The 55,589-nt window shown below is 71.6% G+C and carries 51 protein-coding genes, 2 tRNA genes, 1 pseudogene and 1 riboswitch (1 of these 55 cut by a window edge); of the genes and pseudogenes, 26 read left to right on the plus strand and 28 right to left on the minus strand.

Features of this window, described 5'->3' with window-relative positions:
- Window positions 1-105 precede the first annotated feature (105 nt).
- The 3 genes from ACH4K4_RS07750 to ACH4K4_RS07760 are packed head-to-tail and all read right to left on the minus strand — an operon-like array spanning window position 106 to window position 3,109.
- The gene (locus ACH4K4_RS07750) at window positions 106-603 is read right to left on the minus strand and encodes a copper chaperone PCu(A)C (protein WP_398165544.1); all 498 of its coding nucleotides are present in this window, start codon (window positions 601-603) and stop codon (window positions 106-108) included.
- A complete protein-coding gene (locus ACH4K4_RS07755) occupies window positions 600-2,903 on the minus strand; it encodes a heavy metal translocating P-type ATPase (protein WP_398165545.1) in 2,304 nt (767 codons plus the stop codon). Before ACH4K4_RS07755 ends, ACH4K4_RS07750 begins: the two co-directional genes overlap by 4 nt.
- Window positions 2,903-3,109, minus strand: coding sequence for a hypothetical protein (locus tag ACH4K4_RS07760; protein ID WP_398165546.1), 207 nt, complete (start codon window positions 3,107-3,109; stop codon window positions 2,903-2,905). Before ACH4K4_RS07760 ends, ACH4K4_RS07755 begins: the two co-directional genes overlap by 1 nt.
- Window positions 3,110-3,521: 412 nt before the next feature.
- Between ACH4K4_RS07760 and asnB the strand changes: the two genes are divergently transcribed.
- From asnB to ACH4K4_RS07775, 3 genes are read left to right on the plus strand one after another with little or no spacing between them, the layout of a single operon-like run.
- Window positions 3,522-5,360, plus strand: coding sequence for an asparagine synthase (glutamine-hydrolyzing) (gene asnB / locus ACH4K4_RS07765; RefSeq protein WP_398165548.1), 1,839 nt, complete (start codon window positions 3,522-3,524; stop codon window positions 5,358-5,360).
- 42 nt (window positions 5,361-5,402) lie between these two features.
- Window positions 5,403-6,653, plus strand: coding sequence for a cytochrome P450 (locus tag ACH4K4_RS07770; RefSeq protein WP_398165549.1), 1,251 nt, complete (start codon window positions 5,403-5,405; stop codon window positions 6,651-6,653).
- The gene (locus ACH4K4_RS07775; RefSeq protein WP_398165550.1) at window positions 6,650-7,600 is read left to right on the plus strand and encodes an L-tyrosine/L-tryptophan isonitrile synthase family protein; all 951 of its coding nucleotides are present in this window, start codon (window positions 6,650-6,652) and stop codon (window positions 7,598-7,600) included. The genes ACH4K4_RS07770 and ACH4K4_RS07775 overlap by 4 nt, the downstream gene beginning before the upstream one ends.
- 13 nt (window positions 7,601-7,613) lie before the next feature.
- Here ACH4K4_RS07775 and ACH4K4_RS07780 read toward each other — a convergent pair whose 3' ends face one another.
- The 3 genes from ACH4K4_RS07780 to ACH4K4_RS07790 are packed head-to-tail and all read right to left on the minus strand — an operon-like array spanning window position 7,614 to window position 10,635.
- Window positions 7,614-8,405, minus strand: a complete 792-nt coding sequence (locus ACH4K4_RS07780; protein WP_398166288.1) for an ABC transporter ATP-binding protein — start codon at window positions 8,403-8,405, stop codon at window positions 7,614-7,616.
- Window positions 8,406-8,443: 38 nt separating this feature from the next.
- Complete coding sequence (locus ACH4K4_RS07785; protein ID WP_398165551.1) at window positions 8,444-9,562, minus strand: FecCD family ABC transporter permease; 1,119 nt, start codon at window positions 9,560-9,562, stop codon at window positions 8,444-8,446.
- Window positions 9,562-10,635 carry an ABC transporter substrate-binding protein gene (locus tag ACH4K4_RS07790; RefSeq protein ID WP_398166289.1) on the minus strand — a complete coding sequence of 358 codons (1,074 nt, stop codon included), beginning with the start codon at window positions 10,633-10,635 and terminating at the stop codon, window positions 9,562-9,564. Before ACH4K4_RS07790 ends, ACH4K4_RS07785 begins: the two co-directional genes overlap by 1 nt.
- Before the next feature lie 198 nt (window positions 10,636-10,833).
- Window positions 10,834-11,046: riboswitch (cobalamin riboswitch) on the plus strand.
- A gap of 9 nt (window positions 11,047-11,055) precedes the next feature.
- Here ACH4K4_RS07790 and ACH4K4_RS07795 point away from each other — a divergent pair.
- Window positions 11,056-12,282, plus strand: coding sequence for a HoxN/HupN/NixA family nickel/cobalt transporter (locus ACH4K4_RS07795; protein ID WP_398165553.1), 1,227 nt, complete (start codon window positions 11,056-11,058; stop codon window positions 12,280-12,282).
- A 106-nt stretch (window positions 12,283-12,388) separates the two neighbouring features.
- On the opposite strand, the gene ACH4K4_RS07800 is transcribed toward ACH4K4_RS07795, so the two are convergent.
- From ACH4K4_RS07800 to ACH4K4_RS07810, 3 genes are all read right to left on the minus strand, one after another.
- Entirely contained in the window at window positions 12,389-12,889 is a 501-nt protein-coding gene (locus ACH4K4_RS07800) for a VOC family protein (protein ID WP_398165555.1), read from the minus strand.
- Window positions 12,890-12,948: 59 nt separating this feature from the next.
- Entirely contained in the window at window positions 12,949-13,500 is a 552-nt protein-coding gene (locus tag ACH4K4_RS07805) for a DoxX family protein (RefSeq protein WP_360138002.1), read from the minus strand.
- 201 nt (window positions 13,501-13,701) lie between these two features.
- Window positions 13,702-13,926 (minus strand): hypothetical protein, encoded by a 225-nt coding sequence (locus ACH4K4_RS07810; protein ID WP_398165556.1) that lies wholly within the window; start codon window positions 13,924-13,926, stop codon window positions 13,702-13,704.
- 145 nt (window positions 13,927-14,071) lie between these two features.
- On the opposite strand from ACH4K4_RS07810, the gene ACH4K4_RS07815 reads away from it, so the two are divergent.
- The gene (locus tag ACH4K4_RS07815; protein ID WP_398165558.1) at window positions 14,072-14,680 is read left to right on the plus strand and encodes a hypothetical protein; all 609 of its coding nucleotides are present in this window, start codon (window positions 14,072-14,074) and stop codon (window positions 14,678-14,680) included.
- A gap of 61 nt (window positions 14,681-14,741) precedes the next feature.
- Here ACH4K4_RS07815 and ACH4K4_RS07820 read toward each other — a convergent pair whose 3' ends face one another.
- The 3 genes from ACH4K4_RS07820 to ACH4K4_RS07830 all read right to left on the minus strand — a co-directional run bounded on the left by ACH4K4_RS07820 (window position 14,742) and on the right by ACH4K4_RS07830 (window position 16,088).
- Window positions 14,742-15,017: a hypothetical protein gene (locus tag ACH4K4_RS07820; RefSeq protein WP_398165559.1), complete on the minus strand. Its 276-nt coding sequence runs from the start codon at window positions 15,015-15,017 to the stop codon at window positions 14,742-14,744.
- Window positions 15,018-15,298: 281 nt separating this feature from the next.
- Window positions 15,299-15,367, minus strand: a tRNA-OTHER gene (locus ACH4K4_RS07825).
- 217 nt (window positions 15,368-15,584) lie between these two features.
- On the minus strand, window positions 15,585-16,088 hold the full coding sequence (locus ACH4K4_RS07830) for a hypothetical protein (RefSeq protein WP_398165561.1): 504 nt from the start codon (window positions 16,086-16,088) through the stop codon (window positions 15,585-15,587).
- Between the two features lie 1,424 nt (window positions 16,089-17,512).
- Here ACH4K4_RS07830 and ACH4K4_RS07835 point away from each other — a divergent pair.
- The 3 genes from ACH4K4_RS07835 to ACH4K4_RS07845 all read left to right on the plus strand — a co-directional run bounded on the left by ACH4K4_RS07835 (window position 17,513) and on the right by ACH4K4_RS07845 (window position 19,834).
- A complete protein-coding gene (locus ACH4K4_RS07835; protein WP_398166290.1) occupies window positions 17,513-18,250 on the plus strand; it encodes a DUF6879 family protein in 738 nt (245 codons plus the stop codon).
- Complete coding sequence (locus ACH4K4_RS07840) at window positions 18,247-19,089, plus strand: helix-turn-helix domain-containing protein (RefSeq protein WP_398165563.1); 843 nt, start codon at window positions 18,247-18,249, stop codon at window positions 19,087-19,089. The genes ACH4K4_RS07835 and ACH4K4_RS07840 overlap by 4 nt, the downstream gene beginning before the upstream one ends.
- A gap of 358 nt (window positions 19,090-19,447) precedes the next feature.
- Entirely contained in the window at window positions 19,448-19,834 is a 387-nt protein-coding gene (locus ACH4K4_RS07845) for a recombinase family protein (protein ID WP_398165564.1), read from the plus strand.
- Between the two features lie 389 nt (window positions 19,835-20,223).
- Here ACH4K4_RS07845 and ACH4K4_RS07850 read toward each other — a convergent pair.
- A tRNA-Val gene (locus ACH4K4_RS07850) sits at window positions 20,224-20,295 on the minus strand.
- Between the two features lie 164 nt (window positions 20,296-20,459).
- On the opposite strand from ACH4K4_RS07850, the gene ACH4K4_RS07855 reads away from it, so the two are divergent.
- From ACH4K4_RS07855 to ACH4K4_RS07870, 4 genes are all read left to right on the plus strand, one after another.
- Window positions 20,460-21,851, plus strand: coding sequence for a hypothetical protein (locus tag ACH4K4_RS07855; protein WP_398165565.1), 1,392 nt, complete (start codon window positions 20,460-20,462; stop codon window positions 21,849-21,851).
- A 137-nt stretch (window positions 21,852-21,988) separates the two neighbouring features.
- The gene (locus tag ACH4K4_RS07860; RefSeq protein WP_398165566.1) at window positions 21,989-22,630 is read left to right on the plus strand and encodes a DUF4383 domain-containing protein; all 642 of its coding nucleotides are present in this window, start codon (window positions 21,989-21,991) and stop codon (window positions 22,628-22,630) included.
- On the plus strand, window positions 22,620-23,789 hold the full coding sequence (dgoD, locus tag ACH4K4_RS07865) for a galactonate dehydratase (protein ID WP_398165568.1): 1,170 nt from the start codon (window positions 22,620-22,622) through the stop codon (window positions 23,787-23,789). Before ACH4K4_RS07860 ends, dgoD begins: the two co-directional genes overlap by 11 nt.
- A gap of 30 nt (window positions 23,790-23,819) precedes the next feature.
- Window positions 23,820-24,032 (plus strand): zinc ribbon domain-containing protein, encoded by a 213-nt coding sequence (locus tag ACH4K4_RS07870; protein ID WP_030183475.1) that lies wholly within the window; start codon window positions 23,820-23,822, stop codon window positions 24,030-24,032.
- Window positions 24,033-24,042: 10 nt separating this feature from the next.
- Here the strand turns inward: ACH4K4_RS07870 and ACH4K4_RS07875 are convergent, their stop codons facing one another.
- The 3 genes and pseudogenes from ACH4K4_RS07875 to ACH4K4_RS07885 form a co-directional block, all read right to left on the minus strand.
- Complete coding sequence (locus ACH4K4_RS07875) at window positions 24,043-24,870, minus strand: HAD family hydrolase (protein ID WP_398165572.1); 828 nt, start codon at window positions 24,868-24,870, stop codon at window positions 24,043-24,045.
- Window positions 24,867-27,374, minus strand: a pseudogene (locus ACH4K4_RS07880) (phosphoribosyltransferase). The gene ACH4K4_RS07875 and the pseudogene ACH4K4_RS07880 overlap by 4 nt, the downstream one beginning before the upstream one ends.
- The gene (locus tag ACH4K4_RS07885) at window positions 27,371-28,540 is read right to left on the minus strand and encodes an HpcH/HpaI aldolase/citrate lyase family protein (RefSeq protein ID WP_398165574.1); all 1,170 of its coding nucleotides are present in this window, start codon (window positions 28,538-28,540) and stop codon (window positions 27,371-27,373) included. The pseudogene ACH4K4_RS07880 and the gene ACH4K4_RS07885 overlap by 4 nt, the downstream one beginning before the upstream one ends.
- A gap of 219 nt (window positions 28,541-28,759) precedes the next feature.
- Between ACH4K4_RS07885 and ACH4K4_RS07890 the strand changes: the two genes are divergently transcribed.
- Window positions 28,760-29,854, plus strand: a complete 1,095-nt coding sequence (locus ACH4K4_RS07890) for a TerD family protein (RefSeq protein ID WP_398165576.1) — start codon at window positions 28,760-28,762, stop codon at window positions 29,852-29,854.
- Between the two features lie 9 nt (window positions 29,855-29,863).
- On the opposite strand, the gene ACH4K4_RS07895 is transcribed toward ACH4K4_RS07890, so the two are convergent.
- The 6 genes from ACH4K4_RS07895 to ACH4K4_RS07920 form a co-directional block, all read right to left on the minus strand.
- The gene (locus ACH4K4_RS07895; protein WP_398165577.1) at window positions 29,864-30,601 is read right to left on the minus strand and encodes a Tellurium resistance; all 738 of its coding nucleotides are present in this window, start codon (window positions 30,599-30,601) and stop codon (window positions 29,864-29,866) included.
- Between the two features lie 164 nt (window positions 30,602-30,765).
- Complete coding sequence (locus tag ACH4K4_RS07900) at window positions 30,766-31,938, minus strand: DUF475 domain-containing protein (RefSeq protein ID WP_398165579.1); 1,173 nt, start codon at window positions 31,936-31,938, stop codon at window positions 30,766-30,768.
- A 54-nt stretch (window positions 31,939-31,992) separates the two neighbouring features.
- On the minus strand, window positions 31,993-32,568 hold the full coding sequence (locus tag ACH4K4_RS07905) for a TerD family protein (protein ID WP_360138087.1): 576 nt from the start codon (window positions 32,566-32,568) through the stop codon (window positions 31,993-31,995).
- 190 nt (window positions 32,569-32,758) lie between these two features.
- Window positions 32,759-33,334, minus strand: coding sequence for a TerD family protein (locus ACH4K4_RS07910; RefSeq protein WP_030023139.1), 576 nt, complete (start codon window positions 33,332-33,334; stop codon window positions 32,759-32,761).
- 157 nt (window positions 33,335-33,491) lie between these two features.
- Window positions 33,492-33,950, minus strand: a complete 459-nt coding sequence (locus tag ACH4K4_RS07915) for a peroxiredoxin (RefSeq protein WP_398165580.1) — start codon at window positions 33,948-33,950, stop codon at window positions 33,492-33,494.
- A 207-nt stretch (window positions 33,951-34,157) separates the two neighbouring features.
- Entirely contained in the window at window positions 34,158-34,598 is a 441-nt protein-coding gene (locus tag ACH4K4_RS07920) for a DUF3052 domain-containing protein (RefSeq protein ID WP_398165582.1), read from the minus strand.
- Between the two features lie 470 nt (window positions 34,599-35,068).
- On the opposite strand from ACH4K4_RS07920, the gene aceE reads away from it, so the two are divergent.
- Complete coding sequence (gene aceE, locus ACH4K4_RS07925) at window positions 35,069-37,801, plus strand: pyruvate dehydrogenase (acetyl-transferring), homodimeric type (protein WP_398165584.1); 2,733 nt, start codon at window positions 35,069-35,071, stop codon at window positions 37,799-37,801.
- A 90-nt stretch (window positions 37,802-37,891) separates the two neighbouring features.
- On the opposite strand, the gene ACH4K4_RS07930 is transcribed toward aceE, so the two are convergent.
- From ACH4K4_RS07930 to ACH4K4_RS07940, 3 genes are all read right to left on the minus strand, one after another.
- The gene (locus tag ACH4K4_RS07930) at window positions 37,892-38,221 is read right to left on the minus strand and encodes a small hydrophobic protein (RefSeq protein WP_398165585.1); all 330 of its coding nucleotides are present in this window, start codon (window positions 38,219-38,221) and stop codon (window positions 37,892-37,894) included.
- A 69-nt stretch (window positions 38,222-38,290) separates the two neighbouring features.
- Complete coding sequence (locus ACH4K4_RS07935; RefSeq protein ID WP_398165587.1) at window positions 38,291-38,695, minus strand: peptidase inhibitor family I36 protein; 405 nt, start codon at window positions 38,693-38,695, stop codon at window positions 38,291-38,293.
- Between the two features lie 360 nt (window positions 38,696-39,055).
- Window positions 39,056-40,660 (minus strand): MFS transporter, encoded by a 1,605-nt coding sequence (locus tag ACH4K4_RS07940; RefSeq protein ID WP_398165588.1) that lies wholly within the window; start codon window positions 40,658-40,660, stop codon window positions 39,056-39,058.
- A gap of 114 nt (window positions 40,661-40,774) precedes the next feature.
- On the opposite strand from ACH4K4_RS07940, the gene ACH4K4_RS07945 reads away from it, so the two are divergent.
- The 7 genes from ACH4K4_RS07945 to ACH4K4_RS07975 all read left to right on the plus strand — a co-directional run bounded on the left by ACH4K4_RS07945 (window position 40,775) and on the right by ACH4K4_RS07975 (window position 48,703).
- Window positions 40,775-41,500, plus strand: a complete 726-nt coding sequence (locus tag ACH4K4_RS07945; RefSeq protein WP_398165590.1) for a TetR family transcriptional regulator — start codon at window positions 40,775-40,777, stop codon at window positions 41,498-41,500.
- Between the two features lie 132 nt (window positions 41,501-41,632).
- Window positions 41,633-42,853 carry an alpha/beta hydrolase gene (locus ACH4K4_RS07950; RefSeq protein WP_398165592.1) on the plus strand — a complete coding sequence of 407 codons (1,221 nt, stop codon included), beginning with the start codon at window positions 41,633-41,635 and terminating at the stop codon, window positions 42,851-42,853.
- A 153-nt stretch (window positions 42,854-43,006) separates the two neighbouring features.
- Window positions 43,007-43,885 (plus strand): DUF4429 domain-containing protein, encoded by an 879-nt coding sequence (locus ACH4K4_RS07955; RefSeq protein WP_398165593.1) that lies wholly within the window; start codon window positions 43,007-43,009, stop codon window positions 43,883-43,885.
- A gap of 88 nt (window positions 43,886-43,973) precedes the next feature.
- Window positions 43,974-45,317 carry a sensor histidine kinase gene (locus ACH4K4_RS07960; RefSeq protein ID WP_398165594.1) on the plus strand — a complete coding sequence of 448 codons (1,344 nt, stop codon included), beginning with the start codon at window positions 43,974-43,976 and terminating at the stop codon, window positions 45,315-45,317.
- Window positions 45,314-45,994, plus strand: coding sequence for a response regulator (locus tag ACH4K4_RS07965; protein ID WP_398165595.1), 681 nt, complete (start codon window positions 45,314-45,316; stop codon window positions 45,992-45,994). Before ACH4K4_RS07960 ends, ACH4K4_RS07965 begins: the two co-directional genes overlap by 4 nt.
- Before the next feature lie 272 nt (window positions 45,995-46,266).
- On the plus strand, window positions 46,267-47,433 hold the full coding sequence (locus ACH4K4_RS07970) for an alpha/beta hydrolase (protein ID WP_398165597.1): 1,167 nt from the start codon (window positions 46,267-46,269) through the stop codon (window positions 47,431-47,433).
- Window positions 47,434-47,476: 43 nt separating this feature from the next.
- Window positions 47,477-48,703: an acyltransferase gene (locus ACH4K4_RS07975; protein WP_398165598.1), complete on the plus strand. Its 1,227-nt coding sequence runs from the start codon at window positions 47,477-47,479 to the stop codon at window positions 48,701-48,703.
- A 54-nt stretch (window positions 48,704-48,757) separates the two neighbouring features.
- Here ACH4K4_RS07975 and ACH4K4_RS07980 read toward each other — a convergent pair whose 3' ends face one another.
- Window positions 48,758-49,777 (minus strand): aldo/keto reductase, encoded by a 1,020-nt coding sequence (locus tag ACH4K4_RS07980; protein WP_398165599.1) that lies wholly within the window; start codon window positions 49,775-49,777, stop codon window positions 48,758-48,760.
- A gap of 7 nt (window positions 49,778-49,784) precedes the next feature.
- Entirely contained in the window at window positions 49,785-50,252 is a 468-nt protein-coding gene (locus tag ACH4K4_RS07985) for a MerR family transcriptional regulator (protein WP_398165601.1), read from the minus strand.
- Window positions 50,253-50,448: 196 nt separating this feature from the next.
- Here ACH4K4_RS07985 and ACH4K4_RS07990 point away from each other — a divergent pair, with 196 nt between their 5' ends.
- Window positions 50,449-51,273 (plus strand): serine hydrolase domain-containing protein, encoded by an 825-nt coding sequence (locus ACH4K4_RS07990; protein WP_398165602.1) that lies wholly within the window; start codon window positions 50,449-50,451, stop codon window positions 51,271-51,273.
- A gap of 56 nt (window positions 51,274-51,329) precedes the next feature.
- Here ACH4K4_RS07990 and ACH4K4_RS07995 read toward each other — a convergent pair whose 3' ends face one another.
- The gene (locus tag ACH4K4_RS07995) at window positions 51,330-52,046 is read right to left on the minus strand and encodes a pirin family protein (RefSeq protein WP_398165603.1); all 717 of its coding nucleotides are present in this window, start codon (window positions 52,044-52,046) and stop codon (window positions 51,330-51,332) included.
- 31 nt (window positions 52,047-52,077) lie between these two features.
- Here ACH4K4_RS07995 and ACH4K4_RS08000 point away from each other — a divergent pair, with 31 nt between their 5' ends.
- The 4 genes from ACH4K4_RS08000 to ACH4K4_RS08015 form a co-directional block, all read left to right on the plus strand.
- Window positions 52,078-53,268, plus strand: a complete 1,191-nt coding sequence (locus ACH4K4_RS08000) for a PucR family transcriptional regulator (protein WP_398165604.1) — start codon at window positions 52,078-52,080, stop codon at window positions 53,266-53,268.
- Window positions 53,269-53,357: 89 nt separating this feature from the next.
- Entirely contained in the window at window positions 53,358-54,299 is a 942-nt protein-coding gene (locus ACH4K4_RS08005; protein WP_398165606.1) for an ACP S-malonyltransferase, read from the plus strand.
- Window positions 54,300-54,312: 13 nt separating this feature from the next.
- Window positions 54,313-55,359: a ketoacyl-ACP synthase III gene (locus ACH4K4_RS08010; RefSeq protein WP_398165607.1), complete on the plus strand. Its 1,047-nt coding sequence runs from the start codon at window positions 54,313-54,315 to the stop codon at window positions 55,357-55,359.
- Window positions 55,360-55,481: 122 nt separating this feature from the next.
- Window positions 55,482-55,589, plus strand: partial view of an acyl carrier protein gene (locus ACH4K4_RS08015; RefSeq protein WP_398165609.1) — the beginning only. Its footprint extends 141 nt past the window's final position; the window shows 108 of its 249 coding nt (coding positions 1-108); it begins with the start codon at window positions 55,482-55,484; its stop codon lies beyond the right edge, outside the window.

Below are 55,589 nucleotides of genomic sequence, written 5' to 3' on the forward strand. Positions count from 1 at the left end.
GGGGGGTGCCGCTGGGGGCGGAGGCGGAGCCGGGGCGCGCCGCCGCCTGACCCGGCGGGGGTCCCGGGCCGGACCGTCGGCCGGTCCGGCCCGGGACACCGGGTCTCACGGCTCCAGGCGCCCCGGGCGTACGGCCACGGCCTCGGCCGTGACGGGCCCGCTGCCGCGGAAGTGCAGCGTGAAGGTGAGCCGGTCGCCCGGGGTGAGGCGCGGCGGCGGGCTGACCATCACGTCCACGCCGGTGGGCGACATGCGCAGTTCGCCGCGCGCCGGGACGGCCACGGCACCGGCCATCTCCATGCGGTGCGCGCCTTCGGCGATTTCGACGTCGCGGCCGACCATGGCCCGGTGCCCGGCGGGTCCCGTGACGCCCGTCAGCTCGTCGGCGGTGGTGCCGGTGTTGCCGATGGTGAAGAAGGCCGCGGTGGCTTCCGTATTGGAGGGGACCAGGACGCGGCCGTCGGTCACGCGCAGCCGGGCCGGGGTGCCCGCGTTCCCGCTCACGGTCCAGGCGGTGAGGCAGCCGAGCGTCAGCGCCCCCGCGAGCAGGGGGACGGCGGCGGAACGGAGAGCGGCGCGCGCGGCGGAGAGAGACTGGGTCATGCGGTGTCCCGGGAGAGTGCGGAGGAGGCGCGGGGCTCGTCGGCTGCGGCGGAGATGGCGGGCCGAAGCCCACCGGCCGCCCGTCCTCCCGGGCGCCACGCCCGCAGCCGCAGGCTGTTTCCCACCACCAGCAGCGAACTCGCGGACATCGCGGCGGCCGCGATCATCGGGTCCAGCCGGCCGACGGCGGCGAGCGGCACGGTGACGAGGTTGTAGCCGAAGGCCCAGACCAGGTTGGCGCGGATGGTGCCCAGCGTGCGCCGGGCCAGCCGTACGGCGTCCGGGATCGCCTGGAGGTCCGCGCGCATCAGGGTCACGTCGGCGGCGCCGATCGCCGCGTCCGTACCGCTGCCCATGGCGATGCCGAGGTCGGCGCGGGCCAGGGCCGCCGCGTCGTTGACCCCGTCGCCGACGACCGCGACCCGGCCGCCGTGCTCCTTCAACGTGGTGACCAGCGCGGCCTTCTCCTCCGGCAGGGCGCCGGCGTGGATCTCCGTGATGCCCAGGTGCCCGGCGACGGCGCGCGCGGTGGCCTCCCGGTCCCCGGTGGCCAGCACCGGCCGCAGGCCCAGGCGCCGCAGGTGGTCGACGGCCCGGTAGCAGTCGGGCCGCAGCGAGTCGCCGACGGCGATGACGGCTTCCGGTGCGCCGTCGACCGTCACCAGCACGGCGGTGTGCCCCGCGGACTCGGCCGTGCGGACCGCGTCCCCGAGCGCAACGGGCAGTTCCGACGGCTCGCCAGGCCGCCCCACGGCCACCTTCCGGCCGTCCGCCTCACCGGTCACGCCGTGCCCGGCGGTCGCCGCGAAGTGGCGCGCAACGGGCAGCGGGCGGCGGTCGCCGAGGGTTTCGCGGCGGGCCGCGGCGTACGCCGTGACGGCGCGCGCCAGCGGGTGTTCGGAGCCGTGCTCGACGGCGGCGGCCAGCCGTACGGCTTCGTCCGCCGGGACACCGGGGGTGGCGGCGGCCCCGGCCGCGCGTGCCGTGACGGCGACCACGCTCATCCGCCCGGTGGTGAGCGTGCCGGTCTTGTCGAGCACCAGCGTGTCGATGCGCCGCAGCCGCTCCAGGGCGCGCGGCCCGCTGACGAGGATGCCCAGCCGCGCGCCCCGGCCGGTGGCGGCCAGCAGGGCGGTGGGGGTGGCCAGTCCGAGCGCGCAGGGGCAGGCGACGACCAGGACGGCCACCGCCGCGGTCACCGCCGCCTGCGGGTCGGCGCCCGCCCCCAGCCAGAAGCCGAGGACGGTGACGGACACCGCCAGCACGGCCGGCACGAAGACCCCCGCCACCGTGTCGGCCAGGCGCTGCACCCTGGTCTTGCCGGTCTGCGCCTCCTCCACGAGCCGGGTGATACGGGCCAGCCGGGTGTCCGCGCCGACCGCGGCGGCCCGTACTTCGAGCAGCCCGCCCGAGTTCACCGCGCCGCCGACGACCGCCGCGCCCGGCCCGACCTCCACCGGGCGGCTCTCCCCCGTGACGAGGGACAGGTCGAGGGCGGAGTTCCCTTCGACCACCGTGCCGTCGGTGGCCACCCGCTCCCCCGGCCGTACGAGGAACAGGTCGCCGACCCGGAGCCGGGACACCGGAATACGGCGTTCCACGGTGTCGCCGTGTTCCGTACCGTCGGCCGGTACCCGTACGGACACGTCCTTGCCGACCAGTCCGGCCAGCGACCGCAGCGCCGAACCCGTTCCGCGGCGCGCCCCGGCCTCCAGCCGCCGCCCCGCGAGGACGAACAGCGGTACGCCGACGGCCGCCTCCAGGTAGAGGTGCGCGGTGCCGCCGCTCAGGAAGAGCGCGTACGCGGACCAGGCGAACGAGGCGGCCACGCCGAGCGAGACCAGGGTGTCCATGGTCGCGGCGCCGTGCCGCAGGCCGCGTGCCGCACGGCGGTGGAAGGGCAGCGCGCCCCACACGGCGACCGGCGCGGTCAGCGTGAAGCAGAGCCACTGCCAGTTGCGGAACTGCCAGGCGGGGACCATCGAGAGGACGAGGACGGGCAGGGACAGCAGCGCGGTGAGCAGGAGGCGGTCGCGCTCGGCGTGCGCCGGCTCCTCGCCGGCCGGGAGCGCGGACTGCCGTACGGGCTCCGGTGGTTGTGCCGTGAACCCCGCCGCCTCCACGGTCGCCACCAGGTCGCCGACGGGCAGCGTGGCCGGGTGGCGCACACGGGCCTTGCCGGTGGCCAGGTTCACCGAGGCGGTCACCCCGTCGAGCCTGCCGAGCCTCTTCTCCACCCGGCCCACGCACGCGGCGCAGGTCATCCCGCCCACCGTCAGCACGGTGACGCGCTCGCTCATCACATGCCGCCCATGTCGGCCATGCCGTCGCCACCCGAGGGCTGTTGAGGCCCGGAGGGCTGGACGCCCGGACGGATGCCCGGCGCCACGGGCCCGGCGGCCGTCCCGGCCGCGTACGCGCACACGAACAGGACGACGAGCAGCGCCACGAACCCGGACACCGGTTTCGCGGGCAGCGCGGATGACAGACGCCGGACGAAAGGCATGGCCACTCCGATACACGAACGAAAGAAGGAAAGCGGAAGAAGGACAGCGAAAAACGGGAGGCGAAAGACGGAAGGCGGAAATCGGAAGGCGGAACGAGGCACGCGCGGCACGGGGCCCGGCGGCGCGACCGGGCCGCTCGGCGCAGCCATCGTGGCACGTCCGACGGCCCGCACCCCCGCCGCGAACGCCTGCCGCCCCACGTGAGGTTTGTCCTTCCCGCCCGCCGGAACCAGCACGGGCGCCGCGCCGACTACCTGTGGATGTGCCGCCCCGCCGCACCGCAATTCCCGTGTTCCGGCGGGAACTCGCCGCACCTTCCGGCCGACCACTGGATGAAGCGTGCGCGAGGCCGGCACCGGGCGCGTACGCGGACACCGGCCTGTTCCACCCACCCGCGAAGGAGCCCCGCGCATGTGCGGCATCACCGGCTGGATCTCGTACCGCGAGGACCCCCGCGCCCAGCCCCCCGTCATCGAGCGGATGACCGCCGCGCTCGCCCGCCGCGGGCCCGACGCCTCGGGCACCTGGTGCGGCCCGCACGCCGCGATCGGCCACCGGCGCCTGGCCGTCCTCGACCTCCCGGGCGGTACGCAGCCCATGACCGCGCCCGGACCCCCGGACGTCGTCCTCACCTACAGCGGCGAGATCTACAACCACCACGCCCTGCGCACCCAACTCCGTTCACGCGGCTACCACTTCACCACCCGCAGCGACACCGAAGTCCTCCTGCGCGCCTACCAGGAGTGGGGCGACGGCCTCACCGGCCACCTGGACGGCATGTACGCCTTCGCCGTCTGGGACGCGCGCCGCGAACGGCTCCTCCTGGTGCGCGACCGGCTGGGCGTCAAACCCCTCTTCTTCGCGGAGATACCCGGCGGCCTCGTCTTCGGCTCCGAGCCCAAGGCCCTGTTCGCGCACCCCGGCTGCCGCCCGCGCGTCGACGCGCAGGGCATGCGGGAGGCGTACGGGCTGGTCTTCGGCACCGGGGAGACGCTGTGGTCCGGTGTGCGGGAAGTGCAGCCGGGCGGCGTGGCGGTGTTCGACCGGAGCGGCTTGGCCGAACGCCTCTACTGGCGCCTGGAGGCACGCCCGCACACCGACAGCGGCACCACCGCGACGGTGGACTCCGTCCGCGCCCACCTGGACCGGGCCGCCCGCGCCCAGCTGGATGCGGACGTCCCGCTGTGCACCCTGCTCTCCGGCGGCCTCGACTCCACCGTCCTGACCGCGCTGCTGGCGGACGAGCTGCGCGTACGGGAAGGGCCCGCGGCGCGCCTGCGTTCGTACGCGGTCGACTACAGCGACCAGGTCGAGCGCTTCACCGGCGACGTCCTGCGCACCGGCCACGACACCCCGTACGCGGCCGAGGCGGGCGCCTTCATCGGCACCGACCACCACCTGGTGGTGCTCGACCCGCAGGCCCTGCTGGACCCGGCACACCGCGCGGCCGTCGTGGCGGCCCGCGACTCGCCCATCGGCGTGGGCGACATGGACACCTCCCTGTACCTGCTGTTCGGCGATATGGCCCGGCACTCGGCGGTCGCGCTGTCCGGCGAGGCGGCCGACGAGGTCTTCGGCGGCTACCCCTGGTTCCGCAATCCCGCGGCGCTGGCCGCCGACACCTTCCCGTGGCTGCTGGTGACCAGCGACGAGGCCGCCATGCCGCTGCACCCGGCGCTGGCGGACACGCTGCGCGTCGGCGAGTTCCAGGCCGACACCCACCGTTCGGCGCTGGCCGCCGTACCGCACCTGGACGGCGAGACACCCGCGCAGCACCGCCGCCGCGAACTCCAGCACCTGTCGCTGACCCGCTGGCTGAGCCAGCTGCTGCACCGCAAGGACCGGCTCAGCATGGCGCAGGGACTGGAGGTCCGGGTGCCGTACTGCGACCACCGGCTCGTCGAGTACGCCTTCAACACCCCCGTCGAACTCCAGGACTTCGACGGGCGGGAGAAGAGCCTGCTGCGTGCCGCGGGCGCCCGCCTCGCCCCGCACTCCGTACTCCACCGCCCCAAGAACCACTACCCGGCCACCCACCACCCCGACTACAACCGCGGCCTCCAGAACCTGGCACGCGACGCGCTCGCGGCCGGCCAGGGCCGTATCCGCGACCTCGTCGACGAGACCGCCGTCAAGCCCTGCCTCGACACCCCGCCCGAACACCTCCAGTGGGGCCACCGCCTGCGCCTGGAACGCGTCGTCGACCTGTCGCTGTGGCTGGACCACCACCGCCCCGAACTCGCCTTCTGACCAGCCCCACCCCCGACCGCCCCGCCACTAGGAGCCCGACCCATGCGCCTCCCCGAACCGCTCCCCCTCCACGGAGCGGACTACAAGCGCGACCCCTACCCCCTCTACGCCGAGCTGCGCGCACGCGGACCCGTCCACCGCGTCCGGTTCCCGAGCGGCGTGTGCGCCTGGCTCGTCACCGGCTACGACGCCGCACACCAGACGCTGAACGACCCCCGGCTGGGCAAGCACCACTCCCGGGGCAACGCGGCCTGGCGCGCCCGCGCCTCGATCATGCCCGAGCCGCAGCACTCACAGCTCCAGGTCCACCTGCTGCACCAAGACCCGCCGCGGCACACTGACATGCGCCGGCTGATCACCGACGCGTTCACACCCCGGCGGGTGGCGGAACTCCGGCCGCGCTTCGAACGCCTGGCGGACGCGCTGCTGGACGCGCTGCCGCCCGCGGCCCCCGGGCGCCGGGCGTCCGCCGATCTGGTCGAGTCGTTCGCCGCCCGCTTCCCCTTCCTCGTACTCGCCGAGGTCATCGGCCTGCCGGCGGAGTACACCGAGCGCTTCGACCGGGACTGGGGCAAGGTCGTCCAGCCCGTCGGCCCGGACGACCCCGGCCGCCCCGCCTACGAGGCCAGACTCCGCGGCCTCCAGGGCTACATCGCCGGCCTCGTCCGCCACAAGAGACGGGAAGGCGGCACGGACCTGCTCTCCCGGCTGGTCGCCGCCCGTGACGAGGGCGCCCTGAGCGGCGCCGAACTGGACTCCATGATCTTCCAGCTGCTCGTCGCGGGCCAGGAACCGGTCACCAACCAGATCACCACGGCGCTGACCGCCCTGCTCCGCCATCCGCACCACCTCGCGGCGCTCCGCGACGACCCCGCGCTGCTCCCCCGCGCCGTCGAGGAACTGCTCCGGTACGACAGCGCCTTCGAGCTGACGACCTGGCGCTTCCTGGCCGAGGACGCCGAGCTGCACGGCACCCGGGTCCCGGCGGGCGACTCCGTGATCGTCTCGCTGTGCGCGGCCAACCGCGACCCCGCCCGCTTCCCCGCGCCCGACACCCTGGACCCCGGCCGCTCCCCCAACCCCCACCTGGCCTTCGGCCACGGCATCCACTTCTGCCCCGGCGCCGCACTGGCCCGCGCCGAACTGCACATCGCCTTGGAGACGCTGCTCCGCCGCCTGCCGGACCTGCGACTGGCCGTGCCGGACAGCGACCTGGACTGGATACCGGCGGTGCTCGCGCGGGGCGTCAGCGCGCTCCCGGTCACGTACGGCTCGCGCGGAGAGGCCCGATGAACAGCACGGTCACGGCCACCGCCATCCTCGCCAGCCTCCTCCCGCACCGCCGCACCCTGGAGACGACGGCTTCCGGAGAAGCCACCCCCGCCCACTTCCCGTATCAACTGGAGCAGTTGAAAGCCCTGGTGGCCGCCCGGCGCCCCATCCTCCTCACCCTCCCCGGCTTCCCCTGCAAGTCCCCCAACCCGGCCAAGGTCCTCGGCCGCCTCCCCGACGAGGGCGAACGCCTCGCCCTGCGCTTCCTCGACCGGCTCTGCGCCCGGATCGGGGAGCTGTACGCGCCGGGCGCACGGCTCGTCATCTGCTCCGACGGGCACCTCTTCAGCGACCTGATCGGCGTCACCGACCCGGACGTCGACGCGTACAACGACGCGCTGCGCGCGATGATCCGTACGGCCGGGCTGTCCCACCTCACCACCTTCGACCTGCGCGACGTCTACGGAGACCTGCCCAGCGCCGCCAAACGCACGCAGGTGGACGCCCGGTACGCCCCCGCCCTGGACTCGCTGCGCGCCGAGACCCGGGGCGCGGCCGCCGGCGACGGCGAGACGCTGCGCCTCTACCGCGGCATCACCCGCTTCCTGTTCGAGGACACCACCGGCTTCGAAGGCACCCGCTCAGCCCTGCAACGCGCCTGCCGCACCCGCGCCTACGGCGTCATCCGGCGCAGCCGCGCCTGGGGCGCACTCATCGCCGACCACCACCCCGACGCCATACGGCTGTCCATCCACCCGCAGCCGCGCGGCGCCGAGAAGTTCGGCATCCGGCTGTTCGACGCGCCCGACGCCTGGATGACGCCGTGGCACGCGTGCGTGGTGCGCCGGCCGGACGGCAGCGTACGGCTGATGCGCGCGGCCGACGCGGCGCAGCACGGCCGGCTCGTCCACCGGGACGGCCGCCCGAGCCACTACGCGGATGAGGCCGTGCGGCCGGTGCCCCTCTAGCGGCCGTGCTTCTCTAGTGGCCGGTGCCTCTTCGAACGGTCCGCCGTTGGTCGACGGCGATCAGCGGGTCCCCCGTCAGCGGGTGGTCGACCACCGCCGCCCGCACCCCGAACACCTCGGCCAGCAGGTCCGGCGTCAGCACCTCGCGCGGGGCGCCGGACGCCACCACCGTCCCCTCGTGCAGCACGTGCAGCCGGTCGCAGACGGCGGCCGCCGCGTTCAGGTCGTGCAGCGAGACGAGCGTCGTACAGGCCCGGTCGCGCAGCAGGCCCAGCAGCTCGACCTGGTGCCGTACGTCCAGGTGGTTCGTCGGCTCGTCCAGCACGAGCACGTCCGGGACCTGCGCGAAGGCGCGGGCGAGCAGGGCCCGCTGCCGCTCGCCGCCGGAGAGCGCGGAGAACCGCCGCCCGCCGTGCTCCGCCAGCCCCACATCGGCCAGAGCGCGGGCCACCGTCTCCCGGTCGGCGGCGTCGTCGCCCGCGAACGCCCGCTTGTACGGGGTGCGGCCCATCGCCACCACCTCGTGGACGGTGAGTTCGAAGTCGCTGCCGCGTTCCTGGGGAAGGGCGGCGATGTGCCGCGCGGCCCGCGTCGCCGGCATGGCACCGACGTCCTCGCCGGCCAGCAGCACCCGGCCCGCGTCCGGCCGCAGATGCCGGTACACGGTGCGCAGGACCGTGGACTTGCCGCTGCCGTTCGGGCCGACCACGCCCGCGATCTCGCCCGGCGCGGCCATCAGCCGCACACCGGCCACGACGCACCGCCCGGCGTAGGACACCCGCAGGTCCTCGATGTCGATCCGCAAACCGGCGTCCGTACCGGCTCGCGCCCGTGCTTCCACGCTCACGATCCCGCTCCCAGCCGGCGGTCGAGGACGTACAGCAGTACCGGCGCGCCGACCAGCGCCGTCACCACGCCCACCGGCAGTTCCTGGTCGGCCATCGCGGTACGGCACACGATGTCCACCACGACCAGCAGCAGCGCCCCGGTCAGCGCCGCCAGCGGCAGCAGCCTGCGGTGGTCGCCGCCGACGAGCAGCCGGCACAGGTGCGGCACCATCAGCCCCACGAAGGCCACCGCCCCGGACACCGCCACCAGTACGCCGGTGAGCAGGCTGGTCACCACGAACAGCGTCCGGCGCAGCCGGACCACGTCCACGCCCACGCTCGCCGCCGTCTCGTCCCCCATCGTCAGCGCGTTGAGCGCGCGGGCCCGCGCCTGGAGCACCAGCAGCCCGGCCGGCACCGCGAGGGCCGGCAGGACCAGCGTGCTCCAGGTGGCGCCGCCGAGGCTGCCCATCAGCCAGAACAGCACGCCGCGCGTCTGCTGTTCGTCCCCGGCCTGCAGCACGAGATAGCTGGTGATCCCGGCCAGGAACTGCCCGATGCCGACCCCGGCGAGCACCAGCCGCAGCGGCGCGAAGCCGCCGCCCCTGCGGGCCAGCGTCCAGACCAGCGCGAACGAGGCGAGCGCCCCCGCGAAGGCCGCCAGCGACAGCCCCAACCCCCCGGCCAGGCCGAACGCGCCGCCCGTACCGGCCACAGCGCCCGCGCCCAGGACGATCGCGGCCACCGCGCCGAGCGACGCGCCGTTGGAGATGCCCAGGAGGTACGGGTCCGCCAGCGGGTTGCGCACCAGCGCCTGAGTGGCCGTACCGACGAGCCCGAGACCCGCGCCGACCAACGCGGCGAGCAGCGCTCTGGGCACCCGCAACTGCCAGACGATCAGGTCGTTCGTGCCCGGCCTCGGCGGCTGCCCGCCCAGCCGCCGGAACACCACCGACCACACCTCCGCCGGAGCGATGTCGGTGGCGCCGAAGGAGACGGCGGCGGTCAGCGCGACGAGGAGCGCGAGCAGCAGCGCGACGGCGAGCCATGGCGTACGGGGTTTTCGCGGCGTACGGGCCACGAGTGGCGTACGGTCCTCGGGTGGCGTACGGGCCTTGAGCGTCGTACGAGGCATCAGCGGCCCGCCGCCCCGGCCCCGCCCAGCCGGTCCGGGTACAGCGTCTCCGCGATCCGCCGCACCGTGTCGGCGTTGCCGACCCCCGCGATGGTCGTCTGCTCGGAGCCGATGCGCAGGAATTTCCCTTCCTTCACGGCACGCAACCCCGCCGTCCCCGCAAATCCCTTCAAGAACTGCTCCGCCTCGTCGAACGCCTTCTCATTCGCGGCAGCACTCCCCCGGTTCCGTACGCCCAACTGAATCCAGTCCGGGTCCTTGTCCACCACGTCCTCCCACGACACCGGCTTGAAGTCCCCCGCGCAGTCCGCGAAGACATTGCGCGCCCCGGCTTCGGTCAGCACCGCGTGCGCCACCTGCCGGTTGCAGACGGCCACCGGCTGCTTCGTACCCGCGTCGAAATCGAAGAAGAAATACGACGGCCGCTTCGAAGCGGGCACGTCCGCAAGGGCCTTCCGCACTCCGGAGACCTTCTTCTCCATCTCCGTCACCAGTTGCAGGGCACGCCGCGAGGTGCCCGTGACCTGCCCGAGCCGCCGGATATCACCCTCGACGGCGGACAGATCCCGCTGCGGCGCCTTCTTGCGCGGCGCGCATGCCGTCGAAGCCAGATAGACGTGCTTGATGCCCGACGCGGCGAACTCCTCGTCGGTCGGCGCGGCAGCCGCCCCGCCCATGTTCCCCATCGACGCGAACGTATCGATATAGAGATCGGCCCCGGAACCGAGCAGTTTCTCCTTCGGAATCACCGCCTTGCCCAGCACCGGCACCCGCTGCGCCTGCGCGTCCAGATCCGGCGGCAACGTTCCCTTACCCGGCGGAAATCCCGTACCGACGACCCGGTCACCCACCCCCAGCCGGAGCAGCATCTCCAGGCTCGACGCATTGCTCGTGACGATTTTCCGCGGAGCAGCGGAAAACGTCGTCTCCCGCCCGTCGCAATCGGTGACCGTGACCGGGAAACCGGCTTTGCCGCCGTCCCGGGCGCCCGCGGCGCTCCCGCCCGTACCACCGGCGGCGCCACCGCATCCGGTGGCCAGCGCGGCCACCCCCACCGCCAGCGCCGCCGCCAGCACCGTTGTCGTCGCCGTAGCCGTTGTCGTCGCCGTCCGCTTCCCGCGAGGACGCATACGCCCGTTCTCCCCTGCCGCTCGACTCTCCGGCGGCCCGCCACTGCGAGCCGCGGACCAGGTAGTCGAGCGGACGGGGCCCGCGGTTCCCGCGGAATCGGCCCGGTGGCCGCGCACCTCCGGAGGTTGGAGTGCCGGAGGTTAGAGTGTCCGGGCCGTGGTGTTCGGGAAGACCGGTGACGACCTTCGGGTCCAGGCCGGAGCGGCCCTCGCCACTGTGATCGGGAAGTTCCCGCCCATTCCGTACGCGCCTACGCCCGTACGGAGCCACTGTCCGCAGCCCGCGGCCGGGAAGGCCGGGCCGGGCGCGCTCACCCGTAAGCCAGGAGACCGGCCACGGCATCTCACGAACTGATCCACGAGGTGCTGGAGCGTGACCACCGAATGCCCCTGTCCCCCACCCCCCTACCCTCCCCTCCCTCTCCTTCCTCCCCTTCCTCCCCTTCCTCTTCGCCCTCCCCCCTGCCCGGCTTCCGCTGGCAGCGTCAGGACACGGTGCGCACCGCGGGCCTGATGGCGGTGATAGCCGCGCTGCACGTCGTCGCCTTCGGCGTGCTCTTCCTCCTCGTCGTGCCGAACCACTACACCGTGGGTTCGCAGGTCTTCGGCGTCGGCCTCGGCATCACCGCGTACACCCTCGGCATGCGGCACGCCTTCGACGCCGACCACATCGCCGCCATCGACAACACCACCCGCAAACTGATGGCCGACGGCAAGCGCCCGGTCTCCGTGGGGTTCTGGTTCGCGCTCGGGCACTCCAGCGTGGTCGTCGCCATGGCCGCGCTGGTCGCCGGCGGCGCACAGCTGGCGGGCACCCTGCTCGACGACGAATCCCGCACCCACCAGGTTCTCGGCACCGTGGGCACCACGGTCTCCGGCACCTTCCTCTACCTGATCGCCGCGCTCAACCTCGTCGCGCTGGCGGGCATCTGGCGGGTCTTCCGCGCCATGCGACAGGGGCGCTACAACGAGGCCGAGCTGGAGGAACACCTCGACTCCCGCGGCTTCATGAACCGCGTCCTGGGCCGCTTCACCCGCTCCATCACCCGCCCCGGCCAGATGTACCCGCTCGGCTTCCTCTTCGGCCTCGGCTTCGACACCGCGACCGAGGTCACCCTGATGGTGATGGCGGGCAGCGGCGCCGCGGCCGGCCTGCCCTGGTACGCGATCCTGGTCCTGCCGCTGCTGTTCGCGGCGGGAATGAGCCTGTTCGACACGCTGGACGGTACGTTCATGAACTTCGCGTACCAGTGGGCGTTCTCGAACCCGGTGCGCAAGGTCTACTACAACCTCACGATCACCGGCCTGTCGATCGCCGTCGCGTTCTTCATCGGGACCATCGAGCTGGTCAGCGTCCTGCACGAGAAGCTGGACCTGAAGGACGACGTCACCGGCTGGATCTCGTCCATCGACCTGGACAACGTCGGCTTCATCATCGTCGGCCTGTTCGTGGTGGTCTGGGCCGCGGCCCTGGCGTACTGGCGGCTGGCCGGGGTGGAGAAACGCTGGGCGGCGCGGACGACGGGGACGGCGCGGACGGCGCCGACGACGGCGAGGGCCGGGGAGACGGAAACCCCGGAAACCGTCTGACCCGGTCCCCGGCCGGTCGCGGCACGCTCCGGCGCTCCCCCGGAGCGGGCCGCGACCGGCTTCCGCCCCTCGGGGGCTTCCGTCCCTCGGCGGCCGCCGCCCCTCCTCAGGTCGCCGAACCGGCCGCCGCGCCCGTCTTCAACCCGGGACCCCAGCGCTCCAGCGCCGCGTCGAGGTCGAGCGGGAGCAGCCGGTCGGGCTCGTCCGCCCCCGGCCAGTCCGCACGCGGCACGCGCCACATGACCTCGAACTCGTTGCCGTCCGGGTCCTTCGCGTACAGCGACTTGGACACCAGGTGATCGGTGGCGCCCACCAGCGCGCCCCGCCCGGCCAGCTCGGCCGCGATGTCCGCGAGCTCGCCGAGGGTGCCGACCTCCCAGGCCAGGTGGTACAGGCCCACCCGGCCGTGCTCGGGGCCCGGCGCGTGGTCGCCGACCGCGAACAGCCCGAGGTCGTGGTCGTTGGCCGTCCCCTCGGCACTGAGGAACGCGGCCCGCCCCGGCACCTCGGTGTCCACCCGGAACCCGAGCGCCTCGGTGTAGAAAGCCACGGCGCGCTCGACGTCACGCACATACAGCACCGCGTGGTTCAACCGCCGCACACTCACGTCAATCCCTCACTTCCCACATCTCCCACGTCCGTCGTCTTCGTCTTCCCCGCCGGGCGTCACTTCCGCAGCAGCAGAATCACGCCCGCCAGGACCACACCGAGCACCACGGCGGCCACGCCGTACGCGAGCCGGTGCGCACGCAGGACCGGCAGCAGCCGGTCGATCGCGTACCGGCCGGGACCGGTCAGCGCGAGGGCCCCCGCACCCGCCGTGAGCAGCAGCTCGTACTCCACGCCCTCGGGCGCGAAGAACCCGCCGCCCCACTTCACCGCCAGCGCGTTCACCATCGTGCCGACGATCGCCGCGCCGGCCAGCGGCGTCAGCAGCCCGACCGCCAGCCCGAGACCGCCCAGCGTCTCGCTGAGCCCGGCCACCACGGCCATCGCCTTGCCCGCCGGATACCCGCTGGCCGTGAAGAACTGCTCCGTCCCGTCCAGCCCGCCCCCGCCGAACCAGCCGAACAGCTTCTGCGCACCGTGCGCGGCCATGGTCAGCCCGACCGCGAGCCGCAGCACCAGCAGGCCGACGTCGTACGCGTGCGGAGTCGCGGCATGCCGGTCGTCGGCACCGCTGCCGTAGCTGCTGAGAGGGCTGAGGGGGGAGGTCATACGAGCGCTCTTTCCTGTCTGACGGCCGGCCGGGCTGTCTGCCCGGCCGGGCCGGTCGCGATCACGATCAAAGTACTTGAAACTTCAAGTCACACATCGACGATACACATCGCTTGAAAGTCGAACAACAGGACTCTGCCCACCCGGTAACTCTCCAGACACGCCCCCACACACCAAGCGACACTTCAAGCCACCTCGGCCCTACCCGGCGCCCACCCAGCACTCCTTGTCCCCGCCACGCCACTCCACCAGCCCCGGGGCATCGAGGTCGATGTCCTCGGCATCGGGCGCCAAACCCGCGTGCCGCAGGAACTCGGCGACATCCCCCCGCCCGTGCGCCACCCCGACGATCTGCCCATGAACGGTGACCCGGCGCCCGCCCGACGGCGAGGGCGGGTGCACGATCACCGGCGGATGCTCACCCATGCATTCAGCGTGCACCGAGACCGCCACCCCCGCACGTCGAAGACTCAATACCGCCCCCGCCCCACCCCCGCAAACCCCAACCAGCAAAAATACAAACCCCACCCCCCAAACACCCCACCCACACCCACCCACACCCCGAAAACAGATGAAACTCCCCATCACCATCCACCAGGCCCGCCTCGGCGCCGAGAATTTCAAAGTGATCCGCCCGGCCAGCCCCCTGCCCCACGCCGTACTCGCCAACCAAGGCCTACGCCTGAACCTCTCCCTGGACCAGGAATCCGCACAACACATAGGCGCCCTGTGGACACTGGCGGCAACGTCACCACGCGCACTGATCCACCTGCCACTACGAGCCACCCAGCCCGGCACCCACACCCTGGACCTGGTGCTGCTCCACCACTCCCGCCAGTTCACACCATCACGCTGGAAGGACGTACGCCGACGCCTCACCCCCGGCCGCCCGCGCACCGTAACCCTGCCCGACGCAACCCCGGCCGACGAGCCCGAGACCGACCCCGGCACCCGCCACCACCGGGAAAACCGGGACCGGTTCCACCAGCACCTCTACGCCGAAACCCTCTTCATGACCGGCAGCGCGAAACTCTTCAGAGAAACCACCAACCGCTTCTCCGGAATCGCCCGACACAACCCCACCCCGCCCACACCCCACCACTGCACCGAATTCCACTCCACCGACGGCACCCTCACCCCCACCGCCCAAGAAATCCACATAGAACTCTGCCCCCACTGACCCCGCTGCTCAGAGTTCGGACAAACCGGCCCGCCGCCCCCCGTCACGGCGGGCCGCTTTCTTACTCCCCTTCGGGAGCGGGGTGCCGGACGGCTGCCTTGAGGGCTCGTTCCCGTTCGAACCGGCTTCCTTCGCCGAATTCCAGCTGCGCCTGGACGGCTTCGGCGGCCTCACGCCAGGCGTTCCACAGACCCTGCCAAGTCGCGTGCTGCTCGTCCGTCCAGCCATCGCCGGCGGACGGTCGACCGCACTCGGCCTGGTAGGCACGGAGCTTTTCGTGCGCTCGGACGGCGTCCTGCTCCAGCTTGATCAATTCGTTCGAGAGTTCGATCACCACTGGCTGATTCTACGCGCCCGTGGCCAAAACCCCTCTCACTACCCCAACCCCTACCTCCGGTAGCCGCCGCGGACCAGCAAGTAGCACCAGTTGCCCGGCGGCCGACTCATCGGCCGGCCGCCGGGCGGACGGAGGACCGACGTGTCTGCCCAGCCCAACCTGCCCGCGCACGAACTGCCCGGCGGATACGGCCTGTTGGAGCGAAGGGGCAGACACGGCGAAGGCCCAGGCCGGGAATCCCCGCGACCTGGGCCTTTACGTCCATACCTGCTGATTACTGATGGTGGGCACAACAGGATTTGAACCTGTGACATCTGCTTTGTAAGTTCACCCGGCTGGCTCCTGTGCCCTGGGGCTGGATTGCGCCCGCACCGCTGAAAACCACCCAGATCCGCCACTGTGCGCTGGTATTGATGTCAGCAGCAGATGTCACACCCGGTCGGCCCCCTGACGTCCTCCCCCTTCAGGCCGTCGCCATCGCTCCTGCTGGGCACTACCGACGACCGCAGGCGACTCAGAGCCGGCCAAGCCTCCCTCCCCAGCGGCACTTCTGCACGATTCGATGTGCTACTTTCCGCCCCGCATCAGCTCCCGCATCATCTTCGGACCGAGCATCCGACCAGTAGCTACCCAGTTACTAAACTCCGCGAGATCATCCATGACGCTGTCGGGCGCCGGATCTCCAAGCCGCCATCCCTGAATTAGCCCACGCGGGTGGGTATGTAAGACCGTCAGAATATCCTGACCGTACGGCCAGCGTGCGACCGACCCGAACCGAGCAAGATGCAAGAGCACGCTGCTTGCATCCGTGTTACCTATCTCCAGAGGCGCCCACCCTGGGGCAATATCACCAGGTAGGGATTTGTTGGTGTTGGGATTATTGTAATCACCATGCAGGGCAACGCTCCACCTTGCGGTCCCGTCGTAATCAGCCCCTCGCTGGTCGGCGTCGACAGTTGCCGAAATCCCTTCGGCTAGGCGGTCTAAAGCGGCCTGGTTGGCTTGTCGTTCGGAATCTCTTTTCGGCTTCACACCGACGTCGATCGGAGCCACGGCCAGCAGCCCCTCCATCCACAAGCCCATAAGACATCGGAGAGCAAATAATTGCCCCATGTCCCAACCACTGAAGGGCTGCCCGAGCACCACGACGCGAGGCGCCCTCACGTCATTCCGCGTCAGCCGGTACATGCCAGCCAAGGCGCGAGCTCCCCACACCCAGCATAGGCAGCACCACTGACAACAGCGGCCGCCGCCGGCTCCCGCCCCAGGTCGCCATGAGTGGCACCCAGGAGAGCCGAGAGGCGGCAATGCCGCCTCCACGCTCCCGCGCAGACTCACCACAGCCTTCGAAGCCGCTCACGTAAGCACGCAACTTCAGCGAAGAGAGGTGATCAAAGCAGCGACCCCTGCGAGGAGGGTCCCAACTGCGCTCAGGACTGCGACCCATCGAGCTCCCGAGCAACTAATAGCACCAGGCTCCCTGGAGGCATCAGCCACGGGACCCCACTCCTCGCTTGGCGAGTCATTCATCATCCTCAGCCCCTTGCGGCATCTCCGGCACCTCAATCAACACCCAATTCCCGTTTGAGCACTCCTCAACCACACAAGAAGGCCCATTCTTCAACCGATGGCGCCGCATATATTCAGCGAACACGACCGGATTGGCGCGCCGATATTCACGATTCACCGCCTTGCAGCAGTCGCGACAATACGTTTGCAGACCATCTGGCCTGCACCGATTCTGATTGAAATCAGCCAAGGGGCGCAAATCCCCACACCTGGAGCACTTCTTCATAAGCTCTCCGATAGTCACCGGCCTCGACGTATAAAGCTTGGCACGAGAATTGCAGTGACTCTCTAACGGAAGTTGGTATCTATCATCACAGATAGGTAACGAATGACGGGGCGATGCGTGCCGAGGTCGGCGGAGCGGCTTTGGGCGGGAGCTGTTTTGGAGCGAGTGATCATGGCCCCGTAAGCTGATGGCGCGTCGGGCAGTCTGTGGACCTGCCCGGTAAAGCACGACGTGGGGGCCATGATCTTAGAGGCTCGCCCCAAAGTGGCTGCCTAAAGCCGTGGAGCCGACCGCCCCAGCCACGACGTACCCCTTTCTTTGAGGTCTGGTGGCTGATCGCCCTGAGCGCGGGTCGGGCACCGGCCGGGCTGAGCGGGGCGGAGACATGAGCGCGGCGAGCGTGAGCGAGCCGCCCTTGAACCAGTGGAGAAAGTTGTAACTCAGCCTGTCGGGTGGGCTTGAAGTCCTCTGTGCAGGTGGAGAGTACGGCTCCCTGTCCGTGGGCAAGGGGCAGGTAGATCACTGGGCGGATCGTCCAGGTGATGCGAGTGATGCCCCGCCCCTGCCGCAGGGGCGGGGCATCGTGCATGCGCGCAATCCGAATGCCGGTTACGGGCTCGCGCAATCTCCCGCAATCGCCAAGCAGGACGGTGGCATTCCGCGCATCCTGAAGGGCGCACCCCACCACGGGAGGAAGCACATGGCGCTCCGCTTCATCGGCACCACCAGCGACAACGGCGACTGCCCCACCCTGTACGAAGTCGAGGGAACAGACGACATCCTCGTCCAGGGCGACCGCGTCACCGACCCCAGCCACCTCGCCGAACTTCGAGACGTGAAGCCGACGGAAACGTTCGTCACCGTCCCCCGCGATCTCCTCGTCCGCTTCGCCCCGCGGTCCGCACCGCGCGACATGGTCTCCTTCGCCGAGGTGACTCACCTGTTCCGCGAGTTCGGGCACACCGCATGGCGGCTGGAAACCCGCCGCGGCTACGCGGCCGACCGTGGCACGCCGAAGTGGGAGCGCTGGCAGCGCGGTGAAGACATCAGCGGGGAGGAGAACGAGTGGCGAACGAACGTGCGCGAGCAGGCGAGGCTCGGGAAGCGCTTCGAGCGCGTACGGCTGGTCGACGCCCCGCCGACCGAGGGGCAGCGCTTCCTGCTGGACAGCGGCCTCGGGAACGTCGCGGCCGGCGAGGACATCCGCAACCTTCCCCGGGCCGAGGCCGAGCGTCTGCGGTTGCCGGAGGAGGACTTCTGGCTCTTCGACTCCCGCGTCCTCGTGCGCTTCGTGTTCGACGACCAGGACACTACGCTCGGCGTCATCGTGTCCGAGGACCCCACCGAAGTACTGGCCGCCTGCCAGGCACGGGACACGGCATGGCATTACGCAGTCCCCACGACTGAGTTTCAAAAGCGGGTACGTTCCACTACGTGAGTTCCGACTACCTGACTTCCCGTGTCACCCTCGGCGCCCGGCTGCGTGAACTGCGCGCCGAGGGCGGCATGAACGGTAAGGGTTTCGCAGCACGACTCGGCTGGCAGGCGTCAAAGGTCTCGCGTCTGGAGCTGGGGAAGCAGACGCCATCACCCTCTGACCTCCGGGCATGGGCGGATGCTGCGGGTCGGCCTGATGTGGCGGCGGAACTGATCGGCCGCTTGAACGGGTTGGAGACGAGCTACCGCACGTGGCGTCGGCAATTGTCTGGTGGTCACCGGGTCCGCCAGGAAGTGGCCATCGCGGAGACCGCGAGGACGCGCACCATCCGAGGTTTCGAGGTGGCCCTCATCCCCGGCCTCTTCCAGACCGCCGAGTACGCACGACACGTGTTCACCGCGAACGCCGCGTTTCAGGGGACACCGCAGGACACCGAGGGCGCGGTCCGCAAGCGCCTGCAACGACAGGAAGCGCTGTACGAGCCTGGCCGGCGCTTCCGGTTTCTGGTGTGGGAGGGCGCCCTCCATGTTCTCGTTTGCCCGCGGGCGGTAATGGCTGCGCAGCTCGACCGACTCATCAGCATCATCGGCCTCGACACCGTCGAGTTGGGGGTGATCCCCTTTTCCGCCGAGTTGCGGCGCACCCCCGCTCACGGCTTTTGGATCTACGACACCCGCCTAGTGATCGTCGAGACGATCAACGCGGAGATGTGGCTCGACGACGCGGACAGCCTCACCCTGTACGAAAGGGCGTGGGACTGGCTCGCTGAGGCTGCGGTGTACGGACACCAGGCGCACCGTCTGATCGCCCGTGCGAGGGCGTCGCTCGATCTGTCCTGAGCAATTGCAGCAACCCGGGTACTGAATTCGCAATCGCGCGCAATCGGCAAGCGGACACGCAATCGCCCGTCCTACGGTCCCTGCATGATGACCAAGCCGACCACGGCTAAGGCCGGAACGGCCTGGATCACGCAGCGCAGCGACCGTCCTGTGGCCGTACAGACGAGGAGCACCTCGACGGCCTGCCCGCACTCACCGTTCATCCGCCTCGCTGGCCCCTGCTCTGCCCGCCGGTGGGGCACAGCGTGTACGGCCGCGGCTGGCTGGAAGCACCGGACGGCAGCGGGACCCCCACCGACCCGATCGCGCTCGGCGCCGCATTCGGCCCCGGCAGCACACTCTCCGCGGAGGCATTCGGATGACCACGTCCACACCCCTCGCCTTCATCTACGACCGCAACGCCACAGCCTCAAGCCCCTATCTCGACATGCGGTTGGACGGCTGCCACAACTACGCCGAGCAGCGACGAGGCTGGCAGGTTGCGGGTGACTGGATCGACCGTGGCGACCACGCGCTGGACAGCGAGCGACCTGAGTTTGGCGCTCTATTGGAGATCATGCGGACGCAGGCCGGTCGTCGACAGGTGATCTGTCTGGTTCACACGTGGGACCGTCTTGCCCGTGATCCTGAGCAGCGCATCTCTCTCCAGCAGCGCGTCGCGATGGTGGGCGGGTTCTGTGCCACGACGTTCAACGAGACCGACGAGCGGGCACACGCCGTGCTTGTCGGTCGTGGCGATGCGTGATCGCGCGCTCATGATGGTTTACGTCATCGTGCTGGCCAGGGCGATAGCCGCCCTCGCCAGCGGCATCGGCTTCAGACATTGACCGCACCATCTCGGAGCGCTCGCGCCGTTCGCACCACCATGACGGCGCGGGAAGGCGGGCCGACTGGGCTGGGCTCCTGTCCGCCCGCAGCACGAACGCCTGCGGTTCACGGAGCGGCGCGGCGGCGTGCGCAGTGTAGGGAGGCACGCCCACCCCTGTACGCGGATCTCCCGCCCGAGCCACCCCCTGCCGGAGAAGATGCTCATGGGGAAGTGGATTCCATGTGGACTTCCAAGATCGAAAAGGCCCCCAATCAATCATGATTGGGGGCCTCGATCTAGTCGCTCACCTGCGGACTAGCACTGTGTGGGCACAACAGGATTTGAACCTGTGACATCTGCTTTGTAAGAGCAGCGCTCTACCGCTGAGCTATGCGCCCTGGCTGAGCCGACAGACTACCTTGCCTGCGGGGCTGTGGCGCAAACCAGGGGGGTGGGGGGTCTGGCGGCGCGGGGTGGTTGCGAACCAATCGGGCGCTGTGTTCGTTCCTACTGGGTGGGAGAATGGCAGCCGGGCCTGGGGCGATGTGATCGGGAGAGGGATGTGACGGCGACACATACGCAGCCGCACGAGCAGCGAGCACGCCGTGCAGGGCGCCGTCGGCCCCGAGGGGGCGCGCTGCGGGATGCGGTGGCGCTGGTTCTGTTGCCGTTGCCGCTGCTGGCGGCGGTGGTCCCGGCCGCGTTCGCGGGTGGTGGTACGCGGCGCTGGTTCGGGCGCGGGGAGGGGCAGCGTGCGGACGCGCAGGCGGCCAAGGACGCCGCGGCGGCGGCGTTCTACGAGTTGGACACGGCGCAGCGCGACCTGCGGATCAGCATAGAGACGATCACCGCGGTCGACCGGACCCCGGCGGCACGGCGGGCCGCGGAGGAGTACGAGAGTTTCGGGCGGCGGATCGACGAGGTCAGCCAGGGTTACATCACCGCCGTGGACGCCCACGATCTCGACCGGGACGATCTCGACGCCGGCGCGGCCTCGCGGGCGCGCGCCGATCTGCACCGGGCCAAGGAGGAGCTGGAGCGGGTCAAGGCGGATCTCGACCGCTTCACGCAGGGGCTCGGTCCGCTGTTGCAGAGCGCGGAGACGCAGCTGGCGCGGCTCGCGCCGGCGGTGGAGCGGGCCCGGCAGGCCCTGCTGGCCGCGAGCAACGCGCTGGACGCGGTCCGCGCGCGGGACTTCACGGCGGACGACCTGGCGGCCCGGCTCGCCGCCCTGTCGCCGGAGCTGACCAAGCTGAACCAGGGCGCCGGGCAGCACGGCGTGCAGGAGACGATCCGGCGTGCCGACGAGGTGCTGCGCGAGGCCGAGGCCGTACGGGCCAAGGCGGAGCGGCTGCCGCAGCAGGCCGCGGAGATCGACAAGCGGCTGGTGTCGCTGCGGACCCGGGCGCAGGCCATCACGACGCGGGCCGGAAAGGTCGATCCCGTACTGAGCGAACTGCGGCGGCGGTACAGCGCGGCCTGCTGGCAGGATCTCCAGCACGTACCGGACCAGGCGGCAAACGCCGTCGCGCAGGCGGAGACGAAGGTGCGCGAGGCCCAGCGGGCCAGGGACGAGCAGCGGTGGGCCGATGCGACGAGCCTGCTGGCGACCGTGCGGGCGCTGCTGAACACGACCGACGAGGCGGTCTCGGCGGCCGGCGACCGGTTGCGGCGGCTGGACGAGGTGTCCTTCGACCGCGAGAAGGAGGTCGAGCGGACGCGCTTCGCGCTCCGGGACGCGCAGCGGCTGGCGATGGCGGGGCGCAGCACGCCCGATCCGCGGCACGCACGGCCGCTGGACGACGCGGTGGCGCGGCTGGAGCGGGCGGTCGCCGGGCTGGAGGGGCGCCACCCGGACTGGTGGCACTTCCTGACCGAGACGGAGTCGGTGCGCCGGACGGCGGCCCGGGTGGTCCAGGAGATCCGGGACGAGCGGGGTGGCGGGGCGGGCTGAGCCGGGCGGCGGATGAGCGGCGGGCCCTGGCCGGGAGCGGCCCCGTGAGCTGGCGCTCTGGCGTGCCGCCGCGTACGGGCGGATGCTGGAGGGACGGATACGGTCCAGGCGGCTCATCTGCGTGAAGGAGGCCGGACATGGACGCTGGCCAGGCTCTGCACGGGCCCTCACGGACGCTGCGCGGCAAGGTGCGGCACACGCGGCTCGACGAGCATCTGCCCGTCGACCACCGGCTCAGCATGGTCTACCGGATCGGCGCGGGGCTGATGGGGCTGGTGCTCGTCGCGTTCGGCATTCTCGGCCTGATCGACAAGATCGGGTTCTTCGACACGGGCGGCGACACCGTCGCCGGGCTGAACACCAACGGCGCGCTGAGCGTGCTGTCGATCGTCGTGGGCCTGGTGCTCTTCGGCGGCATGGTGGTCGGCGGCAACTTCGCCTCGACGCTCAACATCGTCTTCGGTGTGGCGTTCCTGCTCAGTGGATTCGTCAATCTCGCCATTCTGGAGACCGGCTTCAATTACCTGGCCTTCCGGATCCAGAATGTTCTGTTCAGCTTTGTGGTGGGGCTGATGTTGCTGGTCTTCGGCATGTACGGGCGTGTGTCCGGTGGCCTGCCCCACGACAATCCGTACTGGCGCGCCCGGCATCCGGAGGCTACGGCGCGGACGGTCCGGCGGCCCTTGCCGCCCAGTACCGGCGCGCATGCGGCACCCCGGTACGCGGCTCCCGCCGGCTCCCGGCACCGGGGCCACGGCCGCCGTCGGCATGCCACGTAGCGGCGGGGAGGGCGGTCGTATCGGCCGTGTCGAGACGTTCCTGGCCTCGCCGCGCTGGCTGTTCGTCCGGGTGGAGACCGACGACGGCGTCGTCGGCTGGGGCGAGCCGGTGGTCGAGGGCCGTGCCGAGGCGGTGCGGGCCGCCGTCGGGGTGCTGGCCGAATATCTCGTCGGGCAGGACCCGTCGCGCATCGAGGATCACTGGCAGGTGATGACCAAGGGCGGCTTCTACCGTGGTGGTCCGGTGCTCTCCTCGGCCGTCGCGGGGCTGGACCAGGCGCTGTGGGACATCAAGGGGAAGCGTCACGGCGTGCCTGTATACCAGCTCCTTGGCGGGCCGGTGCGGGAACGTGTCCGCGCGTACGCCTGGGTCGGCGGCGACGAACCGGAGGAGGTACGGGACGCGCTGACCGCGCAGGCCGAGGCGGGCTTCACCGCGGTCAAGATGAACGGCTGCGGGCCGATGACGCCGGTCGCCACCCGCGCGGAGGTGCGGGCCTGTCTGCGGCGCGCCGAGACCGCCCGCGAAGTCCTCGGGGACGAGCGTGACTTCGCCCTGGACTTCCACGGCCGCGTCTCCCCCGCCAACGCCCGGCGCCTTCTCCCGCTGCTCGCCGAGCACGCGCCGATGTTCGTCGAGGAACCCGTGCTGCCCGATTACCGGCACGCTCTTCCCGACCTGGTCAACGCCTCCAACATCCCGTTGGCGCTCGGTGAACGGCTCTTCGCGCGCCAGGAGTTCCTGGCTCCGCTCCAGGCCGGCGTCGCCGTCGTCCAGCCGGACGTCTCCCACGCGGGCGGCATCTCCGAGCTGCGCCGGATCGCCGCTCTCGCGGAGACGTACGGGGCCCAGCTCGCCCCGCACTGCCCCCTCGGGCCGGTCGCGCTCGCCGCCAGCCTGCAAGTCGCGTTCACGACTCCCAATTTCCTCATTCAGGAGCAGTCCATCGGCATTCACTACCACCGGGGCGCCGGGCTTCTCGATTACGTCATCGATCCGGAGGTTTTCCGTTTTCACGGCGGCTGCCTCCTGCGCACCGACCTCCCGGGGCTGGGGGTGACGGTCGACGAACCGGCCGTACGGGCCGCCGGCAGGAAGGGGCACGCCTGGCGCAACCCGGTCTGGCGGCACGCTGACGGCTCGTTCAGCGAATGGTGAGGGCCGGAGTGTGTTGTCTACTCTGTCGGCATGCCTCGTTACGAATATCGCTGCCGTTCCTGCGGCTCCACCTTCGAGCTGAACCGGCCGATGGCCGAGTCCTCCGCCCCGGCGACCTGCCCGGACGGCCACGAGGACACGGTCAAGCTGCTGTCCACGGTCGCCGTCGGCGGCACCGCCGCGGCCCCCGCGCCCAGCGGTGGCGGGGGCGGGGGCTGTTGCGGGGGCGGCTGCTGCGGCTGAGACGTACGGGTCAGCCGGTGCGGGTGGGGGTGGTAGTGCCGGAGGTGGAGGTGAAGGCCCGCAGGATCTCCTCGCCTGCGGCGGCGCCGCGGGCGCTCAGCGCGGTGACGTGCGGGGCGTCCCACCCCGAGTCCGCCAACTCCCCGTGCCCCGGCCGCCACCCGCGGTCAGCGGCCAGCAGCAGGTCGGCGTCGAGCAGGGAGTCACCGGCGGCGAGCACCCGCGAGGCGCCGGTCCGCCGGACGACTTCGGCCACGGCGGCGCTCTTGGTGAGCGGCTTCGGCACGGCGTAGATCTTCCGGCCCTGGAGCGAGACGGTCCAGCCGCGGGCGTCCGCCCACTCGGCGAGTTCCTTGACCCAGGTCCGCGGCAGCAGCGAGCGCTCGACGACGAGGTAGGCGAAGAGGTCCTCGGCGACGCGCTCCTTGAGCAGCCAGGCCGGGTCGGCGGTGCGCACCAGGTGCGTACGGACCTCGTCGAGCGAGGCGCACTCCGCGCTCAGCCGGGCGGCGACGGTGCGCTGCCAGTCCCGGTCGGACTCCCCGTCGACGAGGAGGTGGCCGCCGTTCGCGCAGACGGCGAACCGCGGGGCGCGTCCCGGCAGGTGGATGCGTCCGTACTGTTCGCGGGTGCGGGTGGTGGCCGGTACGAAGGTGGCGGCGCCGGCGAGGGCGGTCAGCAGCCCCGCGGCCGTCTCCGTCATGTAGGAGAGCGGCTTGCGCTGGTAGACCTCGACGCACAGCAGGCGCGGGGCCTCGGCGTCGGGCACGGCCAGGTCCAGTGCGGCCGCCGAGTAGATCAGGGTGCGGTCCAGGTCGCTGGCGACGATGGTGCTCACGGCGCGGTCACCGCCTTGCCGTCCGCGCCCGTCGCGCCCCGCGTGTAGCGGGGGTGGATCAGGCCGACGCAGGTGTAGGGGAGCCCGTCGGTCTCTTCGACGGGTACGCCCCGCTGGGCGGCCAGCAGGCGTACGTGGTCCAGGTCCGTACAGGCTCCCGGCCGGGCGAGGATCTTCCAGGGGACGCGCCGGAGCAGGACCCGCGTGGTCTCGCCGACACCGGGCTTGACGAGGTTGACGTCGTGGATGCCGTACGCCTCGCTGATCCGCTCGACCGCGGCCCAGCCCTCCCACGTGGGCGAACGGTCGGCCGCCGCCAGTTCCTTCGCGTCGGCGGCGACCTGCTCGGCGACCTCGTCGAAGCGGCCCGCGACCGTTTCGACGAGCACCCGGGACAGGTCGGACCCGGCGAGGTCGCGGTAGAACTTCGCGCCGTGGAAGTCGTCCGGGCCCACGAGGTCGTCCCGCAGCACGGTGCGCGAGATCAGGCCGGAGACGGTCGAGTTGAGGCACGCGGAGGGGATGAGGAAGTCGTCGCGGGTGCCGTAGGTGTCCACGCAGCCGCCCGGGTCGGCGAGGACGGCGATCCGCGGGTCGAAGCCGGGGAAGTCGCGCAGCGCCTCGGCCAGCTCCCGGGTGATGGCGCCCTTGCCCGTCCAGCCGTCCACGAAGACCACGTCCGCCGGGTCGTGGTGGGCGGCCAGCCAGCGCAGGGCGGTGGTGTCGATGCCGCGGCCGCGCACGATGGAGACGGCGTAGTGCGGCAGGTCGAGTTCGTGGGTGTGCAGCGCCCAGCGGCGCATCAGGACGCCCACGGGGGTGCCGGCGCGGGCCAGTGAGACCAGGACCGGACGCGGGGACCGTTCGGCGATCACGGTTTCCGTGACGGCTCCGACCGCACGCGCGATGCGGCCGGCGGAGGCCTCAAGAGCACTGTGGAACAGCGCCTGGTACTCCGCGCTCGGCTGGTATTCGACGGGCAGCGACTCGGCGTAGTGCGCGCCGCCTGCCTGGATCGCCTCTTCGCGCTCCTCGGTCGGCGCTTCGAGGCTGACCGAGGACAGGTCCTGGAGCAGCCAGCCGACCTCGTCGGGGGCGTAGGAGGAGAAGGCGGGGCCGCGCAGCGGCTCGGGGAGGGGCATCGGTCAGACCTGTCGTCGCGTGGCGTGGGGCGTGGGCTCGGAGGCGGGCGCCGGCGTGCGCGGCTGTGCGTACGCCGGGGTGTACGAGGGGACGACGGCGAGCAGCAGCCGGTCGGTGTGGGCGGCGAGCCTGCCCAGCAGGCCGTGGGCGGCGTGCAGCCGCGGGGTGTCGCCCAGGGAGTCGGTGACGGCGACGATGGCGTCGAAGCGGCGCTCCGGGGCCGCGCCGGGCGCGACGTTGTACGCGTACCGCTCCCCCGGGCCGTCGGCGGGCCGGTCGTGGGCGGGGAAGGCCAGCCGGGTCCGTATGGCGTAGCCGGGGTCGTCCACGGCGAGGACCGGCGAGCGGGTGGTGGTCGAGAAGTACACCTCGGCGGCCGTGGAGTCGTCCAGGGCTCCGGCGAGGCGCAGGGGCGCGTACATCAGCTCTTCGTTGCCGAGGACCAGCACCCGGCGCGCGCCGCCGAGCCGGTCGGCGAGCCGGGCCGCCATGCCGGGCAGCGCGGCCTCCAGGCGGGCCCGGTGCCCGGGGGTGAACCCGTGCCGCCCGCCGTCCGGGACGCCTTCGGGCCAGCCGAGGTCGACGCGTACGGCCTGGGCCGCCGCGGTGCCCTCGGGCGCCGCCGGGTCCTGGTGGGCCGCGACGAGGGCCTGGCCGCGTTCGAGTACGTCGGCAGGGAGCCGTACGCCGCCGGCGGCCAGGGATATGAGATCGACCCGCGCGCCCAAGTCGGCGGCGAACTTCTCCAGGTGGGCGCGGTCCGCTTCCGAACGCATGTCCACCAGGGCGACGACGACGTACCGGTCGCGCGGGAAGCGGGCGTGGAGCGCCTTGATGGTGTTCAGGACCGTACGGCCGGTGGAGAACTCGTCGTCGACGAGGACCAGGGGGCCGTCTCCGGCCAGCAGCGCGGGATCCTCCGGCAGCAGCAGGTGGGACGTCGCGTGGCTGTGTTCCTCCTCGAAGCCGCCCGCCTGCTCGACCCCCGCGACCGGCCGCCGCGTGGAGTGCAGGTACGGCGCGAGGGCCAGCCCGTCGGCCACGCTGTGGCCCAGTCCGGTCGCGGTCTCCGCGTACCCCAGGACGACGGCGCGCGCCGCGTCCGCGTCCCCCAGCAGGTCGCGGACCCGGCGCCCCAGCCCCAGGCCCGCGCCGTGCACCGCGTCCGGCCGCTGCGGTACGTGCTTGCCGAGCACGTTCGACACGAGCAGGTGGGCCCGCTTGGGGTTGCGCCGCAGCGCCAGCCCCAGCAGCCGGGGCAGCTCCTCCCCGCCGCTCAGCGAGACGCCGAGCCGCCGCGCGACCCACTCTCCGGTCCACACCACTGCGCCTGTCTCCTTCGTCTCTTCCGCCGTCGTCATCGTCCGAGGCTCGCCGTGAGCAGTTCCACGAAGCCGACGCCCTCGCGGGCCACGCCGAACGCCTCGGCCCGCAGCAGGGTCCGCTCGGCCCAGGCGCGGTGCGGTTTGATCTCGTTCATCTTGTTCGTGTACGCGGAGCGCAGTACGCCGCCGTCGCACCGTTCGGGCCGCAGGATGTCGGCGGCGTCGCTGAACTCCTCGTGGCTGACGACGGAGAGCGCGTGCACCGGCGCCACGTGCGAGGGGTGGATGCAGGTCTTGCCCTGGAGGCCGTTGGCGCGGTCGAGTTCGATCTCGCGCAGCAGCCCGTCCATGTCGTGTTCGATCAGGGCCGTACGCAGTTCCTCCGCCCGGCCCAGGAAGGGGCTCTGCCGCAGCTGCGGCTTGAACATCCGCTCGTGCAGGCGGAAGTACTCCCAGACCGGTCCGGTGACCGTGAAGCCGGTGCCGTCCGCCCGGCCCAGCACGTTGACCACGTCCGCGATCACGGACGCGACGATCTGGACGTCGTAGGCGGTCATGTCGGGGGCCCTGCGCAGGCCGTAGGCCGAGCAGAAGTCCGTGACGCCGAGCCGCAGGGCCAGCACCCGTTCGCGGTATTTGCCCACGGTGCGCGCTATGCCGCGCAGGGTTTCGCCACGGCTCTCCAGGTGGAGCAGTTCGGGCGATTCGAGCACCGGCATCGCGAACAGCCGCCGCCCGCAGTCCGCCTCGGCGCCGGTCAGCGCCTCCAGGAACGGAACGCCCCGCTCCTCGGTGAACTTCGGCAGTACGAATCCGGACAACAGCCGCACGGCGGGGCCGAGTCGGCGCACCAGGTCCGGAATCTGGGCGGCCGCTCTGACCCGGATGAACAACAGCGGCAGGTCCGTGCCGCGCCCGGCCTCGGCGTCGAGGGCCGCGAACTGCCGTACGAGGTTCTCCTCGCCGGCCGCCACGTCCGCGTCGCCGATGGAGTCCTCCAGGCAGAGCACCATGGAGACCACCCCGCGGCCGGTCTGCTTGACGATGTCCGCGGCGAGCCGCGGGCGGGTGGCGGGGCTGTAGAGCGTCGCCCCCAGAGCCACGGCGAGCGTGCCTGGCGAGGAGTCGGCGGTGAACTCGGCCGGCTCCTGATGGAACAAAGCGTTCCGGATATCGGGCGCAAGATGCCCAAAATGACGCATAAAACTCCCCGTGAGCAGGCGGGGCCGGGGCCACCCCGCGGCGACTCGCTGTCTGGATCCGGCCGGTAATCGTACGTGCGGCCGACGGGGGAAAGTTCCCGCCCGTATGAACAGCACGTAACCGGCATCCGGCGGCCCGGTGTCCCGAACACCGGTCCGGCCACGCCGGGCAGGCCCCCGCGTTGTCCCTCCGACCTCCGGGAAGGCAGGATTGCAGGCATGACGCACGCGATGCTGAAAGGGTCGAACGTACCCCTCGACACCACGGCGGTCCGGGCCGTGCTGCGCTGGACCCCCGGCGCCGGAGTGCCCGATGTCGATGCCTCGGCCCTGCTGCTCGGCACCGACGGACGCGTGCGTTCCGATGCGGACTTCGTCTTCTACAACCAGCCGCGCCACCCCAGCGGCCTGGTGCGGCACCTGCCCAAGACGCAGCTGGCCGACGCGCTGACCGATACGATCGAGGCGGACCTGTCCGGTCTCGACGCGTCGGTGGACCGTGTCATGCTCACCGCCTCGGCGGACGGCAAAACCTTTGCGCACGTACGGGACCTGCGGGTGCTGCTCTACGACGCCGCTTCGGGGGAGACCGAACCGGTCGCGGTCTTCGACGTGGTGCCGGAGACGGGCAAGGAGATGGCCCTGATCTGCGGCGAGTTGTACCGGCGCGCGGACCGCTGGAAGTTCCGGGCGCTGGGGCAGGGGTACGAGAAGGGGCTGACCGGCCTGGCCACCGAGTTCGGGATCTCGGTGGAGGAAGAGGACGGCGAGGCGCCGGCCGCCGGGACCGGCACGTCGTCGCCCGCGCCGTCCGGCGGCGCACCGGACGGGCCTAAGGCCGTGCCGTCCGCCACGGACCCCGAGGCGGCCACCCACCATCTTCCCGACCCGGACGCGACCCGGCCGGCGGCCCCGTCCCCCGCCGCGCCGGCGGAACCGGACTCCTTCCCGCTGGCGCCGCCCGCGGCCCCGCCGGCGGCAGCCCCGCCCGCCGCGTTCCCGCCCCAGCCGCAGCCCACCGGCGGCGGCTACGGCTTCCCGCAGAACGCCCCGAACATCCCGCCGCCGCCGGCCCAGCCGCCGGCCCAGCCCGCGTACGGCTACCCCGGTCCGATGCCGCAGCAGCCGCAGCAGCCCTCGTACGGCTATCCGCAGCCTCCTCAGCAGCCCGGGCACCAGCCGTACCCGACGGGGCCCGTAGGCGCGGCCGCACCGCCGCCCGCGGCCTACGGCTACCCGCAGCAGCCCCAGGGGCCGGCGCCCGACCCGAACTTCGTCCTGCCGCCGCAGGGGCCGCAGTTCCAGCACCGCTGACCCGCGGGCTCACACCTTCGTCTTGTACCCCCGGCCCCACTGGAGGCCCCAGCCGTACAGGCGGTCCAGTTCGGACTGGAAGCCGTAGACGTACTTCACCTCGCGGCGGACGGTCAGTTCGCCCTTGTTGTTCTCCAGCATGAAGATCGCGCAGGAGCGGGCCTGGGGCGCCCGCTCGTCGAGCCCGATCTCCACGCGCGGCCCGTTGCTCGGGTAGAGCGTCACGACGGCCTGGGTGCGGTCGAAGGCCGGTGTGCCGTCGTAGATGTAGACGAAGATCAGCAGGCGCTTGATCTCGTCGCGGTGGTCGAGATTGATGTACAGCGTCTCGCCGGAGGGCGAGCCGAAGCGGTCGTCGCCGCTGAGCTTCACGTACGGCGCGGCGTTGATGTCCCCCAGGAAGTTGCCGAGCGGCTGCACCACGCCCTTGGTGCCGTCCTTCAGCTCGTACAGGCAGGCCAGGTCCAGGTCGATCTTGACGACCGCCGGCCCCTGCGCCTGCACCACCTCCGGCTTGAACATCTTGCCCGGGTTGCGCAGCAGGCTCCCGCCGCGCTGCGAGCCGCGCATCGTGATGTCCGACGTCCGCATCTGCCAGGACAGGTTGACCCGCAGGTGCCCGGAGGCCGCGCCCTGCTTCGTCAGCGAGACCACCGGATTGCGCTTGGTCAGCTCGATCACGTACGACGCGCCACCGGCTTCGAACTTCGGCGCCCCGCCCCGACGCCAGTTGTCCAAGAACGACACCTTGCCCCACCCCATCGATCGGTCCCGGGGCCGCCCGCCCGGATGGCCCGGCGGCCCGACTGCTGCTTGCCCCGGCCACCCCTGCCCCGGTACGGCCGCGGGGCGGCCATGGAGTGAGCACTCCATGGCCGCCCCGCTGAGAGCGTTCCTCAATCAGACCGCCGTCACACTCCGGAGGCGACTTCCGGCTTTGCCTTGGAATCTTCCGCCAGCTTGCCGTCACGTCGGTTCTTGCGCACGGACGACCAGAACGACAGCCCGATCAGAACGACTCCGACCAGGCCGGTGATGACCTCGCTGATCTCGTACTTGATCGTGGCGAGCAGGATGACCGCCAGCGCGCCGATGGCGTAGTGCGCGCCGTGCTCCAGGTAGACGTAGTCGTCCAGGGTGCCCCTGCGGACCAGGAAGACCGTCAACGAACGGATGTACATCGCGCCGATGCCCAGACCCAGCGCCATCTCGAAGATGTCGTTGGTGATGGCGAAGGCCCCGATGACGCCGTCGAAGGAGAACGACGCGTCGATGACCTCCAGGTAGAGGAACAGGAAGAACGCGGCCTTGCCCGCGAGCCCGACACCCGAGACGGCACCGCGCTGCTTCGCGCCGCCCGGCCGCTCGTCCCCGGCCGCCTTCGCCGCCGTCCCGCCGTCTTCCCCGGCCTCGCCCTCGTCCTCCTCGGCCTCTTCCAGCTTGTCCTCGAAGTAGCCGGAGATGCCGCCCACGACCAGATACGTGAGCAGGCCCGCGACGCCGGACAGGAGCACCGTCGCGCTCTTGTCACCGCCGCCGTGCGCGACGTCGGTGGCCACCGTCATCGCCGTGACCATCAGGACGACCAGCGCGACGATGACGGACAGCATGTCCAGCTTGCCCATCTTCGCCAGCGGCCGCTCCAGCCAGCCCAGCCACTTGTGCTCGCGCTCCTCGAAGATGAAGTCGAGGAAGATCATGAGCAGGAACATGCCGCCGAAGGCCGCGATGGCCGGGTGGGCGGTCGTGACCAGGTGCTCGTACTGCGTCTTGTCGTTGATCGCGAGATCGACGGCCTCGATCGGCCCGATCTTCGCGGTGATCGCGACGATGACGACCGGGAAGACCAGGCGCATGCCGAAGACGGCGATGAGAATGCCGATCGTCAGGAAGATCTTCTGCCAGAAGGCGTTCATCTTGCGCAGGATTCCCGCGTTGATGACCGCATTGTCGAACGAGACCGAGATTTCCAGGATCGACAGGATGCCGACGATCGCTAGCCCCTGCCACCCCCAGAGGACTCCGGCCAAGGCCAGGCCTGCCGCCGTGACGGCGAACGACCAGCCAAAGGTTTTCAGGAGCACTGCCTAACCCAATCCCTCGCTGTATGGGGTCCCCCGCGCGCAGTGCGCGGCGCTTTACGAAACGTTGACCCCGAAGTCTAGAGCGATGCCTCGCAACCCCGACGCGTACCCCTGGCCCACCGCGCGGAACTTCCATTCACCGCTGTACCGGTAGACCTCACCGAAGATCATTGCCGTTTCGCTGGAGGCGTCCTCGCTCAGGTCGTAACGGGCCAGCTCACTGCCGTCGGCTTGGTTGACCACCCTGATGAAGGCATTGCTGACCTGGCCGAAGCTCTGGCCGCGGGCATCCGCCTCGTGGATCGAGACCGGAAAAACGATCTTGTCGACCTCTTCGGGGACCGCGCCGAGGTCGACGAGGATGGACTCGTCGTCCCCCTCGCCCTCGCCGGTGAGGTTGTCGCCGGTGTGCTCGACCGAGCCGTCCGGGCTCTTCAGATTGTTGTAAAAAACGAAGTACTCGTCCCCGAGCACCCGTCCCGACCTGCACAGCAGCGCGCTGGCGTCGAGGTCGAACGGCGCTCCCGTGGTGGAGCGCGCGTCCCAGCCGAGGCCGACCATGACCTGCGTGAGATTCGGAGCGGCCTTGGAGAGGGAGACGTTGCCTCCCTTTGCGAGCGTGACGCCCATGGTGTTCGCTTCCTCCCCGGTGACGGTGGTGCCGCGCTTGCGCACGGCTTTCCTACGGCTTTCCTACGGCTTCCTTACGGATGACCGGCCGTACCCCGTACAGACTTCGTACGGGCTTCAAGCACGCCCGGCGCCGTACGCCCCGGAACAGGGGTGTACGGCGCCGGGTGCGGAAGGGTGACGGCTCCGGTCAGACGTTGACGCCGAAGTCCTGCGCGATGCCGCGCAGGCCCGAGGCGTACCCCTGGCCGATGGCACGGAACTTCCACTCCGCGCCGTTGCGGTACAGCTCGCCGAAGACCATGGCGGTCTCGGTCGAGGCGTCCTCGCTCAGGTCGTAGCGGGCCAGCTCGTTGCCGTCGGCCTGGTTGACGACGCGGATGTAGGCGTTGCGCACCTGGCCGAAGCTCTGCTGGCGGTTCTCGGCGTCGTAGATCGACACCGGGAAGACGATCTTGGCCACGTCGGCGGGCACGCCGGCGAGGTTCACCTTGATGGCCTCGTCGTCGCCCTCGCCCTCACCGGTGGTGTTGTCACCGGTGTGCTCGACCGAGCCGTCCGGGCTCTTCAGGTTGTTGAAGAACACGAAGTTCTGGTCGTTGGCGACCTTGCCCTGGTCGTTGGTCAGCAGCGCGCTGGCGTCCAGGTCGAAGTCCGTACCGGTGGTGGTACGGGCGTCCCAGCCCAGACCGACGAGCACCGCGGTCAGATTGGGGGCTTCCTTCGTCAGCGAGACGTTGCCGCCCTTGCTGAGGCTGACTCCCACGAGTCCTCCCTAGATTCGAGGGGTACGTAATGCTTTGCGCCCCCATCGTGCATGGCATCGGATCAACGTTTTGATCCTAGTGACCGGTTCCCGCCGATTACAGGTACCGGTACGGACACCGCGCCGATGTCGTGGCGGGAGCCGGTCGCGGCCGGGGTCAGAGGTTCCCGAGCGCCTTGAGGTAGTCGTTGAGGTCACGGGCGTCGGGCAGGCCGTTGACGACCGTCCAGCGGACCACGCCCTCCTTGTCGATGATGAAGGTCCCGCGCACCGCGCAGCCCTTCTCCTCGTCGAAGACGCCGTACGCCCGCGAGGCCTCGCCGTGCGGCCAGAAGTCCGACAGCAGCGGGTACTCCAGGCCCTCCTGCTCGGCGAAGACGCGCTGCGAGAACGGCGAGTCGTTGGAGACGGCCAGCAGCTGCACGTCGTCGTTGACGAACTTCGGCAGCTCGTCGCGCAGGGCGCACAGCTCACCGGTGCACACGCCGGTGAAGGCGAAGGGGTAGAAGAGGAGGACGACGGCCTTCTCGCCGCGGAAGTCGGAGAGCCTGACCAGCTCGCCGTGCTGGTTCTTCAGCTCGAATTCCGGAGCCTTCGTGCCGACCTCGATCGCCATGGGGACCGTTCCCTTCGCAGACGCCGTGAGCGGACACCGTCGCCGCGCACGCGCCGGCACCGGCGTGCGGCGCGGGGCAGCGCCGGCAGCGGCCGCTCCGGCGGATTCCAACAGGTTGCGGCCAACCCTACGCGCCGGGGCACGCGCGCCGAGCCCCCCACCGGATCCCCGGCGGAGGGCTCGGTACGGAACGTGGGGGCGCGCAGCTCAGCGCTTGCCCGACTTGGCGGCCTTGGGGGTGACCAGGCGGCTGCCGCTCCAGTCCTTGCCCGCGTTGATGCTCCTGGTCTGGGACAGGCCCGCGGTCTGCGCGGCTTCGTTGATGTCGCTCGGCTCGACGTACCCGTCACGGCCGGTCTTGGGCGTCATCAGCCAGATCTCGCCGCCCTCGTCGATCAGACCGATGGCATCCACCAGCGCGTCCGTGAGGTCGCCGTCGTCATCGCGGAACCACAGCACGACGACGTCGGCGACGTCGTCGTATTCCTCGTCAACGATCTCCTGGCCGATCACGGCCTCAATGGCTTCGCGGAGCTCCTGCTCGACGTCGTCGTCGTAGCCGATCTCCTGGACCACCTGTCCGGGCTCGAACCCCAGCCTGATGGCCGGGTTGGTCCGCTCCTCCGCGTGGTCCGCGGTCGCGCTCACGGATTGCCTCCTGTCATGTTTCGGTAAATGACGTGCACCCCACGCACGCGCGGGGCATTGGGCGTAGTCCACACGGGCCGGGCGGATCGCGCAAGTACCCGGCCGCCGAGACCGTCGAAACGGTGACGTTTACCGCCGTCTCGCCGCAACTACGACCCCGCGCGCACGCCGGGAAGTGATTCACCCCACACCTTTCTGCGGGGTTTGTGGGGTAATGGGAGCGGACTGGGCCCTTTGGGGGGCGACACCGGACAACCGGACCTCCTTTCGTACGCCGTACGACCGTACGGCGACCACTTCGGGCGTGGGCGTATGGTTGCGATTTGGCCGACCTGAAAAACCGGCCTTCGCGCGCCCGTCTCTTAGGGGGTGGTTACCCACCGGTAGAGATGACGTATCCCGGTGAGCCGGTACACGATGGAAGACGGCGCGACACCAAGCAGAGCAATACCGAACAGCGAAGGAACAGCGTGGCTTCCGGATCCGATCGCAACCCGATCATCATTGGCGGCCTTCCCAGCCAGGTCCCGGACTTCGATCCCGAAGAGACCCAGGAATGGCTCGACTCGCTCGACGCAGCCGTCGATGAGCGAGGCCGGGAACGTGCCCGCTACCTCATGCTCCGCCTGATCGAGCGTGCCCGCGAGAAGCGCGTGGCCGTGCCCGAGATGCGCAGCACGGATTACGTCAACACCATCGCGACCAAGGACGAGCCGTTCTTCCCCGGCAACGAGGAGATCGAGCGCAAGATCCTGAACGCGACCCGGTGGAACGCCGCGGTGATGGTCTCCCGGGCGCAGCGCCCCGGCATCGGCGTCGGCGGCCACATCGCCACCTTCGCGTCCTCCGCCTCCCTCTACGACGTGGGCTTCAACCACTTCTTCCGGGGCAAGGACGACGGCAAGGGCGGCGACCAGATCTTCTTCCAGGGCCACGCCTCCCCCGGCGTGTACGCCCGCGCGTACCTCCTGGACCGGCTCACCGAGACGCAGCTGGACGCCTTCCGCCAGGAGAAGTCCAAGTTCCCCAACGGCCTGTCCAGCTACCCGCACCCGCGGCTGATGCCGGACTTCTGGGAGTTCCCGACCGTCTCGATGGGCCTCGGCCCGCTCGGCGCGATCTACCAGGCCCGGATGAACCGCTACATGGAGGCGCGCGGCATCGCCGACACCTCCGACTCGCACGTGTGGGCCTACCTGGGCGACGGCGAGATGGACGAGCCCGAGTCGCTCGGCCAGCTGTCCCTCGCGGCGCGTGAGGGCCTGGACAACCTGACCTTCGTGGTCAACTGCAACCTGCAGCGCCTGGACGGCCCGGTCCGCGGCAACGGCAAGATCATGCAGGAGCTGGAGTCGCAGTTCCGCGGTGCCGGCTGGAACGTGATCAAGCTGGTGTGGGACCGCAGCTGGGACCCGCTGCTGGCCCAGGACCGCGACGGCATCCTGGTCAACAAGCTGAACACGACCCCGGACGGCCAGTTCCAGACGTACGCGACCGAGACCGGCGCGTACATCCGCGAGCACTTCTTCGGTGACGACCACCGCCTGCGCGCGATGGTCGAGAACATGACCGACCAGCAGATCCAGCACCTGGGCCGCGGCGGTCACGACCACAAGAAGATCTACGCGGCGTACGCGGCGGCCAAGGCCCACAAGGGCCAGCCGACGGTGATCCTCGCGCAGACCGTCAAGGGCTGGACCCTCGGTCCGAACTTCGAGGGCCGCAACGCGACCCACCAGATGAAGAAGCTGACGGCCGAGGACCTCAAGCGCTTCCGCGACCGGCTGCACCTGCCGATCGCGGACAAGGACCTGGAGGACGGCAACCCGCCGTACTACCACCCGGGCCGCGACTCCGAAGAGATCCAGTACATGCACGACCGCCGCAAGGCGAACGGCGGGTACGTCCCGACCCGTGTCGTGCGCGCCAAGCCGCTGCCGCTGCCGGACGACAAGGCGTACGCGGGGGCGAAGAAGGGCTCCGGCCAGCAGAAGATCGCCACGACCATGGCGTTCGTGCGGGTCCTGAAGGACCTCATGCGGGACAAGGAGATCGGCAAGCGCTTCGTGCCGATCGCGCCGGACGAGTACCGCACCTTCGGCATGGACGCGTTCTTCCCGTCCGCGAAGATCTACAACCCGCTGGGCCAGATCTACGAGTCGGTCGACCGCGAACTGCTGCTCGCCTACAAGGAGTCGCCGACCGGCCAGATGCTGCACGACGGCATCTCCGAGGCCGGCTGCACCGCGTCGCTGATCGCGGCGGGCTCCGCCTACGCCACGCACGGCGAGCCGCTGATCCCGATCTACGTCTTCTACTCGATGTTCGGGTTCCAGCGCACCGGTGACCAGTTCTGGCAGATGGCCGACCAGCTCGCGCGCGGCTTCGTGCTGGGCGCGACCGCCGGCCGTACGACCCTGACCGGTGAGGGCCTCCAGCACGCGGACGGCCACTCCCAGCTGCTCGCCTCGACCAACCCGGCGTGTGTCGCCTACGACCCGGCGTACGGGTACGAGATCGCGCACATCGTCAAGGACGGTCTGCGCCGGATGTACGGCGAGAACAGCGAGGACGTCTTCTACTACCTCACCGTCTACAACGAGCCGATCCAGCACCCGGCCGAGCCGGCGGACGTGGACGTGGAGGGCATCCTCAAGGGCCTGTACCGCGTCCAGCCGGGCGACAAGGGCGAGCACGCGGCCCAGATCCTCGCCTCCGGCGTGGCCGTGCCGTGGGCGATCGAGGCCCAGCGAATCCTGGCCGACGAGTGGAACGTCAAGGCGGACGTCTGGTCGGCGACCTCCTGGAACGAGCTGCGCCGCGACGCGGTGGAGGCCGAGGAGCACAACCTGCTCCACCCGGAGGAGGAGCAGCGCGTCCCGTACGTGACGCAGAAGCTGGCCGACGCCCAGGGTCCGAAGGTGGCCGTCTCCGACTGGATGCGTGCGGTTCCCGACCAGATCGCGCGCTGGGTGCCGGGCACCTACCAGTCGCTGGGCGCCGACGGCTTCGGCTTCGCCGACACGCGCGGCGCGGCCCGCCGCTTCTTCCACATCGACGCGCAGTCGATCGTCCTCGGCGTGCTCACCGAGCTGGCCAAGGAGGGCAAGGTCGACCGCTCGCTGCTGAAGCAGGCGATCGACCGGTACCAGCTGCTGGACGTCGCGGCCGCCGAGGCGGGCGAGGCGGGCGGCGACGCGTAAGCGTCCCACCGGGCAGCCGATGTCGCGAGGCGCCCCCGGCCGGAGAGATCCGGCCGGGGGCGCCTCGCGTTCGCGGTGCCGGGGATCCGCTCAGAACGGAGCCCCGGTGGCCGCTGTGGTGATCCGGATGATCGCGAACACCGTGTCGATCACACCGAGGACCACGGCCACCAGTGCGGGGAGCGCTTGGTTCGCGCCGCTCCACCGGCGGCCCATCGCAAGCCAGCCGAGGAGCACGGACACCGGCCCGAGGACGATGCTCAGGATGAAGAATCCGGCGACCGCGCAGATCAGTCCGATCACGCCCAGCGTCACGCGGTCCGGCCCGGTCCGAGGCCCCATCCGGCCTTGTGAGCGGGGGTTGCTCCGCAGGTGGGTACGCCATCGGGTGCGGCTGTGCTGTCCGAGGCCCGCCATCATCCCTCCCGAGGGTCGTGTGGTTCGGGCTCGGACTCCGGGTACCCTGCGCCGCGGTGCTCACTCCCCCGTTCAGCGCTCCCAGATTTTGAACGCCCTGACCTGGTAAGGGGATTCGGGCACCCAGCTGCCGCCGCCCGGATAGGTGTCGAACTCCCCGGTCTCCTCGCACTCGGCGCTCTGGTACGTGGTGACGGGCCGGCCCGTGCGGTTGGCGAACGAGGCGGCGCGGGTTCCGGCGGGCAGCGTGACGCAGCTTTCGATGTCGGTGCCGGACAGTTCGTAGGTCTGCCGCTTTCCGGCAAAGCCGCGGCCCGGCCAGACGCAGAACTGGCCGGTGGCGCAGTCGCCCGCGGCCGGTCCCGCGTGGGCCGGCGGCCGTTGCCGCGGCGCTCCGTGCGCGGACGGGACGGCGAGGTGGGCGGCGGCCAGTGCGGCGGCTCCCGTCAGCAGCGCGACGGCGTGGATCGTACGCATGTGCATCACTCCCCCGTGGAGTACGAAGTGGCCTGCCGCGGCGGGTGGTTGCCCGCCGCGGGTCAGTGGTCCGAGCTTGGCCGCGGGCGGGCGCCGGAGCCAAGTCATCGCCGGGCGGCCCACCCGGATAGGCGACGCGCGGCCGCCGGGCCGCCAACGGGTGCGCGGGGGCGGGTCGTTGACGCCGGATGCACTGCTGAGGCCGCACGGGGGCGCGGCGGTCGTCCTATCCGTACGGGGGAACGCGCGCCTGTGGAGAAACGAAACGCGCGGTCGGCGAGGGCGGTAGGAGCCTGGCACAGGCTCTTGGCCCTGGCCGGCCGCGCGTCGGCGCGAGCCGGTTACCCCGGGGGCGGACGGTCAGATGTGGCCGACGCCCGCGCCCGCCTCCGCGTTGCTACCGCGCTTCGTGAACAGCGCGACGACGGCCGCGACGACCGCCACGGCGCAGGCGACGGTGAAGGCCAGCCCCATGCCGGACACGAACGTGTCGTGCACCGCGGTGCCGATGCGGTCGGCGATCTGCGGCGTCATGCCGGGCGCCTGGGCCACCTGCGGCGGCACGGCGCCCACCTCGGCGGCGGCCTTGAGCGCCGGGTCCGGGGCGCCCGGCAGGCCGGCCTTGGTCCAGTTGCCCGCGAAGTCCGAGTTGACCTTGGCGGTCATCACGGCACCGAGCACCGCCGTACCGAGGCTGCCGCCGACCTGCATGGCGGCCTGCTGGAGGCCGCCCGCCACGCCGGACAGCTCCAGCGGCGCGTTGCCGACGATGACCTCGGTGGCGCCGACCATGACCGGGGCGAGGCCCAGGCCCAGCAGGGCGAACCACAGGGACATGGTCAGCGTGCCCGTACCGGTGGACAGCGTCGTCATGCCGAACATGGCGACGGCGGTGCAGACCATGCCGCCGACGAGCGGGATGCGCGGGCCGAACTTGGTGATCAGCGCGCCCGCGGCCGGCGAGCCGACGATCATCATCGCGGTCAGCGGCAGCAGGTGCAGACCGCTGTCGACCGGGCTCAGGCCGTGCACGTTCTGAAGGTAGAAGGTGACGAAGAAGAGGCCGCCCATGAAGGCGAAGGCCATCAGCACCATCAGGACCGTGCCGGCCGTCAGCGGCACGGAACGGAACATCCGCAGCGGGATCAGCGGCTCGCGGACCTTGGTCTCCAGCACCGCGAAGGCGGCGAAGACGACGACCGCCGCGGCCAGGAAGCCCAGCGTCTTGGCGTCGCCCCAGCCCCACTCGCCGGCCTTGATCAGGGCCCAGATGAGGCAGAACATGGCGCCGGAGAGCAGCACGATGCCGGGGATGTCGAAGGAGCGCGGCGCGTTCTGGGCGCGGTGGTCCTTGAGGATGACCAGGCCCAGTACGAGGGCGAGGACGCCGACCGGCACGTTGATGAAGAACACCGACTGCCAGTTCACGTGCTCGACGAGCAGGCCGCCGACGATCGGGCCGCCGGCGGTGGAGGCGCCGATGACCATGCCCCAGATGCCGATGGCCATGTTGAGCTTCTCGGCCGGGAAGGACGCGCGCAGCAGGCCGAGCGCCGCGGGCATCAGGAGCGCGCCGAAGATGCCCTGCAGCACGCGGAAGGTGATGACCAGCGAGACCTCACCGGACAGGCCGATGGCTCCGGAGGCGAGCGCGAAGCCCACCACGCCTATGAGGAACGTCTGCCGGTGGCCGAAGCGGTCACCGAGCTTGCCGGCCGTGATCAGCGAGACGGCGAGGGCCAGCAGATAGCCGTTGGTGATCCACTGGACGTCGGCGAGCGACGCCTTCAGGTCCGCCTGGATGGCCGGGTTGGCGATGGCGACGATGGTGCCGTCGAGGGCCACCATCATCACGCCGATCGCGACGGAGAACAGTGTCAACCACGGATGGCCCCGCAGTCCCTTGCGAGGCTCCGGTGCGGAGAGGTCCGGCGCGGCATGGGCAACCGGGGTCTGAGAGCTCATTCCACGAGGCTAATGTCAGCCACTGACAGTTGACAAAGTAATTCATGAGTCGGTAACTGTCATTTAGCTCACAGGTATTCTGAGCAGCGGCAACAACGAGAAAGGCGGCGCAGGATGACCGGCTCCACGCCGCAGGCGACACGACTGGAAACGGCCTGGACCCACGGAGGCACAGCTTCCGCCGCCACCGGAACCGGCGCCCCCTCCCCCGGCGGTCTGCGCGAGCGCAAGAAGCAGCGCACCCGCGACGCGCTGATCCGCTCCGCACTCGAACTGTTCACGGCGCACGGCTACGAAGAGACGACCATCGACGAGATCGCGGAGGCCGTCGACGTGTCGCAGCGGACGTTCTTCCGCTACTTCGCGAGCAAGGAAGAGGTCGTCTTCGCCGTACAGGAAATGGTGGAGGCGCGCTTCATGGAGGAGCTGGAGCGGCGGCCGTCCGCCGAAGTGCCCCTGGAGGCGCTGCGCAATGCCGTGCTGACGTCGTGGGACGAGATCGGCGACGCGATCCGGACCGTGATCCCGCTGGAACTGCACATGCGGACGTACCGGATGATCGAGTCGACGCCCGCGCTCGTCGCCGCGCACCTGCGCCGCTACTCGGAGCTGGAGGAGCAGATCGCCCGGCTCGTTGCGCGCCGCGAGGGGCTGGACGTGGCGGCGGACCCGCGGCCGCGGGTGGTGGTCGCGGCGTTCAGCGGCGTGATGCGGGTCGCGGGGAAGGTGTGGGGCGAGGGCGAGGACGTCAGCGTGGAGTCGATCCGCGAGATCACCGAGCAGTACCTCGCACAGATCGTTCCGGCCGTGTCCGGCGACTGGCCGCGATTGGGCGCGTGAGACCGTTTCTGCACGTCTGAGCGTGGGGCGTCGGCACACCGTGTCCGAAGTGGCCCCATATGACCAGCCTGAAACGTGACATCCGTCACCCCTGGAGCGGGCGCCCCGCCAGGTCTCCTAGGGTGGCCCGCGGTGACTTCTTCGTTCTCGGGGCTCGGCGCTCCCTCCTTCGGTTTCCTCCAGTCCACCGCCTGGCGTGCTGTGCTCGCCCTGGTGGTGGTGTTCGTGATGCTTGCGATGACCGGCTGGACGGCCGTCAGAGGCAGCAAGGACGACGCCAATCCGCTGGCCACCGCGCGGTCCGCCTGGGAGCACGCCTCCTTCCGCGGGCACCGGCTGCCGGACACCGGCTCCGCCCCCGGCACGCTCGCCGCCTTCTTCCGCTCGCTCGGCCGCGCCGACGCGAGCGCGCTGGCCGACCGCTACCCGCTGGTGGTCGGCAACATGGGCGGCGCCCCCGTGGCCCTGCGCTATCAGGCCAACAAGAAGGCCCTGCAAGAGGCCGGCGAGGTGGCGCGTAAGCGGATGAACGACCGGCGCCTGACGCCGGTGGGCCGCCAGGAGGCCGGCCGGCTGATGCACCGCTTCGAGTCGATGCGCGCGGCCGGGCGGCAGATCCTCGCCTTCGACCCGGCCGGCGGCGGCCGGGCCGCCGAGGTCTTCGGCGATCTGCGCCGGGCCCGCCGCGTCTCGGTGGTGGTGCCCGGCGTCGACACCAACCTGGGCACCTTCGAGCGCACCGCGCGGGCGACGAGCGCGCCGGTCGGCATGGGCAAGTCGCTGTACGACGCCGAGCGGTCGGCGCGCGCCGGCTCCCGTACGGCCGTGATCGCCTGGGCCGACTACACCGCGCCCGCCGGGCTCGGTGTCGGCGCGGCCACCGGGCAGCTCGCCGAGGCCGGTGCCGTACGGCTGAACGCGCTGGTGCGGGCGCTGCCGGAATCCGTCTCCGTCTCGCTGATGTGCCACAGCTACGGGTCCGTGGTGTGCGGGGTGGCGGCGAGCCGGCTGCCGTCCAACGTCGGCGACATCGCGGTGGCGGGCAGCCCCGGCATGCGGGCCGACACCACCGCCGCGCTCGGCACCCACGCCCGCGTCTGGGCGATGCGGGACGCCGACGACTGGATCCAGGACGTGCCGTACCTGGAGGTCGGCGGGCTGGGCCACGGTGCCGACCCGGTCACCTCGGCCTTCGGCGCCCGGGTGCTGTCGGCCTCAGGTGCCAAGGGGCACGCCGGCTACTTCGCGCCCGGGACGCAGAGCCTGCGCAACTTCGCGCTGATCGGGGTGGGCGCGCTCACCTCCGTGGACTGTTCGGCGCAGGACCGGGACTGCTCGGCCGACCTCGCCTGAGCGGCGGGGCGCGGGCCCGGCGCCGGCCGGTCCGGGGGCGGTTTCCGGACGCACCGGGTCCGGGAGCGGCATGGGGCAAAAGCGGCTTGACGCGCGTAGCGCATGATGTCCGGAAGGGGGACGGGCGGGCGACCGCCGCATACGATGAGCCGCATGGGTGATGTGCTGGCCGGTTTTCACGCCGTCTGGGAGTTCGACACGGACTCCGTGCTCATCCGCTTCGAACGGGGGATACGCAGGCCGAAGCTCTTCCAGGCGCTCAGCGAGCGGCGCGTTCCGTACGAGGCGCTGAGGTCGGTCGAGCTGTCCGAGGGCAGACGCGGCACGGTGGTGCTGCGCGCGGTGCCGCGGCCGGGTGCCGATCCCCTGATGGAGGCGGCGAACGGCCAGCTCAAGGACGACCTCGACCCCTACCGCCTGGTGCTGCCTGCGGAGCGCGAGGTGCTCGCCGAGTACTACCGGGACGAACTGCGCGCCGCGCTCGGGCCCGCGGCCGCGCTCCCCGCCGACGAGCACCTGGTGACCGCGCCCGAACCGCCGATGACCTTCAAGGCGTACGACGGCAAGGCGACCTTCGACGGCAGCGCGGTGGCCTTCCGCTGGTTCTGGACGGGGGCGTCGTCGGCGAAGTGGAAGCGCGGTGACCAGAGCTTCCCGGTCGGCGGGCTGTCCGGGGTGGAGTGGCGTTCGCCGGAGTGGGGCAGCGGCCACCTGCGGCTGGTGGAGCGCGGCCCGGAGGAGGAGCGGCCCGGCGAGGCGGACCAGGACCCGGCCGCGGTGGTCTTCGGGCTGGGGTACGGGCCGGTGCACGAGTCGCTGCCGTTCGCGGCCGCGGTGCTCCAGGCCGTACGGGCCGCCGCCCCCTCGGAGGACACGGCGGTACGCCGGGCGGTGCGGCCCCGTGCCGACGCCCGCAGCGATCCGGCCGACATCGCCGACCGCATCCGCCAGCTGGGCGAGCTGCACACCGCCGGCCTCCTCACGGACGCCGAGTTCACGGCGAAGAAGGCGGAGCTGCTGGCGGAGCTGTAGCGGTCCGCCCCCGTACCCGGGTATGACCGCGAAGGCAACCCCCGGTATGACGCCGGGGCAGGCGGCCGCCGCTTACGCTGATCGGGCCATGAAGACCACAGCACCACGTACCACCGGCGACCGCCACAGCACCCGGGCCCGCGTCCTGCGGGCCGGGCGGCGGGCGCTGCGCACGCTCGCCGAGGACCTCGGGACGCCGGCCGGTCCCGACGTCCCGCTCCTCGGCACCGTGCACAACCGCTGGCTGCGCCTGCTCCCGTACGCGGTCGCCTTCGCCTTCGTGGCGTCGCTGCTGCCCACGACGGTGATCGTCCTCGCCCACGACTACGGCCTCAACGGCGGCCTGGCCGGGGCGCTGGCCGTCGCGCAGACCGTGCCGCTGCTGCCGGCCGTGACCCGGCCGCTCCAAGCGTGGTGGGTGGTCTTCGGCGCCGATGTCGTCGGCGGTGTCCTCCTGTCCGCCGCCCCCCAGGCCGATGGGCACCCCTTGCCCTGGCCGCCCACGGCCATCATCGGCTACCTCGCGCTGATGCTGGCGCTCTCCCTGCGCGAGAAGCGCCGCACCCTGGTAGCCGTCTGGGGCGCCACCGGCGCCCTCGGCATCGTCTTCGAACTGTTCAGGTCCGACCGCAGCGACGGCACGTGGCTGCTGACGTTCACCCTCACCGGCGTCGTGCTGCTGGTGGGCGGCGCGCTCCGGGAGCGCGGGGCCGCGCAGCGCAAGCTGATCGAGCAGGAGAACATCAGCGAGGCCGAACGGGCCATGCGCACGCTGCTGGAGGAGCGCACGCGGATCGCCCGCGAGCTGCACGACGTGGTCGCCCACCACATGTCCGTGATCACGGTCCAGGCCGCCAGCGCGCCGTACCGCATCAGCGGGATTCCCGAAGCCGCCCAGGAGGAGTTCGGCACGATCGCCGCCACCGCGCGCGAGTCGCTGGCCGAGATGCGGCGGCTGCTGGGCGTGCTGCGCAGCGAGGAGACGGAGCGGCACGGCGGCCCGGAGAAGGCGCCGCAGCCCGGCCTCGCGCAGCTGCCGAAGCTGGTCGAGGGAACGGTACGGGCGGGAGTGCCGGTCGAGTTGGCGCTGCCGGACGAGCCGGTGGCGCTTGCTCCGGCGGTGGACCTGTCGGCGTACCGCATCGTGCAGGAGGCGCTGGCCAACGTCGTACGCCATGCGCCGGGCGCGAGCACCCGCGTCTCGGTCACGGTGGACGCGGCGGGCGGCCGGCTGACCGTGCTCGTCGTCAACAGCGCCCCACCGCGCGCCGTGCCGCCGCTGGAGACCTCCGGTACCGGCCACGGGCTCGTCGGCATGCGTGAGCGCGTACGGCTGGTGGACGGCACCCTGGACACCGGGCCCCTGCCCGACGGCGGCTTCCGCGTCGCCGCGCAACTCCCCATAACAGCAAAGGATCACGACCCCGCATGACCACTCGGGTGATCATTGTCGACGACCAGGCCATGGTGCGCGCCGGCTTCGCCGCGCTGCTGGCCGCGCAGAGCGACATCGACGTCGTCGGCGACGCGCCGGACGGCGTACAGGGCGTCGAACTGAGCCGCCGTACGCACCCCGACGTGGTGCTGATGGACGTCCGCATGCCCGAGATGGACGGGCTGGAGGCGGCCCGGCAGTTGCTGGACCCGCCGACGGGCGTGGTGCACCGCCCGAAGGTGCTGATGCTCACCACCTTCGACGTGGACGACTACGTATACGAGGCGCTGCGGGCGGGGGCGTCCGGGTTCCTGCTCAAGGACGCGCCGCCGGCCGACCTGATCTCGGCGGTACGGGTCGTGGCGGCCGGCGAGGCGCTGCTCGCGCCGTCCGTGACGCGGCGGCTGATCGCCGACTTCGCCCGGCAGCGGCCCGCACCCCGCAAGGACCGGGCCTCGCTGCGGCTCAACGGGCTCACCCCGCGGGAGACGGAGGTCCTGGAGCTGATCGCCCGCGGCCTGTCGAACCAGGAGATCGCCGAGTCGCTGGTGCTCGCCGAGCAGACCGTGAAGACCCACATCGGCCGGGTGCTGGCCAAGCTGGAGCTGCGTGACCGCGCCCAGGCCGTGATCTTCGCGTACGAGTCGGGGCTGGTGTCGCCAGGGGCGAACTGAGCCCCGGCCCGGGACCGGCCGTTCTCCCTCCGCCACCGGCGCGACCGCCCGCCCCCGCCGCCACCCGCCACCGCGCCGCCGGTCGCGGCGGCCGGGGGTGGGGCCAGCCCCCGTACGGCCCGTGGGGCTGGCCGGTCGTGCTCAGGGACGAGCAGGTCAGCGACCCCCTACCCCGGTATCAGCGGACAGTTGGCCCCGCGGTGTGACGCCACGTCACACGTCTGGTTCTTACGTTTCCCTCCGTCACGCCAACGGAAGAGGGAGACCCCGCCATGTCCTTGCTGCGCCGGTTCGGCCAACGCGGTAGGCGCACGATCGTCGCGGTCGTGCTGGCCGCGACGATCGTCGGCGGTACCGGCGGCTGGGCCGCGGGGTCCGCCCAGGACGCCGTCACCGGCCCCGCGCCCGGCGCCGCCGCCTGGCGCGCCGACCACTCGCTGGGCCAGCGGCTGCCCGACCCGGCGACCGCCGCCCCGGCCGAGGTCGCCCGCTTCTTCCGCGCGCTGACCGAGGCGCAGCGCCAGGAGCTGGCGGCCCGTCACCCGCTGACCGTGGGCAACCTCGACGGCGCGCCCGTCGCCCTGCGGTACCGCGCCAACGCCCTCGCCCTGAAGGCGGAGCGCGACCGGCAGCTGGCCCGCGCCACCGACCCGTCCGGCACTCTCCAGGACCACCAGGAAGCGCGCCGGACGGCGGCCCGCTATGCCGAACTGCTGCGCCCCGGGCGCCGGATACTCGCCTTCGACCCGCGCGGCCGCGGCCAGGTGGCCGAGGTGTTCGGGGACCTGGTGACGGCGCAGCACACCTCCGTGTTCGTGCCCGGCTCGGACATCGACCTGTCCTCGGCCGACCGGCAGCGCGACCCGTACGGCACGCCGTCCGGCATGGCCAAGTCGCTGCGGGCCCAGATGGCCCGCGAGGCGCCCGGCGTCCGTACGGCGGCGATCGCCTGGACCGGCTACACCACGCCGGTCGGCCTGGGCCCGGACGCCGCGACGGGGCGCCTGGCGGAGGCCGGCGCACCGCGCCTGGCCCGCTTCCTGGACGGCCTGGCCGCCGTCGGCGCACCGGCCCCCGCCCTGCTGTGCCACAGCTACGGGTCGGTCGTCTGCGGCAAGGCCGTGCCGCGGCTGGCGCAGGGGCGGATCGCCGACCTGGTCGTCTTCGGCTCGCCCGGTATGCGGGCGGACAGCGCGGCGGCGCTGCGCACCACCGCCCGGGTGTGGGCCGCCCGCGACGCGTCCGACTGGATCGGCGACCTGCCGCACGTGCAGTTCCTGGGGCTCGGCCACGGCACGGACCCCACCGACCCCGAGTTCGGCGCGCGCCGGGTCCCGGCGCGGACGGCCGACGGCCACACCGGCTATCTCGCGCCCGGCACGGACTCGCTGCGCAACTTCGCCGACATCGCGCTCGGCCGCTACGGCCAGGTGCGCTGACCCGCCGCCCGCCACACTCCGACGAGCCCCGGAAGGACGCCTCGTGGCCACTCCTCTCCTCGCCCCCGCCCGCGCGGCGGTCCGCACCATCGAAGGCCGTACGCCCGCCCACCGGGACCGCGCCGTCGACGGCCTGCGCGCCCTCGCGCTGCTCGCCGTGCCGACCGGGCACTGGCTGCTCGGCGGCTTCACCCGCGACCCCGGCGGCGCGCTGCACAACGCGAGCCCGCTGTCCTCCTTCGCCGCCCTGGCGCCCGCGAGCTGGGTGCTCCAGATGCTCGGCATCTTCTTCCTGGTCGGCGGTTACGCCTCGGTGCTCTCCTTCCACCGCGCCGCGAAACGGGGCGAGTCGACGGGCCGCTGGCTGCGCGCCCGCCTCGCCCGGCTGGGCCGTCCCGTCCTCGGCGTGACCGCCGTCTGGGCCCTGCTGATCCCCGTCCTGTCCGCGCTGGGCGTGCCGGAGGCGACGCTCCGTACGGGGGCCACCCTGGTCATCCAGCCGCTGTGGTTCGTCGGCGTCTACGCGGGGATCACCGCGCTCACGCCGTACTGCGTCCGCGCGGCCCGCCGCATGGGCGCCTGGGCCGCCGCGCCCCTGCTGGGGGCCGTCGCCGTCGTCGACTTCCTGCGGTACGGGCCGTACGCCGACGCCGTGCCGTCCTGGCTGAGCCTGCTCAACCTGCTGCCGGGCTGGATGTTCGCCTACCAACTGGGCGTCTCGTGGGGCGAGAAGCGGCTCGGGCGGCGCGCCGCGTGGACGCTGCTGCTCGGCGGCACCGCGCTGTTCGCGGCGCTGCTGGTCTTCTTCCACTACCCGACGAGCATGGTGGGCGTCCCGGGCCAGGACCGCACCAACTCCCACCCGCCGTCGCTGCTGGTCCTCGCGCTGGCCGCCGCGCAGTCCGGCGCCGCGGTCCTGCTGCGCGACCGTATCGCCCGGCTGCTGCGCCGCCCCGCCCTCTGGGCACCGGTCGTCGTCGTCAACCTGAGCGCGATGACGGTCCTGTGCTGGCACCAGACGGCGATGTTCTCGGCGGCGGTTCCCGGGTCCTTCCTCGGCGCCGTGCCCGGACTCACCACCGCGCCGGACACCGGGGGCTGGGTCCTCGCCCGCCTCGCCTGGCTGCCCGTCTTCGCCGTGGCGCTGCTGCTCATCGGCCGACTGACCCGCCGGTTCGAGGCACCGTGGACGGGTGCCACGGCCGCCCGGCGGGCGCTCGCGGGCGTCCTGGCTGCGGCCTTCGGGGTGTTCGCCCTGGGGCTGGCCTGAACCGGCGGGCGGCGCCGGCCGGGGGACGGCGCCGCCCGCCGGAAACGTTTCGCCTTACTCCCGGCCCGCCGAGGTGAACGTCATGTCCGCGTACCGGTCGCCCGCGACCTTGCTCGCGACCGGCTCCAGCCGTGCCAGCTCCTCTTCGCCGAGCACGATGCGCGTGGCGGCCGCGTTCTCCTCGACACGGCTGCGCTTGCGCGTGCCCGGGATCGGCACCACGGCCAGGCCGTGCACCTGTGCCTGCTGCTGCACCCAGGCGAGCGCGACCTGCCCGAGCGACGCTCCGTGCGCGGCGGCGACCTCGCGCACCGGCTCCAGCAGGGCCGCGTTGGCCTTCGCGTTGCCGCCCGTGAAACGGGGCTGCTGACGGCGGAAGTCGTCCTCGCCCAGCTCCTTCTCGGCGCTGACGAACGAGCCGGTCAGGAACCCGCGGCCGAGCGGCGAGTACGGCACGAAGCCGACGCCCAGCTCGCGCGCGGCCGGCACCACGCCGTCCTCCACGTCGCGGCTGAACAGCGACCACTCCGACTGCACGGCCGCGATCGGGTGCACGCCGTGGGCGGCCCGCAGTTCGCCGCCGGTCACCTCGCTCAGGCCCAGGTGCTTGACCTTGCCCTCGGCCACCAGCTCGGCCATCGCGCCGACCGTGTCCTCGATCGGGACGTCCGGGTCGCGGCGGTGCATGTAGTACAGGTCGATCTCGTCCACGCCGAGGCGGCGCAGGCTGGCCTCGACGGCCTGGCGGATGTAGGGCCGGTCGTTGCGGACGGAGCGCTTCGAGGGGTCCTCCGGGTCGATGGCCAGAGCGAATTTCGTCGCGAGCACGACCTCGTCCCGGTGGGCCCGTATGAACGGCGAGATGAACTCCTCGTTGTGCCCCATCCCGTACATGTCGGCGGTGTCGAAGAGCGTCACGCCCAGTTCGAGCGCCCGCTCCAGCGTCGCCCGCGCCTCGCCCGCGTCCTCGGTCGGGCCGTACGCGAAGCTCATGCCCATGCAGCCGAGGCCCTGGACCCCGACCAGCGGCCCGGAGGTTCCCAGCCGGACGGTTCCGATGTTCCCAGTGCTCATGCCGACCTCAGGCTTTCTCCGACGCCCGGCGGGCGTCGGCGTATATGTCGATCTTGTAGTCGAGGACCCGGAGCGTGCTCTGCAGCTCGTCGATGCGCTGCCGTACGTCCTCGCGGTGCGCGGTCAGCAGCCGTTCCCGCTCGGGGAAGGTGTGCGCGCCCTCGCGCACCAGCTCGGCGTAGCGGACCATGTCCGCGACCGGCATGCCGGTCAGGCGGAGCTTGGTCACCAGGTCCAGCCAGTCCAGGTCGCGGTTGCTGAAGCGGCGCTGGCCGGTGTGCGTGCGGTCCACGTGCGGCATCAGTCCGATCCGTTCGTACCAGCGCAGGGTGTGCGCGCTCAGGCCGGTGTGCTCGGCGACCTCGCTGATCGTGTACTGGTCGCGGCCGTTGGGCCGCGGGTGCAGGACCCTTCCCTTGCAGGCGGTCGGCCGTACCGGCTCCACCACCGCCTGGTCCGTCGCCGTCACCGTCATGCCGTGCCTCCCGTAGTCGCCGGACGTCCCGGTACCGGGCCGCCTTCTCCCGGATCTCTCACGACGGCTTCAACGCTAGAGACTTGGAGTGCACTCCAAGCAAGCGAAGTCTTGACCCTCTCTTGGCAGACCCGGGGCGGACGGCCCCCGCCCCGGCCCGTCCCGGCCGTGCCGCCGGGGCGTTAGGCTCGTGGCCATGTCCTTGCAGAGCCTTCGGATGATCGAGAACTGGCCGGTGCCGACCGCGGCCACCGCCGTCGTACGGACCGACGGGACGGTGGCCGGATCGCACGGCCCACAGGAGCACCGTTTCCCGCTGGCCTCGGTCACCAAGCCGCTCGCCGCGTACGCCGCGCTGCTCGCCGTCGAGGAAGGGGCGGTCGAGCTGGACGAGCCGGCCGGGCCTCCTGGCTCGACCGTCCGCCACCTGCTCGCGCACACCGCCGGCCTGGCCTTCGACGAGCACCGCGTGCAGGCACCGCCGGGCGAGCGCCGCCTGTACTCGAACGCGAACTTCGAGGCGCTCGGCGACCACATCGCCAAGGCCACCGACATCCCGTTCCCCCAGTACCTGCGCGAGGCCGTCCTCGAACCGCTCGGCATGGCCGCCACCGACCTGCCGGTGCAGGGCTCACCCGCCAAGGACGGCATCTCCACCGCCGCCGACATGGCCCGGTTCGCCGCCGAGCTGCTCGCGCCGCGCCTGCTGGCGCCGCAGACGCTCGCCGAGGCGACGTCCGTGGTCTTCCCCGGTCTGCGCGGCGTGCTGCCGGGCTACGGGATGCAGAACCCGAACGACTGGGGCCTGGGATTCGAGATCCGCGACGGCAAGTCGCCGCACTGGACGGGCGCTTCGTCCTCGCCGCGCACGTTCGGGCACTTCGGCCAGGCGGGCACGTTCCTGTGGGTGGACCCGGACGCGGGCGCCGCCTGCGTCACCCTGACCGACCGGGCCTTCGGCCCGTGGGCGGTCGAGGCGTGGCCGCCCCTCACGGACGCGATCCTCGCCGAGCTGCGCTGAACACCCGCAGCGGTGCCGCGGCGGCCCCGGCCGGGGCCGCCCGGCCGCCCGCCGCCTCAGCCGTACGACGGTTCGCCCGGCATCTCCCACAGCAGGCACTCCGCGGCCCCCACGGCGGCCAGTTCCAGGTCCGCCGCCCCGGTGACCCGCGCCGCGTCCCCCGCCTCAAGGCGCTCGCCGTCCAGCCGCACCGCACCGCGCACGACGTGCACGTACATCCGCGGCGCCGCCGGCACGGCGGAGCGTTCGCCGTCGGCCAGCCGCCGTACGTGCAGCATCGCGCCGGCCCGCGGCACCGCGTACGGCGTCCCGTCGGCGATGCCGCGCACCACCTCGTACGCCGGGTCGCCGCCGAACGAGGACGGCGCGAGCCACATCTGCACGAAGCGCAGCGGAGCGACACCGTCGTTGCGCTCCTCGTGCCGCACGCCGTCCGCCGAGCTGAGCCGCTGCACGTCGCCGGGGCGCACCACCGTCTCGTGTCCCGTGGTCGAGTCCCGGTGGGTCAGCTCGCCCTCGGCGACCCAGGTCACGATCTCGGTGTCGCGGTGCGGGTGCTCGCCGAATCCCGCGCCCGGCGCGAGCCGTTCCTCGTTGCAGGCGATCAGCGCGCCGAAGCGCAGGTTGTCCGGGTCGTAGTGCGGGCCGAAGGAGAAGGCGTGCCGCGTCCGGATGCCGGCCGCCGCGTCACCGCCCGGATACCGTTCATCGCCTCTGTGTACCTGGATCACCCGACCACCGTAGCCCCCGCACCGAAGAGCCCACCGCGCCATCACACCGCCCCGATAAGGCAGGCTTGTCCCCGTGTCTGAACCCGCATCGCGCGACCCGCTCCCGCATCCGCACACCGCGACGCTCCGCAGGCTGGAGAAGTCGTCCGGAAAGCTGGCTGCCAACGCCATCGCCCGCATGGACGCGCAGCTGCCGTGGTACCGCGCCATGCCGCCGGAGAACCGCTCGTGGATCGGGCTGGTGGCCCAGGCGGGCATCGCGGCCTTCACCGAGTGGTTCCGGCACCCGGAGACGCCGCAGGCCATCAGCACCGACGTCTTCGGCACGGCGCCGCGCGAGCTGACCCGGGCGATCACTTTGCGCCAGACCGTGGAGATGGTCCGTACGACCATCGAGGTCATGGAGGCGGCGATCGACGACGTGGCGGCCCCCGGCGACGAGAGCGTGCTGCGCGAGGCGCTGCTCGTCTACGCGCGGGAGATCGCCTTCGCGACGGCCCAGGTGTACGCGCAGGCCGCGGAGGCGCGGGGCGCCTGGGACGCGCGGCTGGAGTCGCTGGTGGTCAACGCGGTGCTCTCCGGGGAAGCCGACGAGGGCGCGGTCTCGCGGGCCGCGGCGCTCGGCTGGAATTCTCCCGAACACGTGTGCGTTGTGCTGGGTACGGCCCCCGACGGGGACAGCGAGCTGACGGTGGAAGCCATCCGCCGTGCCTCCCGGCACGCCAAGCTCCAGGTGCTCACGGGCGTCCTGGGCAGCCGTCTGGTGGTCATCGCGGGTGGCTCGGACGATCCGCTCAAAGCGGCGAAAGCCCTGATCGGACCGTTCGCGCCGGGCCCGGTGGTGGCCGGCCCGGTGGTCGCGGACCTGCTGGCCGCGACCCGGTCGGCACAGGCCGCGGCGGCGGGGCTCAAGGCGTGTGCCGCTTGGCCGGACGCGCCCCGTCCCGTACTGTCCGACGACCTGCTCCCGGAGCGGGCGATGGCTTCCGACCCGGCGGCTCGCGAGCAGCTGGTGGAGGAGATCTACAGGCCGCTGGAGGAAGCAGGCTCGGCTCTCCTGGAGACGCTGAGCGTGTACCTGGAACAGGCCAGCAGTCTGGAGGGCGCGGCGCGGATGCTGTTCGTGCACCCGAACACCGTGCGCTACCGGCTGCGACGTGTGACCGACGTCACCGGCTGGTCACCGTCGGACGTTCGCTCCGCGTTCACGCTGCGCATCGCGCTGATCCTGGGGCGTCTGGCCGACCGCGACGGCCAGCTCTAGGCTTTTGTAGAACACCGACAATTCCCCTGATGGTTCTTCGTCCCTGTCCCCACGGGCGGGCGGGACCTCCCACAAGAGAGAGTGTGAGGGTGCTCGTACTCGTCGCTCCCGGCCAAGGCGCTCAGACGCCCGGCTTCCTGACCCCCTGGCTCGACCTCCCCGGTGTCGAAGACCGGCTCCGTGCGTGGTCGGCCGCCATCGACCTGGACCTGGTCCACTACGGCACGAAGGCCGACGCGGACGAGATCCGCGACACCGCGGTGGCACAGCCGCTGCTGGTGGCCGCCTCCCTGGTCTCCGCAGGGCAGCTGTTCGCGACCCCGGAGGACTTCTCCCGGCAGGTCGGCGCCGCCGCCGGGCACAGCGTCGGCGAACTGGCCGCCGCGGCCCTGACCGGCGTGCTGTCCGAGGACGCCGCGCTGGAGCTCGTACGCAAGCGGGGTCTGGCCATGGCCGACGCCGCCGCCGTCACCGAGACCGGCATGGCCGCCCTCCTCGGCGGCGAGCAGGACGTGGTCCTGCCGCACCTGGAGAAGCTGGGCCTGACCCCCGCGAACGTCAACGGCGCCGGCCAGATCGTCGCGGCGGGCACCGCCGAGCAGCTGGCCGCGCTGGCCGAGGACAAGCCCGAGGGGACCCGCCGCGTCGTACCGCTGAAGGTCGCCGGCGCCTTCCACACCGAGCACATGGCCCCGGCCGTGACGGTGCTGGAGGAAGCGGTCGCGCAGGTCACGGCCGCCGACCCGCACACCCGCTACGTCTCGAACAAGGACGGCCGCGTCGTCACCGGCGGACAGGACATCGTGCACCGCCTGGTGGGCCAGGTGGCCAACCCGGTGCGCTGGGACCTGTGCATGGAGACGTTCAAGGAGCTGGGCGTCACCGGGATCGTCGAGGTGAGCCCGGGCGGCACGCTGGTGGGCATCGCCAAGCGCGCCCTGCCCGGCGTCAAGACCCTCGCGCTGAAGACCCCCGACGACCTCGACGCGGCCCGCACGCTGATCGCCGAGCACTCTGCCCAGGCCGAATAGGAGCCCCGAGAGCATGACCTCGAAGATCAAGCCCGCCAAGGGCGCCGCGTACGCGCGCATCATGGGCGTCGGCGGCTACCGCCCGACCCGCGTGGTGCCGAACGAGGAGATCCTCAAGCACATCGACTCCTCCGACGAGTGGATCCGCTCGCGCTCCGGCATCGCCACCCGCCACTGGGCCTCCCCGGAAGAGACCGTCGCGGCCATGTCGGTGGAGGCGTCCGGCAAGGCCATCGCGGACGCCGGCATCGCGCCCGAGCAGATCGGTGCCGTGATCGTCTCGACGGTCTCGCACTTCAAGCAGACCCCGGCCATCGCGACCGAGATCGCGCACAAGATCGGCGCGGGCAAGCCCGCCGCGTTCGACATCTCCGCAGGTTGCGCCGGATTCGGTTACGGTTTGACGCTGGCCAAGGGCATGGTCACCGACGGCAGCGCCGAGTACGTGCTCGTCATCGGCGTCGAGCGGCTCTCGGACCTGACCGACCTGGAGGACCGGGCGACCGCGTTCCTCTTCGGCGACGGCGCGGGCGCCGTGGTCGTCGGCCCCGGCAAGGAGCCCGCGATCGGCCCGACCGTCTGGGGCTCCGAGGGCGACAAGGCCGAGACGATCAAGCAGACGTTCGGCTGGGACGTCTACCGCCGCACCCCGGTGCCCGGCGGCGACGGCCCCGACGCCCGGATGGCGCTCGACGAGATCCGCTATCCCGCCATCACGCAGGAGGGCCAGGCGGTCTTCCGGTGGGCGGTGTACGAGATGGCGAAGGTCGCCCAGCAGGCGCTGGACGCGGCCGGCGTCAGCCCGGAGGACCTGGACGTCTTCATCCCGCACCAGGCCAACATGCGGATCATCGACTCGATGGTGAAGACTCTGAAGCTGCCGGAGAGCGTCACGGTCGCCCGTGACGTGGAGACCACCGGAAACACCTCGGCCGCCTCGATTCCGCTCGCCATGGAGCGGCTGCTGGCGACCGGGCAGGCCAAGAGCGGGGACACCGCGCTCGTCATCGGCTTCGGGGCGGGTCTCGTCTACGCCGCGACGGTCGTTACCCTCCCCTAGGCGAGATTCGCGCGGCGCCGGCCGTGGCCAGGTGCCACGGCGGTCGCACGGAACTTGATCCACAACCCGGAACTGCAGACTTTCTACCGTTCCCCCGACAAAAACACCGAAGGAGCGCCAACATGGCCGCCACTCAGGAAGAGATCGTTGCCGGTCTCGCCGAGATCGTGAACGAGATCGCCGGGATCCCCGCCGAGGACGTCCAGCTGGACAAGTCCTTCACCGATGAC

The sequence above is a fragment of the Streptomyces sp. NPDC017529 genome (assembly GCF_044329785.1).
Lineage (GTDB): Bacteria > Actinomycetota > Actinomycetes > Streptomycetales > Streptomycetaceae > Streptomyces.

Excerpts from the sequence above, each read along its gene's own strand:
- ACH4K4_RS07870 (WP_030183475.1), top strand. The coding sequence starts at position 23,820 with ATGCCTCGTTACGAATATCGCTGCCGTTCCTGCGGCTCCACCTTCGAG.
- ACH4K4_RS07760 (WP_398165546.1), bottom strand. The coding sequence starts at position 3,109 with ATGCCTTTCGTCCGGCGTCTGTCATCCGCGCTGCCCGCGAAACCGGTG.
- ACH4K4_RS07980 (WP_398165599.1), bottom strand. The coding sequence starts at position 49,777 with ATGAGCACTGGGAACATCGGAACCGTCCGGCTGGGAACCTCCGGGCCG.
- ACH4K4_RS07785 (WP_398165551.1), bottom strand. The coding sequence starts at position 9,562 with ATGCCTCGTACGACGCTCAAGGCCCGTACGCCACCCGAGGACCGTACG.
- ACH4K4_RS07915 (WP_398165580.1), bottom strand. The coding sequence starts at position 33,950 with ATGGCGATCGAGGTCGGCACGAAGGCTCCGGAATTCGAGCTGAAGAAC.
- ACH4K4_RS07965 (WP_398165595.1), top strand. The coding sequence starts at position 45,314 with ATGACCACTCGGGTGATCATTGTCGACGACCAGGCCATGGTGCGCGCC.
- ACH4K4_RS07860 (WP_398165566.1), top strand. The coding sequence starts at position 21,989 with ATGGACGCTGGCCAGGCTCTGCACGGGCCCTCACGGACGCTGCGCGGC.
- ACH4K4_RS07935 (WP_398165587.1), bottom strand. The coding sequence starts at position 38,695 with ATGCGTACGATCCACGCCGTCGCGCTGCTGACGGGAGCCGCCGCACTG.
- ACH4K4_RS08010 (WP_398165607.1), top strand. The coding sequence starts at position 54,313 with ATGACCTCGAAGATCAAGCCCGCCAAGGGCGCCGCGTACGCGCGCATC.
- ACH4K4_RS07815 (WP_398165558.1), top strand. The coding sequence starts at position 14,072 with ATGAAACTCCCCATCACCATCCACCAGGCCCGCCTCGGCGCCGAGAAT.
- ACH4K4_RS07930 (WP_398165585.1), bottom strand. The coding sequence starts at position 38,221 with ATGATGGCGGGCCTCGGACAGCACAGCCGCACCCGATGGCGTACCCAC.
- ACH4K4_RS07805 (WP_360138002.1), bottom strand. The coding sequence starts at position 13,500 with ATGACCTCCCCCCTCAGCCCTCTCAGCAGCTACGGCAGCGGTGCCGAC.
- ACH4K4_RS07770 (WP_398165549.1), top strand. The coding sequence starts at position 5,403 with ATGCGCCTCCCCGAACCGCTCCCCCTCCACGGAGCGGACTACAAGCGC.
- ACH4K4_RS07835 (WP_398166290.1), top strand. The coding sequence starts at position 17,513 with ATGGCGCTCCGCTTCATCGGCACCACCAGCGACAACGGCGACTGCCCC.
- ACH4K4_RS07810 (WP_398165556.1), bottom strand. The coding sequence starts at position 13,926 with ATGGGTGAGCATCCGCCGGTGATCGTGCACCCGCCCTCGCCGTCGGGC.
- asnB (WP_398165548.1), top strand. The coding sequence starts at position 3,522 with ATGTGCGGCATCACCGGCTGGATCTCGTACCGCGAGGACCCCCGCGCC.
- ACH4K4_RS07995 (WP_398165603.1), bottom strand. The coding sequence starts at position 52,046 with ATGGCGCGGTGGGCTCTTCGGTGCGGGGGCTACGGTGGTCGGGTGATC.
- ACH4K4_RS07755 (WP_398165545.1), bottom strand. The coding sequence starts at position 2,903 with ATGAGCGAGCGCGTCACCGTGCTGACGGTGGGCGGGATGACCTGCGCC.
- ACH4K4_RS07885 (WP_398165574.1), bottom strand. The coding sequence starts at position 28,540 with ATGCGTCATTTTGGGCATCTTGCGCCCGATATCCGGAACGCTTTGTTC.
- ACH4K4_RS07905 (WP_360138087.1), bottom strand. The coding sequence starts at position 32,568 with ATGGGCGTCACGCTCGCAAAGGGAGGCAACGTCTCCCTCTCCAAGGCC.
- ACH4K4_RS07970 (WP_398165597.1), top strand. The coding sequence starts at position 46,267 with ATGTCCTTGCTGCGCCGGTTCGGCCAACGCGGTAGGCGCACGATCGTC.
- ACH4K4_RS07955 (WP_398165593.1), top strand. The coding sequence starts at position 43,007 with ATGGGTGATGTGCTGGCCGGTTTTCACGCCGTCTGGGAGTTCGACACG.
- ACH4K4_RS07750 (WP_398165544.1), bottom strand. The coding sequence starts at position 603 with ATGACCCAGTCTCTCTCCGCCGCGCGCGCCGCTCTCCGTTCCGCCGCC.
- ACH4K4_RS07830 (WP_398165561.1), bottom strand. The coding sequence starts at position 16,088 with ATGGAGGGGCTGCTGGCCGTGGCTCCGATCGACGTCGGTGTGAAGCCG.
- ACH4K4_RS07845 (WP_398165564.1), top strand. The coding sequence starts at position 19,448 with ATGACCACGTCCACACCCCTCGCCTTCATCTACGACCGCAACGCCACA.
- ACH4K4_RS07890 (WP_398165576.1), top strand. The coding sequence starts at position 28,760 with ATGACGCACGCGATGCTGAAAGGGTCGAACGTACCCCTCGACACCACG.
- ACH4K4_RS07940 (WP_398165588.1), bottom strand. The coding sequence starts at position 40,660 with ATGAGCTCTCAGACCCCGGTTGCCCATGCCGCGCCGGACCTCTCCGCA.
- ACH4K4_RS07945 (WP_398165590.1), top strand. The coding sequence starts at position 40,775 with ATGACCGGCTCCACGCCGCAGGCGACACGACTGGAAACGGCCTGGACC.
- dgoD (WP_398165568.1), top strand. The coding sequence starts at position 22,620 with ATGCCACGTAGCGGCGGGGAGGGCGGTCGTATCGGCCGTGTCGAGACG.
- ACH4K4_RS07985 (WP_398165601.1), bottom strand. The coding sequence starts at position 50,252 with ATGACGGTGACGGCGACGGACCAGGCGGTGGTGGAGCCGGTACGGCCG.
- ACH4K4_RS07775 (WP_398165550.1), top strand. The coding sequence starts at position 6,650 with ATGAACAGCACGGTCACGGCCACCGCCATCCTCGCCAGCCTCCTCCCG.
- ACH4K4_RS07990 (WP_398165602.1), top strand. The coding sequence starts at position 50,449 with ATGTCCTTGCAGAGCCTTCGGATGATCGAGAACTGGCCGGTGCCGACC.
- ACH4K4_RS07960 (WP_398165594.1), top strand. The coding sequence starts at position 43,974 with ATGAAGACCACAGCACCACGTACCACCGGCGACCGCCACAGCACCCGG.